The organism is Planosporangium thailandense, from assembly GCF_011947195.1.
Classification (GTDB): Bacteria; Actinomycetota; Actinomycetes; order Mycobacteriales; family Micromonosporaceae; genus Planosporangium; species Planosporangium thailandense.
Map to the genome: position 1 here is coordinate 172,679 of NZ_JAATVY010000007.1, position 57,208 is coordinate 229,886.

A 57,208-nucleotide genomic window follows, 5' to 3' on the forward strand; every position below is an offset into this window, starting at 1 on the left:
AGACGTCGAAGCCGACCGACGTCTTCTGGAGAACGGCGTCTTCGCCGGTCAGCCCGTACTCGGCCTGCATCCAGCAGAGCCTGTTCACGATCGCCTCGTGCGTGACCACCGTGCCCTTCGGCGCGCCGGTGGAGCCCGACGTGTAGATGACGTACGCCGGATGACGGGGGCCGAGCGGGTGGCGACGGTCGGCGTCGCGCGGCGCGCCGTCATCGTGCCCGGCCAGCGTCTCCCGGGTTCGCGGATCGTCGAGGCAGACGGCGGGCAGGCCGTCCACCTGCGGCAGGACCGCCGCGATGTCGGTCGTGGTGAGCAGCAACGTGGGCGCCGCGTCGGTTAGCAGGTACGCGACGCGCTGCTGCGGGTAGTCCGGGTCGATCGGGACGTACGCCGCGCCGGCCTTGAGGACGGCCAGCACCGCCACCATCATGTCGACCGACCGGTGCAGCGCCAGCGCCACCCGCCGCTCCGGTCCGACGCCACGGCCGATCAGGTGGTGCGCCAGCCGGTTTGCCCGCGCGTCGAGCTCGGCGTACGACAGGCTCACCTCGCCGAAGCGCACCGCCGGGGCGTCCGGTGTGCGGAAGACCTGCAGCTCGAACAGGCCCGGCAGCGTGATGCCCGGTACCGGCCGGCGCGCCCCGACGGTTGCGGCGGGCGGACGCTGCCGCGCCGCGCCGGTCAGGTCGAGGCGGCTCAGCGGGGTGTCCGGCTGCGCCGTGGCCGCGCCGAGCAGGCGTACCAGCAGCGCGGCGAACCGGTCGACCGTGTCGCGGTCGAACAGGTCGGTGGCGTACTCGATGAGCCCGTCGAGGCCGGCGGGTTCCCCGTCGTCGGTGCGCCGTGCCTGCAGATCGACGGTGAGGTCGAACTTGGCGGTGGTGCGCGGCACCGGCACCCGCTCGGTGCGCAGACCGGCCAGCGGCACCGGCGCGGGCTCCTGGTCGTTGAAGGCCAACATGACCTGGAAGAGCGGGTGCCGGGCGAGAGACCGGGCGGGTTTCAGCTCCTCGACCAGGCTGTCGAACGACACGTCCCGGTGCGCGAAGGCCGGGGCCGCCGCCTCGCGTGAACGTCCCACCAGCTCCCGCAGGCTCGGGTCGCCACCGGTGTCGGTCCGCACCACGAGGGTGTTGACGAAGAAGCCGACCAGGTCCGCGAGGTCTTCGTCGTCGCGGCCGTCGACCGGGACGCCGATCGGGACGTCGGTGCCGGCTCCCAGCAGCGTGAGCAGCGCCGCTGTCGCGGCGTGCAGCACGACGAAGGTACTGGCGCCGCACGCCTTGGCGACCTCGACGATCCGCCGGTGCAGCTCCGCCGGGAGGTGGAGCGGCACGGAGTCGCCCCGGTGGCTGGCGGCGGCGGGCCGGGGCCGGTCGACGGGTAGCTCCAGGCAGTCGGGCAGTCCGGCCAGCGCCTGCGACCAGTACGCCAACTGCCCGCCCGCCGGCGACTGCGGGTCGCCCGGGTCGCCGAGCCGGCGCTGGCGGCGCAGCGCGTGGTCGGCGTACTGCACCGCCAGCGGCTCCCAGGCCGGCTCGCGGCCGTCGCGCCGGGCCTCGTACGCGGCGGCCAGGTCGCGCATCAGCGGCCCGAGGGAGGCGCCGTCGCAGGCGATGTGGTGGACCACGAGGACGAGGACGTGCTCGGTGCCGTCGACGTCGAGCAGGGTCGCCCGCCACGGCAGCTGCACCGACAGCCGGAACCCCTCCTCGGCCGCCGCCCGTACCGCGTCCGGGACGTCCGCGCCCGCGACCCGCCGCACCGACACCTCGGGTGTCACCTCGTCGGCCGGCTGGACCAGCTGGTACGGCCGGCCGTCGAGCTCCGGGAAGCTGGTGCGCAGCGGCTCGTGGCGACGCATCACGTCGGTCAACGCCGCGACGAGGGCCGGCCGCTCGAGCGGTCCGGTCAGCCGCAGGGCGAGCGGAACGTTGTAGGTGCCGTCGGCGCCGTCGAGGCGGTTGAGGAACCACAACCGCCGCTGCGCGTCCGACAGCGGCAGGTGCGCCGGCCGGGTCGGCGCCGCCGTCTCGGGCCCGGCGGGCCGGGTGGCGTCCCAGGCGGCCAGCCGCGCGCCGACGATCTCGCCGATCTCCGCCAGCGGGGCCGGCTTCATCAGGTCGGTGTGCGCCCGTTCGATGGGCCGGACGTCGATGTGCCCGGAGACGTACGGCTGCCAGCGGTCCGGCGTCGGGGAGATGTCTATCTTGTCGAGGGTCGCCCGGAAGAACAGCACGTCCCCGTCGAACCACCCGGGAGCGTAGCGCTGGATGAGTTCACTCGCGTTCGCGTACACCCGCGTCATCGCCGTGATGTGGCGCTGCTCCAGCGACGCCAGCGGGCTGTCGACCTGGCGGAGAAGCTCCACGACCCGGGCGAACTCCAGTGGCTCCCCGTCGAGGCGGCGCCGGTCGTAGCCGGCGAAGTCCAGCAGGGTCGCCATCAGCTCCGGCTCGGTCAAGGGCGGTAGGGCCAGCCCCGGGTACGCGTCGAGAATGACGAGGAGGCCGACCTGCTCACCGAGCGCCTGCAGCGCGGTGGCGATGGCGTGCGCCACCACTCCGCCCGAGGACCACCCCAGCAGGTGGTAGGGCCCGGTGGGCTGTGCCTTGCGGATCTCGTCGACGTACCGGGCGGCCATCTCGGCGACCGACTCCGGCAGCGGGTCGCCGCCGGACAGCCCCGGCGACTGCAGACCGTAGATCGGCTGCTCCGCGTCGGTGTGCCGCAGCAGCCCGGAGTAGATCCAGCTCAGGCCGGCGGCCGGATGGACGCAGAACAGCCCCGGTCGGGCGCCGCCCTGCCGCAGGGGCAGCAGGACGGCCAGCGGGTCGTCCTGACCGCCGGCGGAGATCCGCTCCGCCAGCTCAGCCACGCTCGGCGCCTGGAACAGCGTGCCGATGGTGACCTCCGCGCCCAGCGTCGCGCGGATCCGGCCCACCAGTTGGGTGGCGATCAAGGAATGCCCCCCGAGGTGGAAGAAGTTGTCCCTGATGCCGACCGACGGCACTCCCAGGGCCTCGGCGAACAGTTCGCACAGCACCTCTTCGCGCGGGTTGCGGGGGCAGCCGGACCCTGCTGAGGCCGCGTAGCTCGGGGCCGGGAGGGCCGCGCGGTCCAGCTTGCCGTTGTTGGTCAGCGGCAGCGCGTCCAGCAGGACCACCGTCGCCGGCACCATGTGCTCGGGCAGCACCGAAGCGGCGTGCTCCCGTAGCTCGTCCAGGCCGTCGGCGTCGGCCGGCACCACGTACGCGACCAGGCGCCGGTCTCCGGGCTGGTCCTCCCGCGCCACCACGGCGACCTGCGCCACGGCCGGATGACCCGCGAGCACCGCCTCGATCTCACCCAGCTCGATGCGGAAACCGCGGACCTTCACCTGGGCGTCGGCGCGGCCGACGAACTCCAGGTCGCCGTCGTCGTTCCAGCGGGCGACGTCACCGGTCCGGTACATCCGGTCACCGGGTGCGCCGAAGGGGTGGGCCACGAACCGCTCGGCGGTCAGCGCCGCCCGGCGCAGGTACCCGCGGGCCAGTCCGGGACCCGAGACGTACATCTCGCCCGCGACACCGGGGGGCACGGGACGCAGGCTGTGGTCGAGCACGTGCACGCTCAGGTCGGGGATCTCGCGGCCGATCACGCTCTGCACGGCCCGGGTACGGCCGGCGTCGAGCGCCAGGTACGACACGTGCACCGTGGTCTCGGTGATGCCGTACATGTTCACCAGGACGGGAGCGTCGGGATGGCGCTCGTACCACTCCCGCAGCCGCCACAGGTCGAGCGCCTCGCCGCCGAAGATGACCCAGCGCAGCGCGAGGTCCTGTGGGTGCGCCTGCCCTTCGGCCTCGGCCTGCATGAGCTGGTAGAAGGCTGACGGCGTCTGGTTGAGCACGGTCACGCGGTGGCGTGCCAGCAGCGCCAGGAAGTCCCGGGGCGACCTGCTGACCTCGTAGGGCACGACGACCAGCCGGCCGCCGTGCAGCAGCGGGCCCCAGATCTCCCAGACCGAGAAGTCGAACGCGTACGAGTGGAAGAGGGTCCAGACGTCGTCGGGTCCGAAGTGGAACCAGTGCCGGGTGGCGTCGAACAGCCGTACCACGTTGCGGTGCGGGACGACGACTCCCTTCGGCTTCCCGGTGGAGCCGGAGGTGTAGATGATGTACGCCGCGTTCTCCGGACGCAGCCGTCGCGTCCGGTCGAGGCCCGTGGGGTCACCGGTCGGGTAGCGGCGCAGGCGGTGGACAACCTCCTCGTCACCGAGGTCCACGACCGGCACGCCGGCCAGGCCGGCCGGGAGGTCGTCACGGCCAAGCGTGACCAGTGCCGACGGCTGCGCGTCAGCGATCATGAAGGCGATCCGCTCGGCCGGGTAGGCGGAGTCGAGCGGAAGGTACGCGGCACCCGCCTTGAGCACGGCGAGGACCGCCACGATCAGCTCCGCCGACCGGGGCAGGGCCAGCGCCACCACCTGTTCCGGGCCGACCCCCTGGTCGATCAGGTGGTGTGCGAGCTGGTTCGCCCGGGCGTTCAGGTCCCGGTAGGTCAACGCGCTGTCGCCGTCGACCACCGCGACGCGGTCCGGATGTGCGGCCGCCTCCTCGGCGAAAAGGTCGGTGATGGTCGTGCCGGTCTCGCCGGCGGAGGACTCGACGGAGCGCCGCAGCTCCTCGCCGGTCAGCACGTCCACCGTACCGATAGGACGGTCGACGTCCGCGGCCGCCAGGTTGCTCAGGAACCCGAGGAAGTGGCGCTGGTGCCGCTCCACGTCGGCGTCGGAGTACGCCGCCGGGTTGGCGTCCACGTCGACCTGGAGATCGGCGCCGCTGCCCCGGTCGTACACGATGAACGACATGTCGTCGGCCGGGCCGATGGCGAGGTTGTGCACCGTGGCGCGATGACCGCCGAATCGCAGGTCGTAGTCGAACATCATGATGTTCACCTGCGGCCCGATCAGCCGCTGGTCCTCTTCCAGCAGCCGCAGGTCGCGACGCAGGTCCTCGAAGCGGTACCGCTGGTGGCGCAGCACGGTCCGCATCCGGCCGAGGGCGTGCCGCAGGGCGTCGCCGACGCTCATGTACGGGCGGATGGCCACGCGCAGCGGCAGCACGTTGGAGACCATGCCGGGAACGCTGCGCGCCTGCCGTCCGAGCCGGGTGGTGACCGGCAGGCCCAGGACCACCTCCGCCGATCCGGTCATCCGCTGGAGGTAGGTGGCGGTGGCGGCGATGACCACGGCCGGCCAGGGGACGCCGGCCTCGGCGGCCAGGTCGCGCAGCCGGCCGGCCGCGTCGGCGCCAAGATGGGCGGTACGGCGCACCAGCGACCGCGCCGCCGGCGGTCGGGCCCCGCACAGGCTCACCGGCTCCGGGCGGTCGGCCAGCGCCTCGGCCCAGTAGCGCCGGTCCGCGTCGAACTGTGCCGAGCCGCGATAGGCCTCCTCGGCCGCCAGGAGCGTCGACAGGCTCGGAAAGGGGTTCGCGGACGGCTCGTCGCCGGCCACCAACGACGTGTAGACCTCGGCCACCCGCTGCGCGATGAGAGCGACGGTGAACCCGTCGACCGCCAGGTGATGGTAGCGGTGGTACCACAGGTAGTGCTCGGACGAGAGCCGGAACAGCGCGAACAGGAACAGCGGCCCGGACTCCAGGTCGACCGGCGTGGCGAGGTCGGCGCGCATCCACCGCTCCGCCGCGGCGCGTGGGTCGGGTTCGGCGCTGACGTCGACCTCGTGCAGCGGTGTCGGCGCCGCGTCCACCACCCGCTGCCGGGGGCCCTCGGCGGTCTGGACGAAGCTGGCGCGAAGCGCGTCGGCCTCGGACACGACCTGCCGCAACGCCGACGCGAAGAGGCCGGGGTCGACCGGCCCGTGAATCTCGAGGTACTCGCCGGCGTTGTAGATGGTGTTGGCCGGGTCGAGCTGCTGAGCGAACCAGATGCCGGACTGTGCAGCGGTGAGCGGCCGGTCGTGCGTGCGCGGAGCTGGCATGTCACATCACTCTCACTTAAGTCTCGATCCATCTCGCGTGGGCGCCCGCGACGGATCCGTGAACCCGCTCGGCGCCCGTCTGGCCGCACTGACCGCCGGGGAGCGTGTCCGCTCAGCCGCAGCCACCCGCGTGACCGCCGTCGCCGGCCAGCACGTACGGGGCCGTACCCGTCGGCACGGCCGCCCCGTCCGGGGCCGCGTCGGCACCGCCGGCGGTGCCGGCGTCACAGGCGTCGACGAACGCGGCCAGCCGCTCGACGCCCCAGTACTTCTCCCGGCCCTGGACGAAGAGCGGCACGCCGAAGACTCCGTCGCGGCTACCCCGTGCGAGGGCTTCGGCGCCCCGCCGGCGCAGCGTGACGTCGTGCACCGCGTCGACCAGCGCGCCGACATCCGCGCCGATCCGCACGCCGATGTCGCGGATCGTGGCCGGGTCGTGGATGTCGCGCCCGTCCCGCCATCGCGCCTGGTACACCTGCGCGGCGAACAGCCGTCCCAGCCCCTGCTCCTCGGCGGCCAGATAGGCCAGGTGGGCGACTTCCCAGCACGGTCGCGCGTCGACCGGCCAGGTCAGCGTGAGACCCCGCTGACGGCCGATCCGGCGGACGTCCTGCAGGATGTAGAAGTGCTTGTCCCGCGACATCGGGGTGTAGGTGAACGTCGCCCCGGACTCCGCCAGCAGTCGGGTGGTCCACTCATCGGGCTCCCAGTACGGGATCCACTCGAGCGCGTCGGCAACCCGTGGATACTTCTCCACCAGGTCCAGGAAGGCGAAGTACGAGTACGGACTGCGGAACGAGAAGTACCACCGCAAGCGCTCACGCTTCACGTCGGCTCCCTTCAGATGCTGATGCCGCCGTCGATCTGGAACACGGCACCGGTGACGTACCCGGCTCTGCCCGACGCGAGGTAGGCCACGAGGTCGCCGACCTCTTCCGCGCGCCCCAGCCGTCGGAGCGGGATGGCGCCGGCCATCTTCGACCTGACCGAGTCGCTGAGCACGGCGGTCATGTCGGTGTCGATGAAGCCCGGAGCGACGACGTTCACCCGGATGCCGTACCGGCCGACCTCCTTGGCCAGCGACCGGGAGAAGCCGATGATTCCCGCCTTCGAGGCCGCGTAGTTGGTCTGCGTCGCGTTGCCGTACACGCCGGCCACCGAGGAGACGTTCACGATCACACCGGACCTGCGCTTCATCATCTCGAAGATGACCGCGCGGTTGACGTGGTAGACGCCGTCGAGATTGGTACGCAACACCGACTGCCACTGCTCGTCCGACATCATGACCAGCGGGCCGTCGTCGGTGATCCCGGCCGCGGCGACCGCGACGTCGATGCCGCCGAACGTGTTCTCGGCGGTGGCCACGAAGTCGCGCACCGCTTCCACGTCGCCCACATCCACCCGCAGCGCGAGCGACCTGCGGCCGAAGTCGGCGATCTCCTTCTCCAGCGCCCGCGCACCGTCCTGGTTGGAGCGGTAGCAGAACGCGATGTCGAAGCCGTCGCGCGCCAGACTGAGCGCGCTCGCGCGGCCGATACCTCGCGATCCGCCCGTGACGAGTGCGGTGCGGGAGTTCTGGTCCGGCATCAATCCTCCTGTGTACCGGCCGGAGAGCCGGAATCGCTCGTTGTGCTCGGGGCGGGTCGCAGCGTCTGCGCGGGGCGGAACGCCATCACCATGCGCTCCACCGTCATGACGGGCCGGCCGGCGACCAGGCACTCACCTTCGAAGATCATCGTGTCGCTGAGCAGCCGCACCACGCGTACGCGGTGCTCCAGCACGTCCCCGGGGAGTACCGGGTGCAGGAACCGCACCTCGGTGGCGCCGCCGAAGAGCATGACGTCGCCGCTGAGCGGGTCACCGTCCGACGATCGGGAAGCGGCGAGGATCCCGGCGCTCTGCGCCCAGGACTCCATCAGCAGCACGGCCGGGTACGCCAGGTCGCCGTCCCGGGCGTCCCCGGAAACCTCCGCGTACCACGGTTCGTTGGTTGTCACCGCCTTGAGCGCGACGATCTCGCTTCCGGGTACGGCTGTGACCACCCGGTCCACCAGCAGCATCGGGTACCGGTGGGGCAGCCGGTGGGCGACGGTCCACGTCGACGTCATCCGGCCTCCCCGGTGTGGTACCGCAGGCGGACCGCGGCGACGTCGCCGCGGTCACCGCGGATCCGGGCGGTCACCCGCCAGCCGTCGCTGATCGCCGTCCAGGTGCTCTCGATGACGATCCGGTCCCCGGGGAACACGGCGCCCAGAAACCGGGTCGACTCCACCGCCGCCAGGGTCAGCACGGCGCGTGGCGTACCCGGCGCGGTCGTCAGGCAGCTGCGGTGGACGCACTCGATCAGGCAGACCCCGGGGAAGATGGGAAATCCGGGATAGTGGCCACGGAAGACCGGTTCCTGGGTCTCCAGCACGAGGCTGGTGACCGAGCGCGGCGCCGCTCCGGTCGTCGGATCGGCGACGGCCTCGGCGAGCACGTGGACGGGCGCGCGTACCGGGCTGACGACGGTGGGCATCACGGGGTCCGCAGCTTGGCGGCGAGCAGGTCGTACGCCCGTTGCAGCGACGTCACCTGCTTCAGCTCCGACTCGGTCATGCGTACGCCGTACTTCTTCTCCAGGACGACCACGACCTCCAGTGCCATCAGGGAGTCGACGCCGAGGTCGTCCACCAGGCTCGTGTCATCGTGGATCTCGTCCACGTCGACCTCGACCACCTGGGCGACGGTGGCCCGGAGGTCTTCCTTGTCCAGAACCGTCTCTGTGCTGGCCATCGAAACGTCCTTTCGTTGTTGTCCAACCGTGGTCTCCGACGGTGAGCGGAGAGCGGAGAGCGGAGAGGGTGCGTGGTGAATGGTCTGCCGTCTGCCGTCTGCGGCCGGCGGTCAGCGCAGCCGCAGGAGCGCGCAGCCGACCACTCCGGTCCGGTCCACCGACGTGACGGCGGCGACCCGCCCCTGTGCGTCGGCGGACTCCTCGGCGAGCGTGAGCACCGCGCACACCTGGAAGGCCGCCGACGCGGCCGCGGTGTCGCCGAGCAGGTGTGCGCAGTCCAGGCGCAGGGGGCCCGGGCCGAAGACCTCGTCGACAAGGTCCCGCTCCTGCGCTCCCGCGTCGCCCGGCGCCGCACAGGGCGAGACCACGTATACGTCGTCCGGGGTCACCCCGGCGCTGCGGAAGGCCCGCCGGACCGCCGAGGCCAGCGCCTGCTTGACGCTCACCCCGGCCGCCATGGCGAACTCGACCGACAGGATCTCGGCCAGCGGTCCCTGGCCCTCGACCCCGGCCGCGGGCTCCAGCAGCAGCACCGCGCAGCCCTCGCCCAGAACGGTTCCGGCCTCGTCGGGGGTGCGGCTGTGGTGCTCGAGCCAGGCCCGGGCGGACGAGTACTCCTCGACGGCGCCGCAGAACACCGTGTGCGCGCGGCCGGCGTCGAGCAGCCGGCGCGCGTAGTTGAGCGCGTAGAGCCCCGCCGCCCTACCACCGGCGACGGTCGCGTTGGGCCCCTTGAGCTGATGCCAGATGGCGCACTGTCCGGCTGCGCAGTTCATGACCGCGTTGGGGAACCGGGCCGCCTCCACGAAGTACGGCTTCGCCTGCACGAACGAGTCGCGGCTGAAGTCCATCATGCTCTGGGCGCTGCCGGTCGTGGTGCCCAGCACCAGACCCACCCCGGTGGACTCGCCCGCCCGGGTGGACGCGCGCTCGGACTCGGCCAGCAACTCCCGTACCGCGGTGACCGCCAGCCCGCTGACCCGGTCCATCGACCGGGTGCCCTTGCTGCCGAGGATCTCACGCAGCGCGAAGCCCGGGACCAGCCGGGCCCGCTCATCGGGCACCTTCCACCGTTGACTGTCTACCGTGTCGTCAGCGGGCTGTCCGGCACGCAGACCCTTGATGAGCTGGTCGCGTCCGATCCCAAACGGCGACACCGCCGACCAGGCCGAGATGACGGGCCTACTCCTGGCTATCGTTGTCATCGGTCACCACCTCCCGGTCCGCCGGCGTCACTGCGACGGCGGCACCGATCACGCTCACAAGAAAAAGACCATTCGGTACGTGGACCACTGGCCGGCCAGCTCGCCGGCGGCCACGCGGCGGACTCCCGGGACGAGCCGGGTGCGGGTGTGCGGACCGAGCGCGGCCAGGCCCGGCTCCTCCACCCACACCGCGACGCCGGCGTCGAGCAGGGCGCGCAGCCCGTGCCGGGCGTCGTTGAGGGTGTCGACGATGCGGCCGCCGATCGTCAGGGTCGGTACGGGCGGGGCCTCGACCGCGTACGAGGCGGCGGCGCCGCGCAGGAGCACCTCCAACCCGCCGAGCTGGCGGTGCAGCTCCACCGCCGAGTAGAGGGCGTCGAAGAACTGCGTCTCGACCGCACCGCGGTACGCCTTCTCCACGATCGCCAGTGCCGGACGCCAGTCCGCCATCGCTACATCACCCCCAGGAAGACGACGGTGCCGGCGGAGGCGACGTGGTCGGCGAAGCGCCACGGCGGCTGGACCCGTACCCCGGGGATGTGGCTGGCCGCGCCCCGGTCCTCGCCGCAGAAGCGGCAGCCGTACCAGTAGGCCGTGTCGGGGTACGTCGCGAGCAGGTCACCGACCAGCGTGGCGGTCGACGGGTACTCGGTTCCCCAGGCGGCCAGGTTCCGGGGCTTGGTGGCGCCCAGGCTGCACTGGGTGAGCATGGTCGCGTAGCCGCAGGCCCAGACCTGGACGCTCGCTCCCCGCTCCAGCAGCGCCTGCGCCATCCGCAGACAGCTGGTGACAAGGTCGCTGGAGTGCGGTGCGCCCATGAGGGTCAGCAGCACGTCGGTACGCGGGACCGCGGTGGCCATCAGTGCCACACCACCCGGACGCCCGGCAGCAGGACGAGCTCGGCGACGTCGGACATCGACACCACCCGAACGGCGGCCGGCAGGTCGTCCGGGTGTATCCCCCGCTGGGCGACGGAGAAGTCGTCCGCCCAGACGCGGACGCCCCGCGCGAGCGGGTCGGCGAGCGTCGGCGCGCCCGGTTCCACGGCCGCGCCGACGCCGTCCTGCAGGAGCAGCAGCGTCACCGCTTCCCCGGAGGCCGCCAGCGTGGCCGCGTCCCGCAGGAAGCTCGCGCACGCCGGTCCGGCGAACGGTCCCTGGCTCTCGATGAGCAGATGCCACGCGGGCTCCTGCTGCTCTGTCGGGACGGCCGCGACCCCGGCCGCCCGGTTCTGCGCGCCCATCAGCCGACCGCTCCGGGCGCGTCGAGCACCACGCCGGCGGTCACACGCTCCGGTGCGCCGCCGTTGACCAGGTACACCGGGCCCGCGCCCCCGCCGTCGAAGTGCCCGACGGCCGCGGCGCACTGCAGCACGCCGAGGGCGCCCGACGCCTGGCCCCAGACCCGGGCCAGGTCGTGCCGGCGCAGGCCGGTCAGGACATCCGTCCCCGCGGCGCTCGGCTCCGGCGCGTACCAGGCGGCGGGCGCCGAAGCGTGCCGCGCCAGCCGGCTCAGGCACTGGTCGACGCCCGCGGCGCGCTCGTACGCGGCGTATCGCGCCCGTGCTGGGACGCGCCGTTCCCGCGCCGTCGCCGGGTGCTCGACGACAACGGCCGCCGCGCCGTCGAGCACGTTCTCGTCCCCGGTCAGCCGGCGTACGACGGCGTTGTCCGGCTCGACCCCGACCGCGAGGACCTGGGCCGCCCGACCGGTCCGCACGAGCATGCGCGCCCAGAAGAGCGCGTCGAGGCCGGAGGTCAGGCCGTTGCACAGCATGACGTTGGCGCCGCGCAGCCCGAACCTGATCGCCACGGAGGACGCGACGACGTTGCTCGAGGTGTTGGGCAGGTCCATCGGGCTGGTGCCGGCGGTGGATTCCCGCGCGATGGTCTCCACCGCCCGGCACACGGTGTCGGCGTTGCCGTAGTTGGAGCTGACCACCACCGCCACCCGGTTGCCGTCGACGGTCAGCCGGTCGCCGTCCCACATCCGCGCGTCGACGAGCGCGACCTGCGCGGCGGCCAGCGCCAGGCGGGTCGCGTGGTCCTTGTAGCGCAGTCCGCGCAGGGTGATGTGGGCGCCCGGATCGGCCGGCCCGGGTACGCGGTGCGCCGGGGTGGCCAGCTCGGCCAGCGTCGGGTTCGAGGGCAGCACCGTGGCGGCGCCAACCATGACCACTGTCATCGGACCGCCTCCACGATCGCGACCGCGTTCACGCCGCCGAAGCCGAACGCGTTCACCTGGGCAACGTCGACCTGCCGGTGCAGGGACTGCCCGAACGGGAACCGGAAACCGGCCACCTCGTCGATGGGCTCGGTCAGCCCGAGCGTCGGTGGGATGCGCCCCTCCGCGAGGGCGCGGGCCGCGACGATCAGGCCCAGCAGCCCGGACGCGCCGGAGGTGTGCCCGGTCATCGACTTGATGGCGGTCATGACCGGCGTGGACACGTGGGCGCCGAAGACCTCCTGCATCGCGCTGGCCTCGGCCGCGTCGTTGAGCAGCGTCCCCGTGCCGTGCAGCATGACGAGATCGACGCTCTCCGGCTTGATGCCGGCCTGTTCGTGTGCCTGCCGGATCGCGGCGGCGATGCCCTCCGCGCTCGGCGCGGTGACGTGGAACGCGTCGCAGTTGACGCCCACGCCGCGCAGTGTCGCCCGGGCCCGCCCCTGGTACGGCGAGTCGGCGGGGCGCAGGACGACGGCCACGGCCGCCTCCCCCATCACGGCGCCCCGTCGCTGCCGGTCGAACGGCCGCACCTCCTGGGGCGGCACCGGATTCATCCGCTCGACGAGCCCGAACATGCTCTCCGTCACCATGTCGACGCCCGCGACGATGACGGCGGGCGCGCCACCCTCCGCCAGGAGGTCGGCGCCCAGCGCGAGCGCGTAGAGCGACGCGGCGCACGCGTTGGCGACGCAGTACGCCTCGGTCACGCCGAAGCGGTCCTGCAGGGCCGCGCCGAAGTGCAGCCGTTCCCCGTCGAACGGCACGCCCGTCCGGTGCCACAGCTCCATCGACCGGTGTTCCCGCAGGCCGGAGCCGACGATCACCGGTACCCCGCTGAGGTCGTCACCCAGATCGGCCTCGCGGGCCGCCTGTTCCACCGCGGCCAGCAACCACCGGGTGGCGCGCCCCGGGACGTCGCCCGACTCCTCGCCCCGGTCGTCCATCTCGTAGGCGAACGGTGAGGTGTACCGGGATCGGTCGAACACCTGCAGCGGGCGCCGTCCGGAGAGTCCGGCGCAGAGGTTGTCGAAGATCTCGTTCACGTTCGCGCCGACGCTGGCGACCGCGCCGGTCCCGGTGATCGACCAGCTCATGCCAGCGCCTCCTCGTACTTGCCGAGAATGACGACGGCATTGTTGCCGCCGAAGGCGAGCCCGTTGTTCTGAACAATGCGCACATCAGCCTCGATCGCATTGTTGGGCACGCAGTCGACATCGCATTCGGGGTCGGTTTTCACGTGATTGATGGTCGGCGGGATCATGCGATTCACGATGGCGAGCGCGCAGGCGATGGCCCCGAGTCCGCTCGCCGCGCCCATCGTGTGCCCGAGCATCGACTTGATGGAGATCGTGCGTGGCGTGTGGTCGCCGAAAACCCGCCGGATGGCGCGAGCCTCGGTGACGTCGTTGGCCTTCGTACCGGTGCCGTGCGCCGAAATGAAGTCGACCTCATGCGGCTGCACGCCGGCGTTTTCCAGGGCCAGCCGCATCGCCTCGGCCACGCTGCCCTCGTTCGGGGCGACCTGATGAAACGCGTCGCAGTTGAGCCCGTACCCGAGCAGTTCGGCATAGATCCGCGCACCTCGGGCCAGCGCGGACTCCAGGCTTTCCAGCAGTAGGATGCCGGCGCCCTCGCCGGTCAGTATTCCCTTCCGGTCGGAGTCGAACGGCTGGCAGCGATCGGGCGCGATGGTGCCGACCCGGTAGAACCCGGCGAAGGTCTTGCGGCACATCGCGTCCGCTCCGCCGCAGAACGCGAAATCCACCTCACCGGCCCGGACGGCGTCGAACCCGTAACCGATGGCGTAGTTGCCCGCCGCGCAGGCGGTCGGAATCGTCACCGCCTCCACGTCGACGAGCCCCAGTTCCCTGGCGATGCCGGCCGACAGGCGGCCGGCCGGGACCCGGGCGGCCAGGACCGGGTCGAAGTGTTCCGGCCCCTGCGCGATGTCCGTCTGAACGAGCCGGTCGAGGTCGTGGGACTCACCGTCGGTGGTGCCGACCGAGACGAGGGTGCGGCTGCGCTGTAGCACCTCGACGTCGAGCCCCGCGTCCTCGACGGCCATCCGGGCCGCCGCCACCGCGAACTGGCTCGCCCGGCCCAGCTCGCGCAGCGGCTGGTTGCGCACCCACCGCGCCGGATCGAACCCGACCACCTCGCACCCGTTGGTGCGCTCGAACCCTTCGGTGGCGAAGGCGGTGATGGGCCGGGCGCCGCTGCGGCCCGCGCGGAGCGCGGCACCGAACTCCTCAGCCCCGGTGCCGATGCTCGAAACCACACCGCAGCCGGTGAGAACGACTCGTTGCGACATCTTGTCAGACCTTTGCTTCACTGCTGCGCACATGAACCCACCAGCTTTCGGACTGCGGGGCGCGACGACTATCGGGCGGCGGCCGCGTCCTGAACGACGTCGTAGACACCCTTGAGGTTGACCATCCGCGAAAGCTCAGCCTGATCGATGACCAGTCCGAACTCCTTTTCCAGCGCCGCGAGAATTTCGATGCTCCGCAGGGAGTCCGCACCGTGATCGTCGGCGAACAGGCTTTCTTCGGTGAGCTCCGCCTCGTCGATCTCTAGGATCTCGCACACGATCTCTTTGATTTTCTCGGCCTGGTCGGCGGTAATTGTCGACACGCGGTCCACTCCTTTTGGTCGCACGAATGAACCCGGAACACCAACCACGAAGGAATGTTCCGGACCGGACAGGATGTCGGTTTGCCCCAGGGATTTCGGCGGGGCAACCAGAACGGTACTGATCAGCGCCGGCACGGTGCAACACACCGCGTACAAGAAATCAACAGCGGCATTGGCCCGCCCCCATTAACAATTGTCTACTGCCGCGACAACCGCATATCAAAAGCTTTGATGTAGCGCGCCGGATCGATCAGCACTCGTGCCCGGGTGGCGGGAAAAGCGGCCGGCACGAAATCCGACCCCGGCCACGACGCCCAGCTAGCCGGATTTGCACGATTGCAATATTTCTATCGGCGGTCCGCTCGCTCACCCGCGCACGACCGGTACCGTCACCTCAGAGCGGAATGTTCGTGTGCGCGCCCCGGCCGGCCGGCAGGCTCGCCAGAGCCTGCGCCACGCGGCGCGGCGTCTGTGCCGGTTCGATCACCTCGTCGACGGCGCCGAACTCGACCACTCGGTGCAGCCCTCCGACGGTCCGCTCGTGCTCGGCGACGAGCCGCTCACGCAGCGCCTCACGCTCGTGCGCAGGCGCCGCCGCCAACGCGCGCCGGTGCAGGATGTCCACGGCGGCTGCGGCGCCCATCACCGCGACCTGTGCGCCCGGCCAGGCGAAAACGGCGTCGGCGCCGAGCGCCCGCGAGTTCATCGCGATGTAGGCGCCGCCATAGCTCTTGCGCATCACCACGGTCACCCGGGGCACCGTGGCCTCGGCGAACGCGTGGAGCAGCTTCGCGCCCCGCCGCACCACACCGTCCCGCTCCTGGTCCAGACCCGGAAGGTAGCCGGGGACATCGACCAGGACCGCCAGCGGGATGCCGTAGGCGTCGCACATCCGCACGAACCGAGCGGCCTTCTCCGCGCTCAGCGAGTCCAGACAGCCGCCCTTGCGCAGCGGGTTGTTCGCGATGACGCCCACGGTGCCGCCGCCCAGCCGGCCCAACCCGACCACGATGTTCGGCGCCCAACCGGCCTGCAGCTCCTGGAACAGGGGCGCGCCCGTGGGCGTGGAGTCGACCAGCGCGCGTACGACCGGCCGCACGTCATAGGCCCGACGATGGTCGGTGGGCAACAGCGTGTCCATCTCCCCGCCCTGCCGCACAGCGTCGGGATCCGGCCGACCCGGCCGCGCCAGCAACGCGGTGAGCGTCCGCGCGTGGGCGAAAGCCGCGGCCTCGTCGCGAGCCACCACGTGGGCGACCCCCGAGTGCTTGCCGTGCACCTGTGGACCGCCCAGGGACTCCATATCGGCCTGTTCGCCGGTGACGCTGCGCACCACGTCGGGGCCGGTGACGAAGATCCGTCCTGCCGGCGCCATGATCACGAGATCGGTCAGCGCCGGTCCATACGCGCCTCCCCCCGCGGCCGGCCCCAGCACGACCGACAGGTGTGGTATCCGACCCGAGGCCTGGACCATCGCGCGGAAGACCCGACCTACGCCGTCCAGCGCGACCACGCCCTCGGCCAGCTGGGCACCGCCGGAGTGCCACAGGCCGACCACCGGCGCCCCCTCGGCGAGCGCGAGGAGGATCGCATCCGCGATGCGCTGGCAGCCCCGCCGACCCAGCGCGCCGCCCATCCGGGTCGCGTCGGTGCAGTACGCGATCGTGGGCACGCCGTCGATCCGGCCGCGGGCGGTCACGACCCCCGAGGAGTCGGCTGACGTCAACAGCTCCATCGTCGCCTGGTCGAACAGCCGACTCATCCGGGCGACGGGATCCCGCTCGTCCGCGACGCCGACCGGCGACGCCGCCAAGCGGTCGGAGGCGAGCAGAGTCATGGCGTCACCCCGCAAAACTGCGATGACGACCCGCGAAGAGCGGGCACCGGTGCGGCGCCGAATTGTCCTCTTCTTACTGTCCTCATTAGGCGATTGAAACAACAGCGGTGTGACGGGCGTGACAGCGTATCCAAAACTCGAATCCACCCCGCGCCCGTCCGGCGAAGGCCGCGCCCCTGCGGGGCACGGCCTTCGCCGGTGGGAGGTGCGCTACGACGCGTCTGCGGACTTCGGCGCTTTCGACACGAACTCCGTGGTGTACGTCTTGGCCAGGTCGATCGTGTCGGCCTTCGGCTTCACGTTCGGCGAGAACGCCTTCAGCACGTTGAGCACCGTCTTGGGCCCGTCGGCGGGCATGACCCCATCCGCGGTGAACATGGTCATCGAGTCCTTGACCGACTGCGTGTACAGCTGCGGGTTGCCGGCGGCGTAGTCGGCGGGCATCTTGGCCGCGATCTCGTCCGCACTGTGGGCCGAGATCCAGCGCATCGTACGGACGAAAGCGTTCACGACCTTCTGGACCGTCTGCTTGTGTGCGGCGACGTAGGCGCAGTCCATGTAGAGCGAGCTGGCCGGGTAGAGGCCACCGAGCGCCGCCTTGGTGCCCTCCTCGGTACGCATGTCGATCATGACCTTCGCCTTGCCGGTGGAGGTCAGCTGCGCCACGGTGGGGTCGGTGGTCATGCCCGCGTCGATGCCGCCGTTGTCGATGGCGGCGATGAAGGTCTGGCCGGCGCCCGCCTTGACGGTGCTGTACGCGCCCGGGTCCACGCCGTTCACGGTCGCCAGGTAGCGGGTGAGGAAGTCGGTGGACGAGCCGGGGCTGGTCACGCCGAGCTTCTTGCCGGCGAAGTCCTTGGGCGAGGTGATCTGGCCGGCCTTTGCGGTGGCGACCACCTCGACCTCACCGGGTACCTTGGCCAGCTGCGCGACGCTCTCGATGCACTTGCCCTTGGCCTGCAGGTCGACGGTGTGGTCGTAGAACCCGACGACCCCCTGCACGTCGCCGCTGATGAGCACGTTCTCGGCCTGTGCACCGGCGGGCTCGGTGAGCAGCTGAACGTTGACGCCCTCCTTCTTGAAATACCCGAGCTGCTCGGTGAGCTTGGCCGGCAGGTAGATCACCTTGTCGATGCCGCCGACCATGATCTTGACGGTCTCGTTGCTGCTGGCGCTGTCGCTGCCGCCGGCCGCCTGCGTACGCGAGTCGCGGCAGCCGGCTACCAGGCCGAGGCCGAGCACCGGCACGGCGAGCAGCGCGACGCTCCGGGTGAAGCGCATGGCGATTCCCTTCGATGGATCTGTGGTGGGTTGGTGGGAGGGTGAGGGGTACAGATAAGCGCGTCGTCCGGGCGGTCAGGTCGCCGCGCCGGAGGTCGCCTGTCGGGGCCGCCACGCCAGTAGCCGCTTCTCCAGCAGCCCCAGCAGCCACTCGGCGAGCAGGGCGATCACGGTCACGATGATCATTCCGGCGTAGATGCCGGCGGAGTCGAACGTGCCCTGGGCGTTGTTGATGAGCAGACCGAGGCCCTTGTCGGCGCCGGTGAACTCGCCGACGATCGCGCCGATCAGCGCGAACCCGAACGCGGTGTGCAGGCTGGCCAGGATCCAGGAGGTGGCCGACGGCAGCACGATCGTCGTCATCAGCTGCCAGCGGTTGGCGCCCAGGATCCGCGCGTTGTCGTTGACGACCTTGTCGACTTCGCGGGCACCCTGGAACGCGTTGAAGAAGACCGCGAAGAACACCAGCACTACGGCGGTGGCGATCTTCGAGGACATGCCGAGGCCGAACCAGATCACGAAGAGCGAGGCGAGCACGATCCGCGGGATCGCGTTCGCCGCCTTGATGAACGGGGCGCAGACGTCGGCGAGGAAGCGGCTGCGGCCGAGCGCGACGCCGAGCACGATGCCGGCGATCGCGCCGATCACGAAGCCGTACACCGCCTCGGCCAGCGTGTAGCCGATGTTGGTCCAGATTGAGCCGAACGAGGTGCCCTTGGTGAACCAGTCGACCAGGCGATGCCCGATCGCGGTCGGCTTGGAGTAGTAGAACGGGTCGATCCACCGGCTGGCGGCCAGCTCCCAGCTGCCGAGCCAGGCCACGACCAGCGCCAGCCGCACGAGCTGGACCTTCCAGCCGCGCCGGGCCCGGCGGGACAGGCCGGCCGGGACCCGACGGGGCGGCGCGTCCGCTTCGACCGCCATGGCATCGGTGTCAAGCGACACGGTTGGCTCCCCTCATCCTGGAGATCTCGACCTCTTCGCGCAGGGCGTCCCACACGTCGCGGTAGATGTCGAGGAACGCCGGCTCCAGGCGGATCTCCTCGACGCGGCGGGGGCGCGGGAGGTCGACCCGTACGTCCGCTTTGACGGTGGCCGGCGCGGCGGTCATCACCACCACCCGGTCGGCGAGGGCGATCGCCTCGGTCAGGTCGTGGGTGACGAACACGACCGCCGCGCCACTGCCCGCCCACAGCCGCAACAGCTCGTCCTGCATCAGTTCGCGGGTCTGCACGTCGAGCGCGCCGAACGGCTCGTCCATCAGAATGATCGACGGCTCGGTGATGAGCATCTGGGCCATCGCGACCCGCTTGCGCATGCCGCCCGACAGCTGGTGGGGGTAGTACTTCTCGAAGCCCGCCAGCCCGACCCGCGCGATCCAGTCGCGCGCCCGGGCCCGCGCCTCGGCGCGGCCGACACCGCGGTAGCGCAGCCCGAGCGCGACGTTGTCGAGCACCGTACGCCAGGGCAGGGCCGCGTCGGACTGGAACATGTAGCCGACCCCGGCGGGGATTCCCCGCACCGGCTGCCCGGCCACCTCGACACCGCCCGCGCTCGCCGGCTCCAGTCCCGAGACCAGGGCGAGGGTGGTGGACTTGCCGCAGCCGGTCGGCCCGACCACGGTGACGAATTCGCCGGGGTTCACGTCCAGCGTGACATTCCTCAGCGCGGTGAACTCACCGCCGGCGCTGGTCTCGAACGTCTTGGTCGCCCCGCTCAGCCGAATCACCGGCCCCGTTTGCGGCGGAGCGGACGCGACGCCCGCCGGCGGTTGTGTGCGTTGGGTCATAGCTCAGGGACGCTATGAGTGACGGCCGGGTGTGCGGCGTGTTAAGCGCGTTGCGGCGGCAACGATCACAAGCCGCGTTCTGCGCGTTTAGCTCACGGTCGATCATGGCGGATCGCGGCGGTACGGTGACCGGCGTGTCAAGGCGACTGAAGCTGGCCACCCAGACCATGGTGCTGCAGGTGGTCGTCATCGCGGTACTGGCCGGCGTGGGGTTCCTGCTGGTCACCACGCTGCTACGGGCCGAACTGGAGCGGCAGTTCCAACACCGCGCGCTGGCCGTCGCGCAGACCGTCGCCGCGCGTCCGGGCCTGGGCGACGAGGTCCGTACCGGCCGGCCCGACCCCGACGGCGCGATCCAGCGCTACGCCGAGCAGGTGCGCCACAACACCCACGCGCTCTTCGTAGTGATCACCGACGACGCCGGCATCCGCTACTCACACACCGACACCGGTCAGATCGGGAAGCGGGTCAGCACCGACCCGTCCGCCGCGCTGGCCGGGCACAGCGTCACGAACATCGAACGGGGCACCCTCGGCCCGTCGGCCCGGGGCAAGGTGCCGCTGCGCGACGCGAGCGGACGGATCGTCGGCGAGGTCAGCGTCGGCATCGACACCGACGAGGTCACCCGCCGCCTGGACGACCTGCTCCCGATCGCCGAGCTGTCCACCGGCGTCGCGCTCGTCGTCGGCGTGCTGGGCGCGGCGCTGCTCGCCGCCCGCCTGAAGCGGCACACCCTGGGGCTGGAGCCGGCCGACCTCGCCGATCTGCTCCGCGAGCAGGTGGCGGTGTTGGAAGGCATCGGCGAAGGGGTGCTCGCCGTCGACCCCGCCGGTCGGGTGCGGGTGTGCAACGCCGAGGCCGTGCGCATCCTCGGCACCTCCCCCGGCCACGTCGACGAGCTGCCCACCGAAGCGCGCGCCCTGCTCACGGACGAGGCCGCGGTGGTCGGCGCGCTGCGCGTGGTCGGCGACCGGGTCGTCCGGGTCACCCGGCGACCGGTGCGCCGCGTCAACCGCGACCTCGGCCTGGTCCTCACCCTCCGCGACCGCACGGATCTGGACGGGCTCTCCCGGGAGCTGGAGGCCACCCGGGCGCTCACCGACGCCCTGCGGGCGCAGGCCCACGAGTACACCAACCGCCTGCACGCCCTCACCGGCATGCTGCAGCTCGGCCACACCGACGAGGCGCGCGCCTACCTCAGCGAGCTGGCCGGCGAGTCGATCAGCGGCGGCCAGCTGGCCGACCCGTACCTCGACGGCATGCTCACCGCCAAGGCCGCGGTCGCCTCCGAAAACGGCGTCACGCTCCGCCTGGGTGAAGACACCTGGGTGCCGGGACGGGTGACCGCTCCCCTGGACGCGGTGACCGTGGTCGGCAACCTCGTCGACAACGCCATCCGCGCCGCTGCCGCCGGCCTCCGCCGACCGGCCTGGGTGGAGATCAGCCTGCTCGCCGAGCACGCCGACCTGCACATCTACGTCGCCGACAGCGGCTCCGGGGTTCCGGCCGAACATGCCGCCGACCTGTTCCGGTCCGGGTTCACCACCAGCGCCGACACCTCCCGCCCGCACGGCCTCGGGCTGTCGATCGCCCGTCAGACCGCGCGCAACCACGGCGGCGACGTGACGCTGCGCAGCACCGGCGCCGACGCGCACGGCGCGGTGTTCACCGCCGTGCTGCCCGGTGTGCTCGAACCCGAGCACGGCCTGGCCTGGCAGGGCAGCCACTGATGCGGGTACTCGTCGTCGACGACGACTTCCGGGTCGCCAGGCTGCACGCCTCGTACGTCGCCGCGGCCGGCTACGAGGTCGTCGGGATCGCACACACCGCCGCCGCGGCGATCGCCACCTGCCAGCGGCTCCGACCCGATCTGGTGCTGCTCGACCAGTACCTGCCCGACCGGCTGGGCACCGACGTCCTGCGCGAACTCGGTACCGACGTCATCATGCTGACCGCGGCGGTGGACACCGAGACGGTACGCCGCGCCCTCGGCACCGGCGCGCTCAACTACCTGGTCAAGCCGTTCACCGCCGAGCAGCTCGCCGATCGGCTCGCGGCGTACGCCCGCTACCGGCAGCGGCTCGGCGCCGGGCGGGAACTCGACCAGTTCGAGGTCGACCGGGCGGTTGCCGCGCTCCACCAGTACGACACCACCGCCGCCGGGCTGTCGAAGGGCCGCTCGCCCATCACCGCGCAGCGGGTGCTGGAGGCGATGCGGGAGTTCGGCCGTCCGGTCACCGCCGTCGAGATCGCCGACACGATCGGCGTGTCACGGGCGACAGCGCAGCGCTACCTGGCCGACCTGGCCCGGGCCGGGAAGGTCGAGCTCAACCTGCGATACGGCACGACCGGCCGGCCTGAACACCTCTACCGGTGGCTCGGTGGCGAACAGTGACCTCGTCGTACGGGCCGCTCCGCCCGCGGCCGTCACCCGGACCAGCGCCGGTCGGCCGGCGGCTGTCGAACCCCGACCGGGGCCCGTCATCCCACAACCGGGGCACGACGTCCCGGGTCACGGCCTGCGATCAGCTTCCGGCAGCCGGGTCGCTGGCGGGGCGCCGTGGGCAGCCGAGCGCGGTGTACGCGGCGGCGCCGACCAGCGCCAGTGTCACCGCGACGGCGGTGGCGGGCCGCGAGCCGGAAGCCTGGAGCATCCAGGCGAGCCCCTGCTCGTACGCCTTCCCGCCGGGCTGGAGGAACGGCACCACGACCAGGGTCCAGCCGACCGGCGCGAACCAGCAGCGGTGCGCGCCCAGGAACGCCGCGCCGAGCGCGGTCAACCCGAGCAGGCCGGCGGCGTCGCGCAGCACCACGGTCGCCGGCCCGAACCGGGCGGCGGTGGCCTGCGTGGCCAGCAACAGCCCGGTCACCACGGCCAGCGCGGCGAGCAGGTGCGCGGCGCGCCGGGGTGGCCAGGGCAGTGAGGCGGTGCGTTCCAGGGCGTCGTCGGGCCCGGCCAGCGTGGTGGCCACCGGCACGACGGCGAGCATGACGGCCAGGGCGACCAGCCTCATCCCGGCGTCACGATGGTGGGAGAACCCGAGGAACAGGCCCCAGACCACGGCCACGACGCACACGGAGACGGCCAGCGCCACCGGCACACCGCGCGAGCGGAGGTAGAGCCCGAGCCACCTCATCGTGCCCCCTCGGTCAGGACCTCGTACAGCTTTCCCTCGCAGGTCAGGGCCGCGCGGCGGGCCGCGGCGACCCGGGCCCGCTGCTCGGCCGGCGGCAGCGCGACCAGCTCCTGGTAGGCCCGCTTCGCCATCGCGTCCCCCGCACGGTCGTTGGGGTCCGGAGCGGGCGCCTTGCCGGTCAGCCAGGCGGCGACGACCCGGCGCGCGACGTAGCTGTGCTCGCCGTCGTCCGGGTCGGTCCGGTCACACGGGCGGATGAAGGCGTCGGTCAACAGGTCCTGCACGAACTCGTCGGCGGAGCGGAGCCTCACGCGCACGTCGAAGGTGGCGTAGAACTGCACGGTGTCGGCGGTGTACGGCTGGCTGGGCGCGCCGAAATACGAGGTACCGGCCTCCACGACGGCGGTGGGCGGCTCGGGCAGCTTCGCCAGCAACGCCAGCGCCTGTCGCGCCGGTGGCGTGACGTCCGGCAGGAGCCTGGCGTGCACCTTCCGCACGCACACCCGCGGGGCGCCCTCAGCGCACACCAGCTGCGCCGCCGCCGGGTCGAACCGGAAGGCGGCCTCGTTGCCGCCGGTGGGCAGCATCGGCAACGCGACCGCCGCGCCGAGCAGGACGGGCGTCGCGGCCAGCGCGGCGCCCCGCCTGGTCGTGGCGACCAGCAGCCCGAACCCGGCCGCCGCCACGCAGACCAGCCAGACGGTGTGGGCGACGTGGATCCGGCCGGCGACGGTGACCAGATCGCCCAGCGGAGTTGACAGCACCGGGGACAGCAGCACGAACCGGGGGTCGTGGCCCTTCGGGTCCGTGAACACGATCGGTACGCCCAGCAGCCCCATGGCGGCGACGACAGCGAGCGCCGGCGCGGTGACCAGATACGGCAACGCCCGCCCGACGGCCATGCCGATCCAGACGGCCGGGATCATCGACAGCGCGCCGACGGCCAGCACTAGCGGCGTCCCGGGCGGGTAGTAGCTGGCGGTGGGCGCCACCCGCACCGCGCCGGCCAGGAACGCCGCGAGGTACGCGACGACAGCCGTGAGCGCGACCGCCACCGCGGTCGGCGCGAGCCGCTGCCAGCGGGGCCGGGCCACGCTGGCGAACAGCTCGTCGACCCGGCTGCGCCGCTCCCGCCGGACCTGCCAGGCGCCGCCGGCCAGCGCGAGCGACCACAGCAGGATCAGGTCCATACGGTGGGTCACAGCCAGGCCCATCCAGCTCCCGGCCCAGTTGCCGGGGGCGAGGTACAGCAGCCCCATCCCGATCACCAGGACGACCAGGCCGACGCCGAGCGCCGACGAGCGGCGCAGTTCGGTACGCAGGATGCGCCTCATCGCGTCACCTCGCTGCGCTCGGCGACGCGCTTCGCCCCAGCACTGAGCCACTGGATTCGCTCGCTACGCTCGCTCATCGCGTACCCGCCCGGTGGGTACGCAGCAGCGCCGAGTAGCCGCGCTCCGCCGGGCTGTCCCCGGCGTCACCGGCCGCGCCCCAGCGGGCGAGCTCCTGCGGCGTGCCCTGCCAGACCAGGCGCCCGGTGTCGACCAGCACCACGTCGGTGCAGGCGGCCACGACGTCCTCCACCAGGTGCGTGGAGACCAGCACGCACGTGTCCGCGCCCAGCTCGCGCAGCAGGTCCCGGAACGTCATCCGCTGCTCGGGGTCGAGCCCGACGGTCGGCTCGTCCAGCAGCAGGATCTGCGGGTCGTTGACGATCGCCTGGGCGATCCCGACGCGGCGCAGCATGCCGCCGGAGAGCGTCTTCATCTTCTTGTCGGCACGGTCGGCCAGCCCCACCCGCTCGATCGCGCGCTGTACCGCGCCCGGCACGTCGCCCGCCGGCATCTCCTTGAGCCAGGCCATGTACTCGACGAACTCACGCACGGTGAAGCGCGGGTAGAACCCGAAGTGCTGCGGCAGGTACCCGAGCGCGCGCCGGACCCCGCGCAGGTCGGCCCGCGTGTGTACGGGCTGGCCCAGCAGCTCCAGTCGCCCGTCGGCCGGCCGGACCACGGTGGCCAGCGCCCGCATCATCGTCGTCTTGCCGGCGCCGTTCGGGCCGAGCAGCCCGTGCACCCCCGTGCCGAGGGCCAGGTCCAGTCCGTTGACCGCCAGGTGCCGGCCGGCCTGTACCCGTAAGCCCTCGGCTTTGACGGGCCACGCGTACGTCTGGGGGGCCGTCTCCGCGGCGCTCACCGTGCGTACCATTCGTTCTCCTTCGATTGCCCGAGTCGGTCTCGGATCGGTTCAGTTGCGGCTCGTCAGCCGGCGGTAGTCGGCGCGCCGGAGCAGGGCGATCGCCCCCACCACGGCAAGGGCCAGCGCCCAGCCCGGCTGACTGCCGGGCTGCAGGAGCGCGGACGGTTCCCGCTCGGCCACGGTCGGCACCATCACCCCCGCGGCCCAGGCAGCGGTCAGCACGTACGCGGCCCGCTGGACGCCGATCCGGCCGCCGAGAGCGAGGGTGGCCGCGGTGAACACCAGGCAGGGCAGCAGCCACCGCGCCGGCGACTGCCCGGCGCGCCAGCCGGCCAGCATCAGCAACGGGATCAACACGGCGAGCACCGCGAGGGTCCGGCGCAGCAGCAGCCACAACCCGGCACGGGGGGTCGCGGTGAGCAGCTCCCAGGCCGGGTCCGCGCGTCGCGACCAGGCAGCCGCCACGCTGAACAGCGGCGCCACCGGCGCGACCAGTAGCACCATTGACGGGTACTGCGGGTACGCCCGGTCGAACAGCAGCGCGGTGGCCAGCATCCCCACGGTCACCGCCAGCCAGGGCAGCACCGACCAGGCGACCGTCCATCGGCGACCGAAGGACCACCACCGCCGCCGCCGGTACGGTGCCGGTCCGGCAGCGATCCGCTGACCAAGCTCCCGGTGCACCCGGTCGAGCAGCGCCACCGTTCCGCCGTCCATCGTGGTACCCAGTCGGGCCCGGCAGGCGCGGCACGACTCGAGATGGGTCTCCAGCGACCAGAGGGTGGCGTCGTCCAACCCCGGATCGCCCGCGACGTACCGGGCGAGCAGGTCCGCATTCGCGTGGGTGTTCATGACAGCGCCTCCCGCAAGGCGATCCTGGCCCGCCGAGCACGGGTCTTCACGGTTCCCTCAGGCACGCCGAGCAGCAGCGACGTCTCCCGTACCGACAGGCCGTCAAGCACCATGGCCTGCAATACCTGCCGCAGCTCCGCGGGAAGCGCGAGCAGCGCGTCGCCGAGGTCGTCGCCGATCGTGCGGGCCAGCGCCTCGTCTTCGGCCCCCGGCACGGTGGGCGAAGCGGCGGCGGCCGGCGGCACCTGCTCCAGCCGCGCCCGCCGGCGGAAAGCGTCGACCAGGCGGCGCGCGGCGATCGTCCACAGCCAACCGACCGCGCTGCCGCCGCCGGCAGCGCCGACGAACGCGCCCGCCGCCCGCCACACCGCCAGGTACGTATCCTGCATGACTTCGGCCACGAGGTCCTCGTCCGCGCAGCGCCGACGCAGGCGTACCGCGAGCCAGGGCGCCGTCCGACGGTACAGTTCGTCGAAGGCCTCCCGGTCGCCGCGGGCGGTGCGGCGAAGGAGCCTCTCCTCATCCACCGCCATGACGCTATGTCTCACACCAGGCAAGACGTCGGCCGCGCCCGATGGGTTCTCATCCTGGTGTGTCCTACGTCACGTGCGGTACGGCGCCGTCGTCGCCGCCGTGCCGGGCGCTTCCCCACCTTCGCGCCCCTGGTGAAGAGCGTGGCCGCGACGGTCACCTGGACCACGGCCCGCCACCGGGGCGCGGTGGGAGGGACACCGCGCCGTCCACCGACAGGCGCATCATGGAGGCAGTGTTGACGGGCGCCGGGCCGACGTTCGCTGTCCCAGCCGTCGCGGCGCATGACGGCGGGAGGAACGGTCGTGGCATCTGCCGGGGTGAACCCATCGTCGCCACAGCGTCGCCCCACCGAAGCGCCGCAACGGCGCGCGATTCCCGAGCCGGTCGAGCGGTATCTGCGGGAGACGGTGGGACTGCTTGTCGAGGTCTTCACCGACACCCTCGTCGGCGTCTATCCGACGGGATCGTTGGCGCTCGGCGACTTCACGCCAGGCCGAAGTGACATCGACCTGATGGTGGTGGTTCGGGATGGCGTCACACGTGACGTCCTGCTCCGTGTCGCGGACGAACTCGACGGCTCGCGCCGACCCGTCCCGGCCGCCGGGCTCGAGCTCGTGGTCTACCCGGAGTCGACGGTTACGGCGCCGACGACCGAGGCGGCGTACGCGCTGAATCTCAACACCGGCCTCGAGCTACCCCCGCAGCGGAGTCTTGACCCCGCAGCCGGGCCGGCGTTCTGGTACGTGATCGACCGTGCCATCACGTACCAGGCCGGACAGGTCCTGCTGGGCCCCTCCCCACGGCTGCTGTTCCGCCCGGTCCCGGAGCCGGTGCTGCTCCGAATCGTGCTGGCGTCCGCCGAGGCGCACGCCGAACCGGACGCCGGGCACCTGCTCGACAACGCGGTGCTCAATGGCGCTCGGGCACTGCGTTTCGCCGTCGAACGCCGGTGGCACAGCAAGCCGGCGTCGGCGACGTGGGCGGCAGCGACGCGCCCCGAACACGCCGAACTGCTGGCCGCCGCCGTGGAAACCTACCGGCAGGGCCGGACTGCCGGGGACGACCTGCCGCCCGCGGAGGTACGCCGATTCCTCGCCCACGTGGTGGACGAGCTGCGCCGTGCCAGCGGCGCCGGTAGCACAGCCGATCCGGCCTGAAAGACCGACGCGGTCGCAGCCCGGACCTCGACGCGACGGCTCCGTGCGCGCCGACGACGTCCGAGCGTCCGCCGGGGCGCCTCACGACGCGGTCCAGCAGAAACCCCCGGACCGTACATTCCGTTCAGCCGCCTCGCGTTCGACCCGATGCGACGCCGGCACCGGGCTCCGCCGGTCGTGCTGTCGGGCCACCAGGTGGGCGCGCCTGTGGTGACGCTCCCCGTGCCGCCGACACCTCCAGCGGACCCACCACACTCGGGCAACAGGGGCCGATCCTGACGATGTGACACGAACTGGGCCTTCGACGCCTATATCAGCGGTGGGCGCCTACCGCACCCGCCGCTGAGACCCCGCCTCTCTTCCCCTCCGAGGAGCAGTTCCGATGAGTACCGGACGTCACCGCGCACCCTTGCCACCGCTGGATCTGACCCTGGCCGAGGCCGACGACACGGCGCTCACGCTGACCGCGCACGGCCGCCTGGACACGGCAACCGTCGACGACCTGAACGACGCACTCGAGGTCCTCCTCGCCCAACCCGGTCTCACCCACCTGCTGCTGGACTTCGGCCAGCTGACGTCCATCGATCCCGCCGGCGTCTCGGCGCTCGTCGGCGCCCACCAGGACGCCCAGCGGCGCGGCATCACCCTCACCGTCGTGAACTGCAGCAGCGCCGTGCAACGCACACTCGAGGTCACCGGCCTGTACGGTCACCTGACCCGGGCGGAGGCGGACGGCCGGCGGGGACAGGCGACCAGCCCTGCGCCGTCCCCCGTGCCCGAGCCCCGTCGGAACGACGATCTCGCGCGCGACCGGGAACGCCCCACCTCGGGCCGCACGGCCGCGACAGCCGGCTCGCACGCGTGAGACGGTCGCGCGGCGCCGCCACTTCGTGGCGACGTCCGCGGGGACCGGGCGGCGCGGCCCCGGCGGACCGTGGGTGCTCAGGCACGACCGGTCTTGTTGTGCAACATCGCGAGAGCCTCCTCGATCGGGAATCCCCACAGGCGGTGTCCGTCTCTCCCGTCGACGGTGTCGGCTTGGCAGAGGGCGTTGAGGGCCGCCTCTTCGGCCGCTTCCGCAACCGCGTCGAAGACGACGTCGAACGGGGAGCCATGGGTCCAGAACTGGCCCTCGATCATGACCTCGATGGGCATGATGCCGTCCGGTGCTTCGCGAGGAATCCGATGGGCGGTGGAGAACGCCATGAAGATCTCACCGGAACCGTCGTTACCGACGCTGCCCGTCCGCCCGAGCCCGATGTCGACGCGCCTGGCCAGGCGGCGTAGCTGCTTCGGATGCAGTGGCAGATCCGTCGCGACGACCGCGATGCAGGAGCCTTCCTTGTGCCGCACGGGCATGCGGTCGACAAGCTTCCGTCCGACGGGATGCCCGGCGACCTGCAACTGGTGTCGACTGCCATAGTTGGTGTTGAGCAGCACGCCTACCGTGAAGCTGCGTGAGCCGATCTCGACCCGCCGTGACGCCGTCCCGATACCGCCCTTGAAGTCGAACAACTGCATACCGGTTCCGGCACCGACAACCCCCTCCGCGACGGGCCCGCTCGCCGCGCAGTCGAGCGCCGCGGTCACGTCCTCCGTCGTGAGGGTGAAGGCGCGGTTGTCGTTGAGAAATCCGTCATCGCACTCCGCGACGACCGGCATCAACACGTCGTCGTCACCGACGGCGGGGTCGCGGGCCGTCATGTAGCGGACCGTAGCGTCGTAGGCGAGGCCCAGATTGGCCGTATCGCACAGGACTATGGGCGATCCCATGAGGCCCCACTCGTCCATGACGATGTCGCTGGTCATGATGCCGTAACCGTTGAACACACTGGTCGCGGCGTACACCCGTTCCCGGAACGGGTTGCCCTCGTGCGGCCAGATCGCGGTCACGCCGGTCCGGGCCACCGGTCCGGACTCGCCCGGGCCGCCGCGCCAGACCGTCCGATGCCCGACGCGGACCCCGGGCACGTCAGTGATGGCATTGAACTGTCCGGGCGGCAGGTGCCCGACCGGGAACCCGAGATCGCGTGCTCGGCCACGGGGTGCCGGGGGTTGCGCCGTCATCAGTTGACCTCCACCGTCCTCCCTCGCGGGATAGGCGCTGCACCGGACGTCACCGGCCGACGTCAGGCAACCATCTACGTCCCCGTAGTAGAAAGATCGATTCTCAACGCGTCAATAGCAGGAAAGTCGTTTTACGATCTGTTACATTCCGGGCGCGATCGACTCCAGCACAGTCCGGTCCGGATCCGGTGTCGGGTTACGCCCGATCTCCTCGAGCGCTGCCGCGTCACCGGCTGGCTGGCCCTCCTCACCGGACCGCTGCGGCCAACGAGGTCGAAACCCGCATCCGGCACCGCAACGGTTCGGCGTACTACCAGCGCCGGGCCCACTCCGGAAAATCCGTGGTTCGGGGGCGACGGTGTGGTTCAGGGGCTTGTGGCAAGGAACAGGTACGCGGCGAGCAGAATCAGATGAACGCCGGCCTGCAAGAGAGTCGCGCGCCCCGGAACCACGGTGAGGACGGCGACGACGACCGTGAGCGCGAGCAGGACAATCTGGGTGCCGCCCAGGCCGAGCAGCAACGGTGTGTCGAGCCAGATCGAGGCGGCCGCGATCGCCGGGATGGTCAGCCCGATGCTCGCCATCGCTGATCCGAGGGCGAGATTGAGGCTGACCTGCACCCGGTCGCGAAGAGCGGCCCGTGCGGCGGCCAGCGTCTCGGGCAGTAGGACGAGCAGGGCGATGACGACACCGACCACGGACTGCGGCAGGTCCGCGGCTGCGACGCCGGCCTCGATCGCCGGGGACACGATCTTCGCGTCGCCGACGACCGCCACCAGCGCCACCACCAACAGCGCCAGGCTGGTCAACGCAATGCCGGTCGGCGGCGGCTTGGCGCGTTCCTCAATGTTGATTATGTCGCCCTCCATCGCGACCGGCAGGAAGTAGTCACGGTGGCGGCTCGTCTGCACCACGACGAACAGTGCGTACAGCGCGAGAGATGCGACGGCAGCGAAGGTCAGCTGTGCCGGAGAGAACTGTGGGCCGGGCCGACTGGTGGTGAACTTGGGCACCACCAGACTCAGGGTGGCAAGCGTGGCCACGGTGGCGAGGGCTGCGCCAGTGCCTTCCGGGTTGAACACAGCCACTCGTCGGCGCAGCACGCCGATCAGCAACGACAGGCCGAGGATCCCGTTGCAGGTGATCATGACGGCCGCGAAGACCGTATCGCGCGCGAGCGTCATGGTCTTGGCTCCGCCGCTGACCATGAGCGTGACGATCATCGCCACCTCGATCACCGTGACCGCGACCGCGAGGATCAGAGAGCCGAACAGTTCGCCCACCTTGTCGGCGACCACCTCCGCGTGGTGAACCGCCGCCTGGACCGCGGCGGCCAGGACTCCGACAACGAGCACGATGACGAGACCGGGCAGGCTACGACCCCAGGCCAGGATCAACACCACGACCGCGAGCACAGGAACAGCGACGGCCCAGTGCAACAGGCGCGCGCGAACGAACGAGCCCATGGTGCCAACCTTGCCAGGAATGCCACCCGCACGCCCCGCCGCCGGGGTCCGCACTCCATGCCGGCCGGCACGATCCGAGTTGCCGGGTGAGTGGGCGTCGCCGGGCCTGCGGCGCGGGCCAGGCCGACCCGCGCCGCTCCACGCCGTCACACGGGCTGCGGCGCGCCGATGTTGACCATCCAGGGGATGCCGAACTTGTCGACGCAGGCGCCGAACTCGTCGCCCCACATCTGCTTCTCCAGGGGAACGGTCACCGTGGCGCCGTCGGACAGCTTGTCCCAGCACCCGCGCAGCAGATCGCCGTCGTCGCCGCTGAGGCTGACCGTGATGTTGGTACCCGGATTGTGCTCCATCCCGGGTGGGGTGTCCGAGGCCATGAGCGTGAAGCCCTGGTCCGTGACGAGCATGGCGTGCATGACCTGGTCAGCTATCGCAGGGTCGGGCACACCGGACTCACCGAAGGTGTTCACGGTCAGAGTGCCGCCCAGAATCTGGTGGTAGAACTCCATGGCCTGCCGCGCGTTGCCAGCGAAGCTGATGTACGGGTTGAGCCGAGACGCCATCGATCCTCCTTCATCGCATGGGATTCTGACCGGCGCAGGCTATCGAGGCCCCCCGACAGAAACCGGCCGGTTCCCCGGCTTCACTCTGCGGGAGCGTGCGGCAGCGGTACGCGTGGGGCGGCGGACCGGCCCGGTTACCCGGGCGTACTGGCGGTGAGCGTCGCGTACACGACGATGTTGCTCCGGTACTGGCGGTTGATGGGGTCGAAGGTGCCGCCGCACGTGATCAACCGCAGTGCGGGGCGATCGACCGCGCCGTAGACCGCTTCCGTCGGGAACGCGAGTTTCGAATATTGAGCGGTCCTGGTGACGGTGAAGACAGCCGTGCTGCCGTCGAGCCGGCGGACCGTCACGGTGTCGCCGGAGCGCAGGTCGCGCAACCGGTAGAAGACGGCCGGTCCGTCACGCGCCGTATCCACGTGGCCGAGGATCACGGCGGGACCGACCTCGCCCGGTGTCGCCAGGTACCGATACCACCCGGCCGGTGCGTCGTGACGCAACGGGGGGACGGCGATGGTGCCGTCGGCGTTGCGCCCGAGGGCCATCAACGGCGTGCTCAGTCCGATCGCCGGAATGTCGAGACGTACCGGAACGGAAGGGCCGAGCGGAGCGGGTCCCGCACTCGCGGAGACCGCCGCAGCGCGGCCGACGGCCCCACCTGCGGCCGGACGCGTTGCGGCGCCGGCCGGTGGTCCGGGCGGACCGAGACGGGCGGCGGCATCCGCTGTACCGCGCCACTGATCGGCCGGTGGGCGGCCGCCGACAACCACGAGGATCACGCCGCCCACCGCGAGCAGGGCGGCCAGCGTATCGAGTGTCAGCCGCCGGCTACCCGACACCATCGTCGTCCGGGTCCCATGTCGACGGCCGGGCGCGGAACAGTACCAACGCGGCACCGACGAACAGCAGCAAGATCCCAACGACAACGAGGACCGGGTTGCGCATCCCCTGGCCGCCGCCGCCACCGGTTCGCGGTGCGCCGCTCGGGGCCGGGCCGGCGCCGGGCCGCGCTGACCCGTAGCCGGTGGGAACCGACACGGGGGTACCGGCTGCGCCGGAAGCGGCGGCGCTCGGAACCGCGGACCGCCCACCCACCCCGGCGCTCGCCGTGCCGGCCGGGCTGGCGGATCCTCCGCCGACCGGACCGGCGGAGGATCCCGAGTCGACCGACGGCGAGGACGTTCGGCTCGCCGGCGACGAGCCGCCGGGCACCGCCGGCCTTGCCGGAGTCGAACGCCCCGAGCCGGGCGCCGCGGCACCGTCGCCATCGCGGCTCGAGGCGCAGCGCGACACGAGCAGTTGAAGCAGGATCGCGAGAATGAGTACGCCGACCACAGCGGCTACGAGGATCTCGGCTGCGGGGCGCCTGTCGCTCGTACGGCTCGACGGTTCGGACATCGGCAAACTCTCCCTGTTGGGCTGTTTGCGGCGGTTCCTTTCGTGTCGGCGTGCACCCGGCCAGTACCCCGATGCACAACTTTCCATACTCGCCGATGCCCGGATGGTCGGATGGCCAATGAGCAGATCGACGGTGACGCACGATCCGAGCAACGCAGCGTCCTCGTACAATGACACCGCCGCCGGCCGCCCATGACAAGCAGATGGCCGCCGCGAAGGCGTCCGTCCCGCCGCTGCCGGTCGCGTCGCCACCCCGGTTCGCACAGGTCACGCAGGCTCTGCCGCACTCGACGCGCCCGCGGCCCTCCGGTTACGGGCTGGTCGATTCCAAGGGTCGACCGGCGGGGTCGGCGACGACGCGATTGCGGCCGGCGCGCTTTGCCGCGTAGAGGTTCCGGTCGGCCTGCGCGAGCAGCGCGGCGGCGCTGCCCCGCCCATCAAGGACGGTCGCGACGCCGATACTGGCGGTCACCGGGAGATCTCCGGTGACCGCTTGCCAGCCGTGGTCCGCGATCGCCCGGCGCAGTCGCTGGCAGCGGCGCGCCGCCTCACCGACATCGGTATCCGGGAGGACCAGCACGAACTCCTCGCCGCCGAGCCGGGCGGCGATCGCTGGGCCGGCCACGGCATCGGCCAGCAGACCGGCGACACCCTTGAGCACGGCGTCGCCCGTGGCGTGCGACAACGTGTCGTTGATGCGCTTGAAGTGGTCGAGGTCGACCAGCGCCACCGACAGCGGGGCGCCGCGCTCGGCGGCCTGCTCCAGCACCAGCGGCAGCCGCTCGTCGAGGAAACGGCGGTTGTACAGGCCGGTCAACGGGTCGCGCCGGGCCATCTCCCGGAACCGGCGACTCTCCCGACGCGCCTCCTCCGTCTCGAACACCGCCAACAGGGTGCGGGCCCGGGCCTCCCGATGAGCCGACTGCAACGCCTGCGTCTCGGTGTGGAACAGCCGGTACTCCTCGTACGCCTCCGCATGCCGGCCGGTCGCCGCGTACACCTGCGCCTGCTCCTCGCGTACCCGCGCCCTGGCCGATCCCAGGTTCCGCTCCTCACACACCTCGACCGCCCGGTCCAGGCTGGCCTGGGCGGCCTCGATGTCGCCGCTGAGCCGCTGCGCCTCGGCCACCGTCAGCAGGCACTCGGCCAGCGCGTTCCGCTCGATGAGCAGATGCCCGGCCGACCCGTCCAGGAACGGGCGCAGGGTCTCCACGGCCTCGACGTACCTGCCGTGCGTCATCTCGATCCGGGCGACCGTGTCGAGGACGCCGGCGTCCAGCGGGAGACCGTAGCGGGCGCTGACGGCCCGGATCTGCGGAATGAGGTGCTCGGCCCGCTCGGGATCACCGTCCTGGTATGCGTAGTAGGCCAGATTGTTGAGGATCTGCAGCGACAGTTCCCCGTCGCCGAGCGCGACGGCGATCTCGAGCGCCTCCTCGTTGCGGCGACGGGCGTCCTCCGGCGAACCACTGTCGTGGAGCACCATCGCCAGGACCGACAGGTGGTTCGCGCGCAGGCGGGCCGGCACGTCCTCGCCGGTGTGCGCCACGCACTGGACGGCGTGCGCCAGCGCGTCGGACATGTCCCCCACCAGGTAGAAGAACAGCGCCAACTGCCGATGGCTGCGTGCCAACAGATAGCTGTCGTCGCGCTCGGTGGCCCACGCGATCGCCTGCCGGGCGATCCGGCCCGCCTCGACCGCGTCGCCGTCACGCAGCAGCACGTCGGCCCGTACCAGCCGGGCCCGCATCCGCAGGTCCGGCAGGTCCCACTCGGTTGCGAGCCGTTCCGCGTGTCCGGCCGGCGCCACGACTTTCCGGTACTGCCCGATGGGTACCGTCTCCATCGCCTGGAGCGCCGCCACCAACCTGGCCTCAGCCTCCGCCGTCCGCACGAAAAGGTCGGACAGGTCGTCGATCACGACGACTACCGGCTCCGTGGCTCCGTCGTCACTCGGGGCAGCCGTGCGCAATGCCGAGTCCATGGCCGCTCGCATCCACCTTCGCTTCGCCAAGGGTGAGAGTCGACGTTACGGCGGATCAGTTGCGACGAGCAGGACCAACGGTTGCGATGCGGGTGCACATGACGAAACCGCCGTCTCGTGCCCCCGGCGACACGCCGCTGACCGACCCACGTGCCGTCCGCGAGACGTGGACACGGTTGACCGGAGGGACGCTCAGGCGCCGAGAAGTTTGCGCACCCGATCCGCCCCGACCGCGAGGAGCAGCGTCGGAAGCACGCAGGAGCGGCGGCTCCATGATGGCCAGCGCGTCTGCCGGGGTCGGCACGTCAGGCCAGATCAGTCGCACCCCGGGGCGGGCGGTCCTTCACCCACGACGTGCGGACGGTGCGGGTCGTGACAGCCTCACCCCCTCGCACCGACCCACGACGAGTCCGGGCAGTACAGCCAGTCCAGCATGCCGTACAGGTCGTCCTCGGTGAGCGCGCCGAGCTGGGCGTTGCGCCGCCGTGCGGCATCGTCGCGAGGGTGGTATACCTCGTCCCCGAGGCGCCGCGAGATCACCTGGACGCGCGCCGTGCGGTCCTGCCGGAGCGCGGCGAACCGGGCGAACGCCTCGGCGACGTCGACCGGCCGCGCCAGTTGCTCGCCGAGGCACACCGCGTCCTCCAGCGCCATCGCGGCACCCTGAGCGGCGTACTGGAGCATCGGATGGGCGGCGTCGCCGAGCAGGACCACCCGGCCCTGGGCCCAGGCGGTCACGGGATCCCGATCGCACAGCACCCACCGGCGCCAGTCCCGGCCGCGCTCCAGCAGCCGCCGCGGGGAGTCGACCACGCCGGCGAAGGCGGCGAGGACCTGATCTCCGTCGACCGGCTCGCCGGAGACCGCCTCCTGGGCTCCGTCGTCGACCGTGGCGGCGAGGTTGTACGAACGCCACCCGTTGATCGGATAGTGCACGATGTGCAGATCGGGGCCGCCCCACAAGGTCGCGGCGTTCCAGCGCAGGTCCTCGGGCACCTCGGCGATCGGGATCACCGACCGGTAGATGGTGTGCCCGGAGATGCGGGGTGGCCCGTCGCCGACCAGCGCCGCCCGCACCGTCGAGCGCAGTCCGTCGGCACCGACGAGCGCGTCGCCGGTGACCGACTCGCCGGAGTCGAGGTGGACAGCGACCCGTACGTCGTCGGCGTCGTAGCCGACCACTGTCGCGTCGGCCCGTAGCCGCACCGCCGACCGCGCGCGACAGGCCCGCAGCAGGTGCTCGTACAGGTCGCCCCGGTGCACGACGGCGTACGGGTTGCCGAACCGGTGCCGGAATGCCGTGCCGAGCGGCAGCCGGACGATGGCCTCCCCGGAGACGGCGTCCATGAGGCGTAGCTCGTCGATGAAGTTCGCCCGCTCCCGCACCGCCGCGCCGACCCCGAGCCGGTCCAGTGCCCGGAACGCGTTCGGTGCGAGCTGGATGCCGGCGCCGAGTTCGGCGAAGCGCGACTGGCGTTCCAGGACGACCGCCTCGTGGCCGGCATCGGTCACGGCCAGCGCGGTGGCCAGGCCACCGATGCCGCCGCCGGCGATGACTATCGTTGACATCCGTTCTCCCCGTATCCGTTCCCCGGTCCCCGGTTGCGCCTCACCGCGGCAGGCGCGGGGAGAGCGCGTGACGGAAGACGTTCCGCGGGTCGAAGCGGGCTTTGACCGCCTGCAGCCGCGGGTAGTTGTCCTTGTAGTACAGCCGCTCCCACCCCACGCCCGAGGTGTTGTACGCCGGGTCCGCCAGGTCGACGTCGGCGTAGTTGATGAACGTGCCGTCGGTGATGGAGTTCGGCACCGGGACGCCGCCGCTATCGGCGTAGACGTCCCGGTAGAACTCCCGGATCCAGGCCAGATGCTTGGGATCCTCGGCTTCGTCGGTCCAGAAGCTGACGTAGTGCAGCTTGATGATCGAGTCGCGCTGGGCAACCGCGGTCGCGTCCGGCGCCACCGTATTGATCTTTCCGCCGTACGCGGTGATCATCACGAGGGATACCGGGTGGTCGTAGTCACCGCGGGTGAGGTGCCGGTGGAAGGCCGCGATCTGCGGTTCGGTGAAGGCCCGGCGCATGTACGCCGACTTGGCCTTGAACCGGGTCGACACGTCCGTCGCGGTGAAACCGGGCCACTGCGTGGCGGAGTGCAGCCAGCTCATCCGGCGCGCCTCCAGCGTGGCCGGTGTGGGTTTCACGCCGTCACTGACCGCTGCGACGTAGTCGTCCAGCAACCGCTGCGCGTTCGGCACCGCGGCGTCGATCTGGCTGGTCATGGCGAACGAACCCGCGGCCTTGTGCTGCGGTTTGAGCTGGCTGAACAGCGTCGCGTACGGCGAGTCCGGTCCGCTGTTGCGCTCGTAGAACGCGCCGAAGTTGCGCAGCAGTCGGCTGAACCCGGCCTGATCGAGCGAGGCCCAGGACCAGCCGACGGTGCGGACCAGGACCTCCGAGGGCGGCCTGGGCAGCAGGTTGCGCGGGTCGGCGGTGGCCGCGTCCGGGCTTCGGAACCAGTACTTCGTGACGACGCCGAAGTTGCCTCCGCCCCCACCGGTGTGCGCCCACCACAGGTCCCGGTTCGGGTCGTCCTTCTCCCTGGTGGCGACGATCTTGCGGGCGGTCCCGGAGTCGTCGACGACCACCACCTCCACCGCGTACAGGTGATCCACGGTGAGCCCGTGCCGGCGCGACAGCGGGCCGTACCCACCGCCGGCGATGTGCCCGCCGATGCCGACGGTTGGGCAGGAGCCGCCGGGGATCGTCACGCCCCAGCCCTTGTAGAGGGTCTTGTACACGTCGCCGAGCAGCGCGCCGGGCTCCACCGCGAACGCGCGGCGGCCCGGGTCGTAGTAGACCGCGTTGAGCTGGGAGAGGTCGATGACGACCCGGATGTCCGGGGCGCTGACGAAGTTTTCGTAGCAGTGCCCACCGCTACGCACCGCCACCCGCCGGCCGGCGGCGACGGCGTCCTGGACGGCACGCACGACCTGGTCGGCCGAGCCGACGAGGACCACGTGGTCGGGGGTGCCGACCCAGCGGCGGTTGGTTCCCCAGACCAGGTCCGCGTAGCGGGCGTCGGCCGGCGTGACGTCGACCGGTCCGAAGACCGGTGCCGCGCCGCCGGTCGGCGCGGCGGTGGAGGGTGTGTCGAGCAGGCCGGTGGCGGCGGCTGCGGCGCCGGCGGTCACGGCGCCGGCGAACAAGGTACGGCGGGACAGGCTGGGCATCGGTGCGGGTACTCCTCGTAGGCTGGTCATCGGGTGGCGCCGGTGGTGGCGGGCAGCAGCCCGGCCAGTACGTCGCCGAGGATCGTCACGCCGTCCTCCGTGAGGACGGACTCCGGGTGGAACTGCATGGAACGGAAGGTCGGCCCGCGCAGGGCGTGCACCTCACCGGTGCCCGGGTCGGCACACACGCTGAGGTCGCCGAGTTCGATCGCGGCCGCGCCGGGCGGCACGGTCGCGGCGAAGCTGTTGTAGAAGCCGACCCGCTGTGGGCTGCCGAACAGGTCGATCTCGCGCTGGACGCCCTGGTTGGGGCGCTCCCGACGGACGAGCGCAAAGCCCAGGACCGAGCTGAGGATCTGGTGGCCCAGGCACACCGCGAGACACGGCCGGCCGTCGCCGAGCAGGCGGGCGGCGAGCGCACGGATCGCAGTGATCTTCTGGTCACCGGCTTCCCGCGGGTCACCGGGGCCGGGCCCGAGCACCACCAGGTCGGCGCCGTCCAGCTCGTACGCCTCGTCGAAGCGGCGGACCGTCACGGTGAGGCCGAACGCGGCGATGAGCCGGCTCAGCATCGCGGTGAAGGTGTCCTCCGCGTCGACGATCAACACGTGCTGCCCGGCGAACTCGGGCCGCGGTCGGGCCCGAATGTCCGGGTCGGCCAACCAGAACCGGCTCAGGTGCCGGTTGCGCCGACCTAGCGCCTCGGACACGGCCAGGTCGGCGCTCAGTCGGCCGTACCCGGGGTCGGTCGCCTCGACTCCGCCCGGCTCCCCGCACACGGCGGCCAGCAGCGCGGCCGCCTTGGTCCGGGTCTCGTCGATCTCGGATTGCGGGTCCGACTCACGTACCAGCGTCGCGCCGACGCCGATCCGCAGCCGCCGGTCGGCGTCGATCTCGGCGGTGCGGATGAGGATGGATGAGTCGAGGACGGGTGCGCCGGAGGCGTCCCGGCCGACGACGGCGACCACCCCGCTGTAGTAGCCGCGGCCGTGCGGCTCATAGCGGGCGACCACCCGGCACGCGCTCTCCACGGGGCTGCCGATGACGGTCGGGGCGAACATGGTCTCGCGTAGCACGTCGCGCACGTCGAGCCCGCTGCGCCCCGTGAGCAGGTACTCGGTGTGCGCGAGTCGGGCCATCTCCTTGAGGTACGGGCCGTGGACACGGCCGCCTTCGTCGCACATGCGCGCCATCATCTTCAGTTCCTCGTCGACGACCATGTACAGCTCGTCGGCCTCCTTGGTGTCGGCGAGAAACCGCAGCACACCGTGAACGTCCGGGCCTTGGGCCGGGTAGCGGTAGGTGCCGCTGATCGGGTTCATCACCACCGTCCCGGCGGTCAGGCTGACGTGCCGCTCGGGGCTGGCGCCCACGAACGTGCGATCCCCGGTGTGCACCAGGAATGTCCAGTACGCGCTGGACTCGGTGGCCAGCAACCGGCGGAACAGGATCAGGGCGGCCTCGACCGGGTGCCGGTCGAGGGTGGCGGTGTAGGAGCGTTTGACGACGAAGTTCGACCCGACACCGTTGCCGATCTCGTCGGTGAGGACCTGCCGCACGATCCGGCCGTACTCCTCGTCGTCGATGTCGAAACCGGCGTCGGTGAGGCTGATCGCGGCGTCGGGCAACTGGCGTAGCGCCTCCGCGACAGGTACCGAGGACTGGTCCTGGACCGACATGACGAGCAGCGGCGCTCCGTCGTCCGGGCAGTCGAAGCCGCGTTCGGCGAGCTGGCGGTAGGGCACCAGCGCGACCAGGTCGTGCCGGGCAACGCCGGCCGGGCGGTCCGAAGGAATCGGCAGATCCGCAAGTTTATCTACTGTGGACATCGTGCCGGTGAGCACCTCTACCCGGTCGGCGCCGGCGGCGCCGGGTCGGTGCAGCAGCGCGAAGGCGGGTGCCCGGCCGGCCAGCACCGCCGACAGCTCCGCCCGTGGGACGGGTGGTTGCATGCGAGTCCCCCGTTCAGCTCAGGTCACAGGACGCGCCGTCCACACGCGCACGGCACCGTCCACCGCAGCCTGCCAACTTTCGTCCACTGTCGACAACTGCCAGTCCATGTAGTGATGGACGTCGCTTTCTACTACTCGGCCGAGCAGTTCCAGCCATCTTCGGAGCGTGCTTAGGTTGAGCGTCGAACCAGCTCTACGGGGGACTGACTTGCGATGATCACAATGTCGTGGACCACGCCGCTCACCGACCCGTCGTCGCCCGACGCGACGCCGGTCGACCGGCACCGCCTGTGGCGGTCGCTGCTGGCGAAGGCGGAGGCACCCACCAACTACGTACCGGCAATCACGGCGTGCCGCATCCTGGAGCGTTACGACGACGGCTTTCTGCGCGAGATCGTCCGTAACGGTGAACGGCTGGTGCAGCGGGTACGACCGGAGCCCGAGCGCCGCATCCTGTTCGAGCACATCGGCGATCCCGATGTCGCCAGCATCGCGAACGTGATCGGTACCGACGCTTCGGGCGCGACCACCTTCACCATCGAGATCGTCCTCGCGGCCGGCGGCGCCGCACGCGCCCTGCAGGAGAGCGACTTCCTGCGAACCACCGACGAGTACTTCGCCGACACCATCGAGGCCATCGTCCGCGCGCTGCGGCCGCTGTCGGTCGCCACACTCGACCAGGAAGGCGCTCAGCGATGACCCTCCGTCTCAGCGCCGCCCCGTCCGCCCTGCCGGACCTGGCGGCCCAGTGGCGGGTACTGCCGGCCCACCAGCAGCCGGACTGGGATGACGAGTGGCTGGTTGACAAGATCCGGCAGGACCTCACCGCGCTGCCCGGGCTCGTCGAGTGGGACGAGGTCCGGCGGCTGCGTGAACAGCTCGCCGAGGTCGCCGCCGGCCGGGCACAGGTGGTACAGCTCGGTGACTGCGCCGAGGATCCGGCCGAGTGCAGGCCCAGCCCGCTCATCCGCAAGGCACAGCTTCTGGACTCCCTGGCCGACGTCATGCGGCAGGCGTCCAGCCTGCCCGTCGTGCGGGTCGGTCGGATCGCCGGGCAGTTCGCCAAGCCCCGCTCACGCCCCACCGATCGGTACGGTGACGTGGAGCTGCCCGCCTTCCGCGGTCATCTGGTCAACGGGCCGGAACCGACGATGGCGGCGCGCCGGCCCGACCCGCTGCGACTGATCAGCGGCTACCAGGCAGCGCGCACGGCCACCGACTTCCTGCGCCGTCACCTCGGCCCGGACCTGTGGACCAGTCACGAAGCCCTCATCCTCGACTACGAGGTACCCCTGGTCCGCTCCGATCTCGACGGCCGGCTGCTGCTCACCTCCACCCACTGGCCCTGGATCGGCGACCGGACCCGCCAGCCGGACGGCGCGCACCTCGCACTGCTGGCGGAGATCTCCAACCCGGTCGCCTGCAAGGTGGGTCCGTCCACCACGGTCGCGGACCTGTTGGCCATCTGCGAGCGGCTCGACCCCGACCGGGAGCCCGGCCGGCTGACGCTCATCTCGCGGATCGGCGCCGACCACGTGGCCGAGCGACTGCCCGCGCTGGTCGCCGCTGTCCGCGACGCCGGCCACCCGGCGATCTGGCTGTGCGATCCGATGCACGGCAACACGGTCTCGGTCGGTGGCTACAAGACGCGCTACCTCACCACGATCCAGCGCGAGGTGCGCGATTTCGTCTCCGCCGTGACCGCGGCCGGCGGCGTGCCTGGCGGGCTGCACCTGGAAACGACCCCGGACCTGGTGACGGAGTGCGTCGAGGACCCGTCGGTCGCCGACGTCGTCGGCGCGCGCTACACCAGCCTCTGCGATCCCCGGCTCAACCCGGTACAGGCGCTGCGCGTAGCGCGGGTGTGGTGTTCGCGGTGACGGCCGAGGAGTTCACCGGGCGGGTCGCCCTCGTCACCGGTGCCGCCGGCGGTATCGGCGCCGCTGTGGTCCGCACGCTCGCGGAACGGGGTTCCCGGGTCGCCGCCGTCGACCTCGATGCCGAGCGCCTGACCGGCGAGGCGCAGCGGATGCGCGGCAAGGGCTGGGACGTCACCGCGCTGCCGGCCGACGTCAGCTCCGGTGCGGCGGTCACCGCGCTCGTGCGTACGGTGGAGAACCGCCTGGGCCCGATCGACCTGCTGGTCAACGCGGCCGGGATCCTGCGACCGGCATCGGCGCTCGCCGTGCTGGACGAAGACTGGGCGGCCACCTTCGCCGTGAACGCCACCGGCGTGCTGCAGGTGTCGCGGGCGGTGGCGGCCGGGATGGTGGAGCGACGCGCCGGCTCGATCGTCACGGTGGCGTCCAACGCCGCGGGGGTGCCGAGATCCGGAATGGCCGCCTATGCGGCGTCAAAAGCGGCCGCGGTCATGTACACCAAGTGCCTCGGCCTGGAGGTTGCCCGGTACGGCGTGCGGTGCAACGTGGTGGCGCCGGGGTCGACCGACACCGCAATGCTGCGCGCGCTGTGGGCGGCGGGCGGCGACGCCCGCCAGACCATCGCGGGCAGCCTGAGCCAGTTCCGGGTCGGCATCCCGCTCGGGAAGCTCGCCACGCCGAACGACGTGGCCGAGACGGTGGCGTTTCTCCTGTCCGATCGGGCCGGCCACATAACCATGCAGGAGCTGTACGTCGACGGTGGCGCCGCGCTCGGCGTGTGACCGCGCCGACAGGTCATTGAACGGGCGGCCGTCCAGCGGGCGGCCGCCCACACCTTTTCAAGAGGAGTTGAGGAGCATGGCGATTCCCCAGATCAGCCCCTACCCGATGCCGAACGGGGCGACGCTGCCGCCGAACAAGGCGACGTGGCGCGTCGACCCGGCCCGGGCTGTGCTGCTCATCCATGACATGCAGAAATACTTCCTGGCCCCGTTCCCGGCCGACACGCAACCCACGGTCGACCTGCTGCGAAACGTCACGGCGCTGCGCGAGGGCGCGGTGCGAGCCGGCGTGCCGGTGGTCTACACCGCCCAGCCAGGCGGTATGACCGAACAGCAACGGGGGCTGCTGCGCGACTTCTGGGGTCCCGGAATGGCGGTCTCCCCGGCGCACCGCGAGATCGTCGACTGCGTCCGGCCCGCCGACGGGGACACCGTACTCACCAAATGGCGCTACAGCGCCTTCCACCGCAGCGGGCTCCGCGACCTCCTCCGTGACCGGGGTCGCGACCAGCTCATCGTCTGCGGGGTGTACGCGCACGTCGGCGTCCTGATGACGGCGTGCGACGCCTTTACCAACGACATCCAAACCTTCATGGTGGCCGACGCGGTCGCTGACTTCACCGCCGACTACCACCGGCTCGCCCTGACCTACGCCGCCGAGCGGTGCGCGGTCACTCCGACGACCGCCGCCGTCCTGGGCTGGCTGGCCGCCGAGGTGGCGGTCGGGGCCGCCGGCTGACGTCGTATCCCGGTAAACGCGAGGAGCCCGACGACCGGTCGTCGGGCTCCTCGCGTTTACCGACCCTCAGGCTGTCGCGCCGCCGTCCACCACGAGGTCGTGCCCGACGGCGAAGGCCGCTTCCGGGGAAGCCAACCACAGCACCGCGGCGGCCACCTCCTCGGTGGTACCGACGCGCCCGAGCGGAACGGCCGCGGCGATCCGCGCGTCCCGGTCGGCATCGCTCTCCCCCGGCCGGCGGGACATCGCGGTATCGGTGGCACCGGGGCTCACCGCGTTGATCCGCACATTCTCCCCGATGTACTCCCTGGCTACCGTGCGGGTGAGCACGCTGACCGCGGCCTTCGTGGCGGCATAGGCGCCGAGGCCGGGCCGACGTCCGTGCGCGCCGATGTTCGACGCCATGTTGACGATCGCGCCGCCACCGTGGGCCCGCATGTGGGCGATCTCGTACTTCAGCGCCAGGTACAGGCCGGTGAGGTTGGTCGCGACGACGGTGTCCCAGACTTCCTCGTCCAGGTCGGCGAGCGGTGCGGGCCGTCCGATGATGCCCGCGTTGTTGAATGCCACGTGCAGGCCGCCGTGCCGCTGGACGGTGGTGGCGACCAGGTTGGCGACCTCGTCGCTGCGGGTCACGTCGGCGACGACCGCGCTGGCCAGTCCTCCCTCGGAGGTGATGAGCTTGACCGTCTGGTTGAGGCTGTCGGCGCTGCGCCCGGCCACCACGACGGTGGCGCCCTCCCGGGCGAACGCCTTGGCGGTGGCCCGGCCGATGCCGGATCCGCCGCCGGTGACGAGGGCGACCTTGCCGGTGAACCGGTTGCTCATGAGCTCTCCTTCGGTTGTCGGTTACGTGGACGCAGCGCCAGGGCGGCGTAGCACGCGCACAGCGCCAACGGCGCGGCGGCGACGGTGAACGCGAAGCCGTACCCCCGGGCGACGGCGGCCGGCATGTCTACTGTGGGCAGTTGGGCAGTGGCCGTGCCTGCGACGGACACGAGCAGCGCGAGCCCCACCGTGGGGCCGATCTCCATCGCCGTGTTGACCGCGCCGGCGGCCAATCCCGCCCGGTCGGCCGGGGCGCCCTCGACGGCGGCGACGGTGGCGCCGGAGAAGGTCAGGCCGGCACCCACGGGGAAGACGACGAGACCCACCAGGAGGAACCCGCTGTGCGTGCCGCCGGCGTCAAGGCGACCCAGCAGCACCAGCCCCACGGCGGCCAGCGCCAGGCCCGCAACGGTGGCCGTGCGGGCGCCTACCCCGGCGATCAGGCGCCCGGCCAACGCACCGGTGACCAGTAACGCAGCACTGAACGGTACGAACGCGCCACTGGTCGCCAGTGGACTCAGGCCTCGTATCTGCTGGAAGTACAGGGCGAGGAAGAAGAACACCCCGGACATCGCGCCGGCGGCGAGCAGCACCGCGAGCAGCGCGGCACCGCGCCGGGCGGAGGCGAGAAACGCCAGCGGCACGAGCGGTGCCGCCGCCTTGGCCTCAACCAGAAGGAACACCGCCAGCAGCAGCACACCTGCCATCAACGGAACGAACACCGCCGGACTGGCCAGGCCGTGATCGGCGCCGGCGACAAGCGCGTAGCTGACGGCGGACAGCCCCGCAGTGATCAAGGTAGCCCCGAGGTAGTCCACCTCTGCCCGTACCGGGGTGGGCCCGGCCGGCAGCAGGCGGGTGCCGCCCACCCAGGCCATGAGGCCGACCGCGGCCGGCAGCACCATCGTCCAGCGCCAGGACGCCCAGGTGAGCACGACGCCGGAGAGCAGGGTGCCGGCGGTAGCGCCGATGCTGGCCACAGTGCCCCAGACGGCGGTCATCCGCCGGTGGGTGACCGGGTCCGGGAAGACCACCCCGAGTAGCGCCATCGCGGCCGGCGCGGCCAGCGCGGCGCCGACGCCTTGGCCGAACCGTGCCGCCAGCAGCACCGCGTACCCGGAGGCCAGCGCGGCCGCGACGGATGCCGTGGTGAACAGCGCGACTCCGATGATGAAGACGCGCCGCCGACCGAGCAGGTCGGTCAGGCGACCGCCGAGCATGAGCAGGCCGCTGAACGACAGTCCGTAGGCGGCGCTCACGAACGCCAGGTCGCCGGCGCTCAGCCCGAACTCACGCTGGATGCCCGGCAGCGCCACCGACAGCACGGTGATCGCCGCGATGAGGACGAACTGAACGGCAGCCAGCAGGAGGAACGCGGCCACCGGCCGGACAGCCGCACGGCCGGCGCCCGTGGATGTCACAACGGTCTGGTGCATGTGGACTCCCTGGTCGGTCCGAGCCAGCACGGTGCCACGATAGGTTTTCTGGAACGATCGGTCAATATCGATCAGCATCTCGATCATGCGTGAGCGCGGCCGCGCCGCCGGGACCGGCCGGAGGGGAATCGACGAACGCTCACCGCACGCGGTGTCGGCTACGCGTCACGACGGCGACTGCTCGACATGCGACTCCGGCAATCCGGCGGAGGGTGCGCCCGACGGACGCCGGTGCGGTGGTCGCCAACCAACGACTGCGGCGTCCGTCACCCTGTCCGGGTACCGCTATCCGGCCCGCCCGATCCCGTACGCGGCCAACTGCACACGTGAATTGATTCCGAGCTTGCGGTAAATGCGACGCAGATAGTAATTGACGGTGTGTGGCGACAGGTGCATCCGACCGGCGATCTGCCGGTTCGTCAGACCTTGGTTGGCCAGCCTTGCGACGTCACGCTCTCGCTCGTTCAGCCCGCTCCAGGGATCCTCGGAGCGCGACCTCCCGGCGAGTGCGAGCGGACGGCACGTTCCCTCGGTGGCCTCGGTGCCCCCGGTGGTCCGGCACGGCCCGCCGACGACGAGATCGAGGGTCGGGCGGCAGCCCTCGTCAGCCTCGCCGCCCGCCCGCGGTTCGCCGCCGGGCATGGCGGACGGCGCCGCGTCCCGGCGTCGCTCGTCAACCTCGTGCCGCAGCGCTGCCAGCACCGGGGACGGGATGGACTCGATCGCCACCCGGCGGACCAGCTCCTGCCGGAACGCCAATCGCTCCGCCACCGGTTCCAGCACGCCACCCTCGTGCAGTTCCTGCAGCACCGGCAGCAGCTCCGCGGTGGTACGTCCGAGCAGCACGGTGAGGTCACTGACGAGAAAGGACTTCCCCACCACGGCGGCGACCGCGGCGACGTGCCGGGCCGCCGGGCTCAACCTCGCGAGCCACCGCTCGACCATCTCCCGCACCCGCCAGGGCAGCTCCGGCGAGGTCAACGAGACGCCGTCCGGCCCGTACGCCAGCGCCGACTGCTCCCACAGTCCACCCAACAGCGCAAGCACCAGGCTCGAGTCACCGGCCGCCGCGCCGAGCAGGTCTCGTAGGTCGCGCGCCGGTGGCGCACCCAGCAGGCCGGTGGCCAATCGCTGGACAGAGTCTTCGTCGACCCGCCTGTCCGGCTCGGTTGACCACAAGGCCGACGGTCGCCGGTCGCCGGCGACGGCACGACGCCGCTCCCCGCCGCGGGCGGTGCCCGCCGAAGCGGCCCCGCCACCCGCCAGGGGCGTCAACCGCGTCGCCGCGCCGGCATCCGTACCGACGGTACGTAGAACGCTCGGCGCCTCGTCGTCCCAATCGTTTCCGAGATCCTCGGTACCGACCCCAACCAACACTGTTCGCCTCCGTCAATTGCAGTTCCACGGCGTCGACTGAGGCGAGCTGCCCCCCCGTGTTGACGCGTGGCGGTTCCAATCCCCGGCCTCGAAGCCGGGGTCATCAATAGAACGGGACGTGATGGATATTGTCGTCAGGTTCTTTAAATCGCTGCTCCGGGGCTCCACGACGATCTTCGGTCCAACGCCAGCAATTCCGGCCAAAGGTGCTGCCGATCAGGGCGTTGGCACGCCATTCACGGCCGATTGACGCGACCCATACTAGAACGAGGGGTCAATTATATTGCCCGACGAGCACTGCGAGTGCCTGCCGGGCCGCGTCGCGCCCCCGGTGGCGATCGGCGCCCTTACCCACCACCCGCAGCCCCTGCAGGACCACGACCAGGAATCGCGCGAGTGACAGGGGGTCGGCGTCGGGGCGCAGATCGCCCTCAACGCGCGCCCTGGACAGCGCCGTGGCGAGCGCCACCTCCAGCGTGCGCCAACTGGCCTCGACCCGGCGGGCCACCGCCTCGTTCGCGGGAAGCAGCTCCACGGCGGCGTTGACCACAAGGCAGCCTCGGCCGTCGTCCCGCTCCGTCTCCTCGACGTACCACTCGACGAGTTCACGCACGGCGGACAGGGCACGGCCCGGCCGGGACAGCCGCTCGATCACCCGGGCGTCCGTCTCGCTGACGTAGCGATCGAGCGCCTGCAGGAACAGCTCCTGCTTACTGCCGAAAGTCCCGTAGATGCTCGCCCGTCCGATGCCGAGGCGCTCCACCAGGTCGGACATCGAGGTCGCCTCGTAACCCCTCTCCCAGAACAGGTCGAGGGCGGCACGCAGCGCCTCCTGCGGTTCGAACTCCTTCGAACGGCCCATGCGATCGATGCTACTCCGATTCTGGAACGCCCGTACCAAGTATCCACGCGCGTCCGAGGCGAATCCACGACACCGCGGCGTCCGGTCGGGCGCGGTCCGAGCGCCGTGCCGGCTGCCCCGAATCCGCGTTCGTCGCTCATTGCCGCACCAGCCTCTCTCATCGGCCCGGTCGAACCACCTCTGCCGTTCGACCGGCAGCAACGAGACGGCCTCGGCGTTGCACCGGAGACCGAGCCACCCGCAACGCACCTCATCCCCCGCCGAATGGCAAACCGGCCACCCGCCCGGTCACCCGCACCGCTGACCCGCCTGCGCGAGGCGGAGGCGACGATGGTGCGGGCAGGTACCCGGCAGTGGATCCGCGGCGCGGATGCGGTCGCCCCCGGCGAGCTTCGCGTCCCGCAACGCGGCGTCGGCGCGCCGCAGCAGATCGACCATGTCGACTCCGGGAAGGAGGGCACCGCCGGCCACACCGATCGATGCCGTGCAACCGGTGACGCCAGCCCCCGAGCCGTCGTCGACGCCGACCCGGACCCGTATGCGGCTGATACCGTCGCGAATGCGCTCCGCCACCGCCAGCGCCGCGGCAGGGTACACACCAGGCAGCAGGCCCAGGAACTCATCGCCGCCGAACCGGCCGGCGAGATCCCCATCGCGGATCGAGGCACGAAGAACGCCCGCCGATGCTTGCAGAACCGCATCGCCGACCAGGTGACCGAACTCGTCGTTGACCCGCTTGAAGCAATCCAGGTCGATGATGAGCAACGCCACCGGGTGCCCCCGCCCGCGTGCGCGATCAAGCGTGTCCTGCGCGGCGTCGTCCCAACCCCACCGGTTCAACAAGCCGGTCAGCTTGTCGGTGGACCAGTAGCCCACGGGTTGCCCACACGATCGACATCGCTCGCCTCCCCCGCCCCCTCCTGGCCAACCGGTGGGTCTACGGGCCGGCTCTTCACGCGCCGCCACCGGTCGAGACGCCGCCGGTCGCGTGAAGCCGGCGAGCGCCCGGGTCGGCACCGCCATCCCCGTCGCCGCCGATTTCACCCAGGCTGACACCGACCGTCGTTTGCCGCCCATCCCGCCTCCCCGAACAAGACTCCCGCCGCCATCGCGACATGCGAAGCCACCGATGTGCGTGACGCCACAGCCGTGGCTGACACTCATTCCCCACGCGTCCCGCCCGTCACGCCGCGACGGAACCTGTGGTCCTCCGCACGTTGCTCCCGGACCGCCGCGTTGAGCCCGACGCCGCAATCAGAGTCCGATGTCGACAGGCAGCGGACTCCCCCCGATCAGCGGCCGATCGCGCTCGGCGGGCGAGGTGACGAGCCAGGAAAGCGACAGCACGTATCCAGCCTCCGCGTCGACTCGTCGAGCACGCAGGCACCGCGGCCGTCGATCCCGTAGCGGTCGATACGACGACCACGATCCCGTCGCCCCTTGCAAACGCGCCACCGGGACGAAGACATGTGACCGTCACAGCGATGGTCCTTTGTAGATGATGTGAGGGGCGGCCACCTGCGGGGCCGTGCACCGGCCGTCAGTAACCAAGACGCTGCTCCTCCACCTGCGCTCGGCTGCCGGCCATCCGCTGTAGCGGATAAGCCTGGCGACAAACGTACTCAGCGATACACAAGACGTCAACGTTGATCAATATGTTGCCGGTCGCAAACCAGAGCCCCATCCGCTAACATTGACGACTGGCGACTTCCGGACGACGTCGACCCTAAGGACGCCCCGATGGATCCCGGCAAGCATGCAGCTGAACGCAGCGAGAGTGAGCTCGGGCAGAAGATCAATCGCTTGATCGCCGCAATGTACCCGGACGAGCGGAGCCGACCCGGTTTCGCGAAACTCTCACAACACATTCGCGAAGCCACCGGCACCGCGATCTCCAGCACCTACCTGTGGGAACTGACCACGGGTCGGAAGCAGAACGTCACGCGGAGCACGTTGACGACCCTCGCGAAATTCTTCGGAGTTCCGCCGGAGTACTTCCTCGACGATCGGGTGTCAGCGCGGGTCGACACCCAGTTGGAACTCGCGGTCGCCCTGCGCAATCGAAAGGTACGGTCGATAGCCTTGCGCGCTGACGGACTGTCGGAGGAGACGCTGAACTCGATCCTCGCCATTCTCAACCATGCTCGTGAGATTGAGAAACTGGACCCCCTTGATGAAGACAATCGTCAGCCGTCAGAGCCGTCTGCCTAGTCGTCATCGAGGTGGAGCCATCCCGCCGGCCGCGCCCAACCCGGCCCACTCCTTGCGAAGCACCGGTCCGCCTTCCGTTGTCGCTCCAATTCTGCCGTCGGCCCGATGCGTGCCACCCGTACGGCCGCATCGCCGGCGCCGACCACGACGCTCACGCAGCACGCACAACCGGCATTCCCGAAGAGCCGAAGCGGCTCAGCGCAGCGAGCCGTTCACCTCGCGAAAGCGCATCGTTGAGCGCCTTGGGCTTCGCCGCTTAGAGGAATGGGCGACCAGATGACAACACGGCACATGCTCCGGAACTGCCGAGCGATCGTCGATTCGCTCACCCTGCCGCGGCCGTTCTCCGTCGACGCCCTCCTCCGCGACCTCGCCGAGCAGCGAGGACGTCCGATCAAGCTGCATGTGCTGCCGAGCAGCATCATGACGAACGCCTGCGGCATATGGGTGTCGACAGCTACCGGTGACGAGATCTTCGTCGAAGAAGAGACAACGGCGTTTCACCGGGAACACATCATCCTGCACGAGGTGTGCCACATACTGTGCGATCATCGCACGAACCACATGGACGACTCCGCCATGTTCTCCGACCTGCTCCCTGATCTCAATTCGGACCTGGTGAAGCGGCTCCTGGCACGCACCAGCTACACGAGCCGACAGGAGCAGGAGGCCGAGCTTCTCGCCAGCCTCATCCATGCCACGGGGCGCAGCCGTTCCGGGCCGCCGTCACGCGGGGTACGTGGCGCACTGGAATTAGCTCTCGGAATTCGCGAGTAGGAGACGATGAGCATCTCTTCGGTCTACAGGTTCGGCACCGATGTGGAACTGATCGGCGCGGCTGCGCTCTGGCTGGTGCTGATTTTGCGAATTCCCTCCGCCCGTCGCTCCCGCCAGCAACGGATGCTGTTGTTCGCCGCGGCGGGTCTCGCCGGGTCCATCACCGTCTACCTCGACCCCGTGTCCGCCGCGCTCAAGGGGACGTTCGTCTTCGCCGAGAGCTGCGGCCTGTTCATGAACATCTGGGGGGTACTCAGCTCGGCGCTGATTCTGGACTTCGTCCTGGCCGCGACCTCCGGCCGCCGGGCTCGATTGATCTACCTCCTCACGGCCGCGGTGACCGCGACACTGATCGTTCTGAACTTCACGATCGCGCCCCACTCCGGGTGCGTCACCTCGGTGGTCGTGCCGTGGTACAGCCCATTCTGGTGGCTGCTGATCTTCACGCACCTGGTCGCGACGGTGCCGTGCGCGGCCCTGTGCGCGCGCTACAGCTACCAGGCGCGGGAAGACCGCAGCCTCAGGACCGGACTCCTGCTGCTCGCAGCGGGCTTCGCCTCCTCGACGTTGTTCTGGTCGGTGGTCCTCGGGTTCCTACTCACCCGCCTGCCCTGGCTCGGCGCCATCTTCCCCCTCAACATCGGAGTCACGGCCTGGCTGATGACCGCAGGCGTGTCCCTCCCCCTGATGCTTTCGCTGTACCGCCAGACCTGGAACGCCATCGCGCTGTGGCGCCTCTGGCCGCTGTGGCGCGATCTCATCGAATCGGTTCCGCACGTCGCGCTGGACAAGCCGGGAGCGCGAATCCGCCAACTGCTCGGGCGGCCAGGCTCCGTCTACCTGCGCCTCTATCGGGTCGTGATCGAGATCCGGGACGCCATGCTGGTCTTGAGCGATTACACAGGCGCCGAGGACGTGGCCCGTGCCCGTGCCCACGTGGCCGGATGCGACCTGTCGGAAGACGAGGTCGACGCAGCGATCACCGCGTGCTGGTTGGAGCGCGCCAGGCAGAACCGGGCGAACGGCGTCGCCCGCGGGCACGGTGCGGCCGCTTTCACCGCCCAGCAGGGCGACGACCTCCCCAGCGAGGTCCACTCGTTGGTCAAGGTCCAGCGCGCCCGCAGGTCGCCGCTGGTCCGCTCGTTCATATCACCCCAGGCCGACGCGAAAGACCAGCCGGCCGGGCGCGTCCAGCCCGAAACGACGAGGAGTTGACGAGCCACCGATGACAGACCAGTCCGTAGTTGACGGCGGGTACAGCACCGGTATGCACAGCAAGGATTCGCCCGGCGAACGGGATCGGTTGGATGCCATACAGCGCAATGTCGACGGCTTCACCATGAAGATCATCGAAGAACTGGGCGTCGAGCCGTCCTCCCACTGCCTGGAACTGGGCGCGGGAGCCGGGTCGATCGCGTACTGGCTGGCCGACAGGTGCGCGGACGGCCGTGTGGTCGCCGTTGACATCGACACCCGGTACCTGGACCCGCATCGTGCCCGCAACCTGGAGATTCAACAGGCCGACATCACCGCCGACACCTACGACCCGGGCCGGTTCGACCTGATCCACGCGCGTTACCTGCTATGCCACCTGCCCGAGCGCGATGCGGTTGTCGCGCGGGCCGCCACGTGGCTCAAGCCGGGCGGATGGCTGGTCCTCGAGGAGCCGTACCATCTCCCGGCAGACACGTCACCCTTCCCGCTGGTCCGCCACCTCATGGCGGCCTACCAGCAGAAGTACGCCTCGCACGGCGCCGACCTGACCTGGGCGCGAAGTATCCCGGCCGCGCTGGCGAGGAACGGACTGACCGAGGTGTCCTTCACCGGCAACCTCGGTTGCATGGGCTGTCTCGGAAGGGACCGATGGGCTCCTCTCATCAAGCAGGCCGGCCCGTCTCTCGTCGCGGACAACCTCGTCACGGAAGCCGAACTCGCCCAGTTCTTCACGCTGCTCGAGGATCCTGAGTTCGTCGACATCCCGCAGGTGACGATCTCGGGTTGGGGACGCCGGCCGACGTGACCGTCCCAGTGAAGACTGAGCCTCCGCAACCCGCGCCCTGCCCGTCCACGGATGCGCCCAGGTCGGCGCATCCGTGAACGGGCGCGCCCGCCTGTCGTACCCCACGATGGACGGGTGATGTTGTGCTGGCCGACCCTACGGCGGGAGATGAGTGTCTCGGGTCCGCGCACCGCCGATGACGTCTGGGACCGCTACGTCCGGCCCCGACGATGGCCGGAGTGGTCCCCGCAGATCCGCTCGGTCGACTACCCACGCGATCGGCTGGCGCCGGGAACGTGCGGCGTCGTGCACGGACCTGTGGGAATTCCGATCCACTTTCAGGTCATCGATGTCTCGGACTCCGGGCCGGTGCGCGCCTGGTCGTGGACAGCCTCAGTGGCCGGGGTGAAGTTGACCCTGTGGCACACCGTCGAGGCCACCGCGACCGGTACGAGGACCGGTCTGACGATCGACGGCTTTGCTCCCGCAGTGGCCGCCTACCTGCCGGCCGCTTGGTGGGCGTTGCGCCGGCTCGTGCACTGACCCTGAACGCGCGGGCGGCCGAGCGCGAGAAGCGAGGACGCCGAGTTCACGCCTGGCGGTACGGTGCACCCGGTGCCCGCGGGTGTCGTGGAAGACGTGATCTCCGCACACTCCTTCGAAGAGATCGTGGCCCTTATCCGCGGCACGCAGAGGGGCGGTTCATTAGCAACTTTGCAGATCGTCCCGGCCGACCGGATCGCCGCCAAGCTGCGGCTCGTGCGGCGCCCGAATCCCCAGCGTCCTCTGGTTTCTTCCATGTGCGTCGCACCGCGGACCGCGCCGAAACGACGACCGCCTCGACGACACGCCCGGCCCGCGCTGCCGTCAGCGCGCAACTCCGGCGATCACTACGCCCAGCCATCGACGACGGTTGCGATCTGCGGTCAACCGCTGCCGAGCAGGGCGCGCAGGCGTTCGAGTGGATTGCGGTGGAGCAGTCGCGTCGCGACGATGTGACCGGACGCGCCGGACAGTCCCGGACCGGGGTGGGTCGCGGCCCCGATGTGCCAGAGCGCCTCGACCGGTGTCTGATGGCCCGACGGAAGTGGCAGCGGCCGCCACAGCAGGAACTGGTCGAGCGTGCAGGCCCCGGAGTACGGGTCACCGTGCACCAGGTTGGGGTTCTCCCGTTCCAGGTCGGCGGGGCTGAGCACGGCGCGGGCCAGCACCGCCCGGTCGAGGTTGGTCACCTGCTCGCCGAGCTGGGCCAGCACCCGGTCGGCGTACGCCTCGACCAGCCGTTGCGTCCACGTGCCGTCGCCGACGTCCAGTTCGCCACCGGCGTCCGCGGTCGGCCGGTACGGGGTCTCCAGCAGCTGGATCCACAGCACCGCGCCGCCGTCGGGTGCCCGCGACGGATCGAGCACCGTCGGCTGCCCCGCCGCGATCGACGGCCGGGCCGGCAGCACACCGCGCCCCGCCTCGCCGACGGCCTTGCGCACCCCGTCGAGGCCCGGCGTCACGTGTACCAGGGGCACCCCATCGAGCCGGCTGTCGCGCCAGCGCAGCGGTTCGCGCAGCGCCGCGTGGATCTGCATGTCACCGCGTCCCCACCGGTAGCGCTTCGCGGCTTCCCGGACCGCCGACGGCAGCGCGACGTCACGTAGCAGCCCGAGGTACAGCGCCTGCGGCGTCGTGCTGGCCAGCACCGCCCGCCGCGCGCCGTAGCCGGTCGCGTCGGCGGTCACCACCGCCACCGCACGCCCGTCTCGCACCACGATCCGGTCCACGGCGGCGCCGGTGTGCAGCTCGCCCCCGTTTTCGCGCACGACGGACGCCAGCGCCTCCACCAGGGTGACGCCTCCACCGACCGGTACGGGCAGGCCGCCCTGGACCGTCGCCGAGACGATCACCTTGAGGATGAGCGCCGACCCGGTGTCGTCCGGACCCATACCGTTGTGGTTGATCCACGGCGCGAACAGCGCCCGCGCCGGCTCGCCGCGGAAGGTCCGCTGCAGCCAGGTGGTCGCCGGCTCGAGCGCCGACTGGACAAAGGCCAGCGACCCGCGGACCTTCATCGACAACAGCGCCCGCAACCCGAGCCGCACCCCCGCCGTGGACCACAGCTCCGCGCCGAGCGCCCCGAAGGCGAGCCTCGACACGGCGGCGAACTCGCCCATCTCCCGCCGCCACGCCGCGCCGTCGCCGTCGGCGCACCGGTCCAGCTCGGCGACCAGGGCCGCCTCATCGGTACTCAGCACGGCCGCCGCACCGGTCGCAGTCGCGACGCCGGTCGGGGTGGCGGTGTTGCGGTAGACCAGACCTCGCCGGTCGAGTTCGTGCTTGAGGTCCGCGTACGCCGGCCCGCCGACGAACAGCGGATGCCAGCAGGAGAAGACCTCGTGCCGGTACCCGGGCGCGGTCAGCTCGGCTGTCCGGATCGCACCGCCGAGCACCGCGCTCGCCTCGAGCACCACGACGTCCCAGCCGGCACGGCTGAGCATCGCCGCCGCAACGAGCCCGTTGATCCCGCTGCCGATGACGATCGCGTCGCAGACCCGCATGACCAGGTCCTTCCCCTCGACAGCCGATCCACCCCCCGAACCCCGCTCGAGCCACCGACTTCCCGAGTGCGCGACCCGGTGGGCAAATGACCCAGGCCACGCCTGAACAGCGATCGGCCTTCATGGCCGACCGACCGAGCGCCGAGGGACACGAACCAGCCGGCGGTACCGCCAAGGCGCACGCTGCGATGCTGAACTGCCTCAAGGCCGCCACCGACGTACCGCGTAACGCGTACCGCTGTCGCCGTACGCGTCGGCGCCGAGGCCCGCCGCTCTTCCCCGTACGCGTCGGACAAGAGCGCCTCCCAGCCGACCATCTGCCACTGGCCGCCGCGATGGCCGGTCGGTTCAGCGGTTGGGGTACCGGCAGGCCGCCCGACCAGCCGCGTCGAGCTGCGGCGGAGGCTGCGTCGATGGCGTCAGCTCGCCGGAGCCGCCACCCGTCGTCACCTTGACATCCATCGCCTTGGTCGGTCCTTCGCCGCCCAGGCAGGCTACGGCGGCCAGGGCGACCTGTTCACCCGGGTGGAGCACCGCCCGCAGCGGGCCCGGTCGCCACGCCGCCTCGAAGGCCGGTGCGCCGGTGACGGCCAGCCCGACCTGGTGCCACTCTCGACGCTCCGGCTGGTCGGAGTCGGCCGCGTAGTAGGCGGCGAAGCCCACCAGATCGACGTGCCGGCCGGTGGCCTGCAGGCGTAGGCTGCCGGGCTCACCGGGGTCGGGAGCGCCGGTGAGGCTGACGGCGTCGGGGGCCGGTCGCTCCCGGGGACAGTGCGACAGCCGCAGGTCTGCCGGCGGGTTGCCGTGGACCACGGCAGACGCGATGACCCCGCCCCCGTCAACGGTGAACCACCGGACGTCCGGTATCCCGGCTGTCGGGTCGTTCGCCTTCTCACCGATGCAGAAGCCGGTGAATCCGACGGCGCACCCGGGCGGCACGGTCGACAGCACCGGCGCGTCGAGCGCGGCGCCGTTGCGGATCCGCGTCCCGCTGGCGTACGTGGTGCCGATGAATCGTGCCGAGCGTCGTACCTCGGGGCAGCCCGGGGCTGGCGCGGCCGTCGGCGTGGCGGTGCGGGCTCGGGAGGTCACCGCGTGGATGACCACTGCGATGGCGAGGGCCGCCAGCGCGCCCAGGGCCGCTACCAGGGCGACGACCCGCCCGGGCCAGCGCCGGCCCGCCCGGTCCGGTGACGGCGCGGCAGGCTCGGGGGGCACGGCGCGGCCCGCGTGCTCGGCAGGCTCGGGGGGCACGGCGCCGTCCGCGTGCTCGGGGGGCCCTGCGGGCGTGACGGGCTCCGGTCTCAGGGCGGCGTCGAGTTCGATCCACCGCTCCCGCCACAGGTCCGGATCGCCGCCGCAGGCGCCGACGAAGGCGAGCACGACGTCCAGGCTCGGCTTGCGCGTCCCACCCGCGGCCTCCGACAGTGTGGTCGCACTGTACCCGGCGGCCTTCGCCAGCGCCCGGTAGGTCGGATTTCCAGCTTCCACGCGTAGTT

52 protein-coding genes (2 of these 52 cut by a window edge) are annotated in these 57,208 nt (G+C 71.2%); 14 read left to right on the plus strand and 38 right to left on the minus strand.

Annotation, left to right across the window (positions count from 1 at the left end; genetic code table 11):
- From HC031_RS13195 to HC031_RS13280, 18 genes are all read right to left on the minus strand, one after another.
- A protein-coding gene (locus tag HC031_RS13195) for a non-ribosomal peptide synthetase (protein WP_167925560.1) crosses the window boundary here: on the minus strand, positions 1–5,986 show its 5' portion. The gene continues 2,672 nt to the left of window position 1, outside the view; the window shows 5,986 of its 8,658 coding nt (coding positions 1–5,986); the start codon lies at positions 5,984–5,986; the stop codon falls past the left edge of the window.
- A 112-nt stretch (positions 5,987–6,098) separates the two neighbouring features.
- Positions 6,099–6,815 (minus strand): DsbA family protein, encoded by a 717-nt coding sequence (locus HC031_RS13200; protein ID WP_167925561.1) that lies wholly within the window; start codon positions 6,813–6,815, stop codon positions 6,099–6,101.
- Positions 6,816–6,826: 11 nt separating this feature from the next.
- Positions 6,827–7,573: a 3-oxoacyl-[acyl-carrier-protein] reductase gene (gene fabG / locus HC031_RS13205; protein ID WP_167925562.1), complete on the minus strand. Its 747-nt coding sequence runs from the start codon at positions 7,571–7,573 to the stop codon at positions 6,827–6,829.
- Positions 7,573–8,094, minus strand: a complete 522-nt coding sequence (locus HC031_RS13210; RefSeq protein WP_167925563.1) for a 3-hydroxyacyl-ACP dehydratase FabZ family protein — start codon at positions 8,092–8,094, stop codon at positions 7,573–7,575. Before HC031_RS13210 ends, fabG begins: the two co-directional genes overlap by 1 nt.
- Positions 8,091–8,504, minus strand: a complete 414-nt coding sequence (locus HC031_RS13215; RefSeq protein ID WP_167925564.1) for a 3-hydroxyacyl-ACP dehydratase FabZ family protein — start codon at positions 8,502–8,504, stop codon at positions 8,091–8,093. Before HC031_RS13215 ends, HC031_RS13210 begins: the two co-directional genes overlap by 4 nt.
- Positions 8,504–8,761: an acyl carrier protein gene (locus HC031_RS13220; RefSeq protein WP_167925565.1), complete on the minus strand. Its 258-nt coding sequence runs from the start codon at positions 8,759–8,761 to the stop codon at positions 8,504–8,506. Before HC031_RS13220 ends, HC031_RS13215 begins: the two co-directional genes overlap by 1 nt.
- Positions 8,762–8,872: 111 nt before the next feature.
- The gene (locus HC031_RS13225; RefSeq protein ID WP_167925566.1) at positions 8,873–9,967 is read right to left on the minus strand and encodes a beta-ketoacyl synthase N-terminal-like domain-containing protein; all 1,095 of its coding nucleotides are present in this window, start codon (positions 9,965–9,967) and stop codon (positions 8,873–8,875) included.
- A 54-nt stretch (positions 9,968–10,021) separates the two neighbouring features.
- The gene (locus HC031_RS13230; protein WP_167925567.1) at positions 10,022–10,417 is read right to left on the minus strand and encodes a hypothetical protein; all 396 of its coding nucleotides are present in this window, start codon (positions 10,415–10,417) and stop codon (positions 10,022–10,024) included.
- Between the two features lie 2 nt (positions 10,418–10,419).
- Positions 10,420–10,827 carry a hypothetical protein gene (locus tag HC031_RS13235; protein ID WP_167925568.1) on the minus strand — a complete coding sequence of 136 codons (408 nt, stop codon included), beginning with the start codon at positions 10,825–10,827 and terminating at the stop codon, positions 10,420–10,422.
- Positions 10,827–11,210: a DsrE family protein gene (locus HC031_RS13240; RefSeq protein ID WP_167925569.1), complete on the minus strand. Its 384-nt coding sequence runs from the start codon at positions 11,208–11,210 to the stop codon at positions 10,827–10,829. The genes HC031_RS13235 and HC031_RS13240 overlap by 1 nt, the downstream gene beginning before the upstream one ends.
- Positions 11,210–12,151, minus strand: a complete 942-nt coding sequence (locus tag HC031_RS13245; RefSeq protein ID WP_167925570.1) for a beta-ketoacyl synthase N-terminal-like domain-containing protein — start codon at positions 12,149–12,151, stop codon at positions 11,210–11,212. Before HC031_RS13245 ends, HC031_RS13240 begins: the two co-directional genes overlap by 1 nt.
- The gene (locus HC031_RS13250; protein WP_167925571.1) at positions 12,148–13,287 is read right to left on the minus strand and encodes a beta-ketoacyl synthase N-terminal-like domain-containing protein; all 1,140 of its coding nucleotides are present in this window, start codon (positions 13,285–13,287) and stop codon (positions 12,148–12,150) included. Before HC031_RS13250 ends, HC031_RS13245 begins: the two co-directional genes overlap by 4 nt.
- A complete protein-coding gene (locus tag HC031_RS13255; protein ID WP_205862677.1) occupies positions 13,284–14,504 on the minus strand; it encodes a beta-ketoacyl-[acyl-carrier-protein] synthase family protein in 1,221 nt (406 codons plus the stop codon). The genes HC031_RS13250 and HC031_RS13255 overlap by 4 nt, the downstream gene beginning before the upstream one ends.
- A gap of 68 nt (positions 14,505–14,572) precedes the next feature.
- The gene (locus HC031_RS13260; RefSeq protein WP_338090636.1) at positions 14,573–14,962 is read right to left on the minus strand and encodes an acyl carrier protein; all 390 of its coding nucleotides are present in this window, start codon (positions 14,960–14,962) and stop codon (positions 14,573–14,575) included.
- A 259-nt stretch (positions 14,963–15,221) separates the two neighbouring features.
- Positions 15,222–16,664, minus strand: a complete 1,443-nt coding sequence (locus HC031_RS13265) for an acyl-CoA carboxylase subunit beta (RefSeq protein ID WP_167925573.1) — start codon at positions 16,662–16,664, stop codon at positions 15,222–15,224.
- Positions 16,665–16,874: 210 nt separating this feature from the next.
- Positions 16,875–17,945, minus strand: coding sequence for an ABC transporter substrate-binding protein (locus HC031_RS13270; protein WP_167925574.1), 1,071 nt, complete (start codon positions 17,943–17,945; stop codon positions 16,875–16,877).
- 75 nt (positions 17,946–18,020) lie between these two features.
- Positions 18,021–18,890: an ABC transporter permease gene (locus HC031_RS13275; protein WP_338090637.1), complete on the minus strand. Its 870-nt coding sequence runs from the start codon at positions 18,888–18,890 to the stop codon at positions 18,021–18,023.
- On the minus strand, positions 18,880–19,674 hold the full coding sequence (locus HC031_RS13280; RefSeq protein ID WP_338090638.1) for an ABC transporter ATP-binding protein: 795 nt from the start codon (positions 19,672–19,674) through the stop codon (positions 18,880–18,882). The genes HC031_RS13275 and HC031_RS13280 overlap by 11 nt, the downstream gene beginning before the upstream one ends.
- 194 nt (positions 19,675–19,868) lie before the next feature.
- Here HC031_RS13280 and HC031_RS13285 point away from each other — a divergent pair, with 194 nt between their 5' ends.
- Positions 19,869–21,464 (plus strand): sensor histidine kinase, encoded by a 1,596-nt coding sequence (locus HC031_RS13285; protein ID WP_338090639.1) that lies wholly within the window; start codon positions 19,869–19,871, stop codon positions 21,462–21,464.
- On the plus strand, positions 21,464–22,129 hold the full coding sequence (locus HC031_RS13290; protein WP_205862679.1) for a response regulator: 666 nt from the start codon (positions 21,464–21,466) through the stop codon (positions 22,127–22,129). The genes HC031_RS13285 and HC031_RS13290 overlap by 1 nt, the downstream gene beginning before the upstream one ends.
- 130 nt (positions 22,130–22,259) lie before the next feature.
- On the opposite strand, the gene HC031_RS13295 is transcribed toward HC031_RS13290, so the two are convergent.
- From HC031_RS13295 to HC031_RS13315, 5 genes are all read right to left on the minus strand, one after another.
- Positions 22,260–22,871, minus strand: coding sequence for a hypothetical protein (locus tag HC031_RS13295; protein WP_167925576.1), 612 nt, complete (start codon positions 22,869–22,871; stop codon positions 22,260–22,262).
- Positions 22,868–24,205 (minus strand): hypothetical protein, encoded by a 1,338-nt coding sequence (locus HC031_RS13300; protein ID WP_167925577.1) that lies wholly within the window; start codon positions 24,203–24,205, stop codon positions 22,868–22,870. Before HC031_RS13300 ends, HC031_RS13295 begins: the two co-directional genes overlap by 4 nt.
- Before the next feature lie 73 nt (positions 24,206–24,278).
- Positions 24,279–25,079, minus strand: coding sequence for an ABC transporter ATP-binding protein (locus tag HC031_RS13305; protein ID WP_167925578.1), 801 nt, complete (start codon positions 25,077–25,079; stop codon positions 24,279–24,281).
- A gap of 39 nt (positions 25,080–25,118) precedes the next feature.
- Positions 25,119–25,922 carry a zf-HC2 domain-containing protein gene (locus tag HC031_RS13310; RefSeq protein ID WP_167925579.1) on the minus strand — a complete coding sequence of 268 codons (804 nt, stop codon included), beginning with the start codon at positions 25,920–25,922 and terminating at the stop codon, positions 25,119–25,121.
- Positions 25,919–26,455 (minus strand): RNA polymerase sigma factor, encoded by a 537-nt coding sequence (locus tag HC031_RS13315; RefSeq protein ID WP_167925580.1) that lies wholly within the window; start codon positions 26,453–26,455, stop codon positions 25,919–25,921. Before HC031_RS13315 ends, HC031_RS13310 begins: the two co-directional genes overlap by 4 nt.
- A gap of 303 nt (positions 26,456–26,758) precedes the next feature.
- Here HC031_RS13315 and HC031_RS13320 point away from each other — a divergent pair, with 303 nt between their 5' ends.
- A complete protein-coding gene (locus HC031_RS13320) occupies positions 26,759–27,613 on the plus strand; it encodes an aminoglycoside adenylyltransferase domain-containing protein (protein WP_167925581.1) in 855 nt (284 codons plus the stop codon).
- Positions 27,614–27,995: 382 nt separating this feature from the next.
- The gene (locus HC031_RS13325; RefSeq protein ID WP_167925582.1) at positions 27,996–28,478 is read left to right on the plus strand and encodes an STAS domain-containing protein; all 483 of its coding nucleotides are present in this window, start codon (positions 27,996–27,998) and stop codon (positions 28,476–28,478) included.
- Between the two features lie 77 nt (positions 28,479–28,555).
- Here the strand turns inward: HC031_RS13325 and HC031_RS13330 are convergent, their stop codons facing one another.
- From HC031_RS13330 to HC031_RS13345, 4 genes are all read right to left on the minus strand, one after another.
- On the minus strand, positions 28,556–29,680 hold the full coding sequence (locus tag HC031_RS13330; RefSeq protein WP_167925583.1) for a P1 family peptidase: 1,125 nt from the start codon (positions 29,678–29,680) through the stop codon (positions 28,556–28,558).
- A 365-nt stretch (positions 29,681–30,045) separates the two neighbouring features.
- A complete protein-coding gene (locus HC031_RS13335) occupies positions 30,046–31,146 on the minus strand; it encodes a calcium:cation antiporter (RefSeq protein ID WP_167925645.1) in 1,101 nt (366 codons plus the stop codon).
- A 146-nt stretch (positions 31,147–31,292) separates the two neighbouring features.
- Entirely contained in the window at positions 31,293–31,709 is a 417-nt protein-coding gene (locus HC031_RS13340) for a VOC family protein (protein WP_167925584.1), read from the minus strand.
- A gap of 134 nt (positions 31,710–31,843) precedes the next feature.
- Entirely contained in the window at positions 31,844–32,551 is a 708-nt protein-coding gene (locus HC031_RS13345; RefSeq protein WP_167925585.1) for a class F sortase, read from the minus strand.
- Between the two features lie 182 nt (positions 32,552–32,733).
- Between HC031_RS13345 and HC031_RS13350 the strand changes: the two genes are divergently transcribed.
- On the plus strand, positions 32,734–33,012 hold the full coding sequence (locus HC031_RS13350; protein ID WP_167925586.1) for a hypothetical protein: 279 nt from the start codon (positions 32,734–32,736) through the stop codon (positions 33,010–33,012).
- A gap of 405 nt (positions 33,013–33,417) precedes the next feature.
- Here the strand turns inward: HC031_RS13350 and HC031_RS13355 are convergent, their stop codons facing one another.
- The 4 genes from HC031_RS13355 to HC031_RS13370 all read right to left on the minus strand — a co-directional run bounded on the left by HC031_RS13355 (position 33,418) and on the right by HC031_RS13370 (position 40,272).
- Positions 33,418–35,091: a tetratricopeptide repeat-containing diguanylate cyclase gene (locus tag HC031_RS13355; protein ID WP_167925587.1), complete on the minus strand. Its 1,674-nt coding sequence runs from the start codon at positions 35,089–35,091 to the stop codon at positions 33,418–33,420.
- A 381-nt stretch (positions 35,092–35,472) separates the two neighbouring features.
- Complete coding sequence (locus HC031_RS13360) at positions 35,473–36,660, minus strand: 3-hydroxybenzoate 6-monooxygenase (RefSeq protein ID WP_167925588.1); 1,188 nt, start codon at positions 36,658–36,660, stop codon at positions 35,473–35,475.
- Between the two features lie 40 nt (positions 36,661–36,700).
- Complete coding sequence (locus tag HC031_RS13365; RefSeq protein ID WP_167925589.1) at positions 36,701–38,320, minus strand: FAD-binding oxidoreductase; 1,620 nt, start codon at positions 38,318–38,320, stop codon at positions 36,701–36,703.
- 26 nt (positions 38,321–38,346) lie between these two features.
- Positions 38,347–40,272: an anthranilate synthase family protein gene (locus tag HC031_RS13370; protein ID WP_167925590.1), complete on the minus strand. Its 1,926-nt coding sequence runs from the start codon at positions 40,270–40,272 to the stop codon at positions 38,347–38,349.
- A gap of 222 nt (positions 40,273–40,494) precedes the next feature.
- On the opposite strand from HC031_RS13370, the gene HC031_RS13375 reads away from it, so the two are divergent.
- The 4 genes from HC031_RS13375 to HC031_RS13390 all read left to right on the plus strand — a co-directional run bounded on the left by HC031_RS13375 (position 40,495) and on the right by HC031_RS13390 (position 43,673).
- Positions 40,495–40,971 (plus strand): AtaL-like protein, encoded by a 477-nt coding sequence (locus HC031_RS13375; RefSeq protein ID WP_167925591.1) that lies wholly within the window; start codon positions 40,495–40,497, stop codon positions 40,969–40,971.
- Entirely contained in the window at positions 40,968–42,152 is a 1,185-nt protein-coding gene (locus tag HC031_RS13380) for a 3-deoxy-7-phosphoheptulonate synthase (RefSeq protein ID WP_167925592.1), read from the plus strand. The genes HC031_RS13375 and HC031_RS13380 overlap by 4 nt, the downstream gene beginning before the upstream one ends.
- A complete protein-coding gene (locus HC031_RS13385) occupies positions 42,149–42,934 on the plus strand; it encodes a 2,3-dihydro-2,3-dihydroxybenzoate dehydrogenase (RefSeq protein WP_167925593.1) in 786 nt (261 codons plus the stop codon). The genes HC031_RS13380 and HC031_RS13385 overlap by 4 nt, the downstream gene beginning before the upstream one ends.
- Before the next feature lie 76 nt (positions 42,935–43,010).
- A complete protein-coding gene (locus HC031_RS13390; protein WP_167925594.1) occupies positions 43,011–43,673 on the plus strand; it encodes an isochorismatase family protein in 663 nt (220 codons plus the stop codon).
- A gap of 66 nt (positions 43,674–43,739) precedes the next feature.
- On the opposite strand, the gene HC031_RS13395 is transcribed toward HC031_RS13390, so the two are convergent.
- The 5 genes from HC031_RS13395 to HC031_RS13415 all read right to left on the minus strand — a co-directional run bounded on the left by HC031_RS13395 (position 43,740) and on the right by HC031_RS13415 (position 49,052).
- A complete protein-coding gene (locus tag HC031_RS13395) occupies positions 43,740–44,501 on the minus strand; it encodes an SDR family NAD(P)-dependent oxidoreductase (RefSeq protein ID WP_167925595.1) in 762 nt (253 codons plus the stop codon).
- The gene (locus HC031_RS13400; protein ID WP_167925596.1) at positions 44,498–45,937 is read right to left on the minus strand and encodes an MFS transporter; all 1,440 of its coding nucleotides are present in this window, start codon (positions 45,935–45,937) and stop codon (positions 44,498–44,500) included. The genes HC031_RS13395 and HC031_RS13400 overlap by 4 nt, the downstream gene beginning before the upstream one ends.
- Before the next feature lie 285 nt (positions 45,938–46,222).
- Positions 46,223–47,314, minus strand: coding sequence for a helix-turn-helix transcriptional regulator (locus tag HC031_RS34775; protein WP_420813633.1), 1,092 nt, complete (start codon positions 47,312–47,314; stop codon positions 46,223–46,225).
- A 274-nt stretch (positions 47,315–47,588) separates the two neighbouring features.
- On the minus strand, positions 47,589–48,176 hold the full coding sequence (locus HC031_RS13410) for a TetR/AcrR family transcriptional regulator (RefSeq protein WP_167925597.1): 588 nt from the start codon (positions 48,174–48,176) through the stop codon (positions 47,589–47,591).
- A 288-nt stretch (positions 48,177–48,464) separates the two neighbouring features.
- A complete protein-coding gene (locus tag HC031_RS13415) occupies positions 48,465–49,052 on the minus strand; it encodes a diguanylate cyclase (protein ID WP_167925598.1) in 588 nt (195 codons plus the stop codon).
- An 864-nt stretch (positions 49,053–49,916) separates the two neighbouring features.
- On the opposite strand from HC031_RS13415, the gene HC031_RS13420 reads away from it, so the two are divergent.
- From HC031_RS13420 to HC031_RS13440, 5 genes are all read left to right on the plus strand, one after another.
- Positions 49,917–50,387, plus strand: coding sequence for a hypothetical protein (locus HC031_RS13420; RefSeq protein ID WP_167925599.1), 471 nt, complete (start codon positions 49,917–49,919; stop codon positions 50,385–50,387).
- A 264-nt stretch (positions 50,388–50,651) separates the two neighbouring features.
- A complete protein-coding gene (locus HC031_RS13425; RefSeq protein ID WP_205862680.1) occupies positions 50,652–51,164 on the plus strand; it encodes a hypothetical protein in 513 nt (170 codons plus the stop codon).
- Between the two features lie 6 nt (positions 51,165–51,170).
- Positions 51,171–52,379 (plus strand): MAB_1171c family putative transporter, encoded by a 1,209-nt coding sequence (locus HC031_RS13430; protein WP_167925600.1) that lies wholly within the window; start codon positions 51,171–51,173, stop codon positions 52,377–52,379.
- Between the two features lie 10 nt (positions 52,380–52,389).
- A complete protein-coding gene (locus HC031_RS13435) occupies positions 52,390–53,184 on the plus strand; it encodes a class I SAM-dependent methyltransferase (protein WP_205862681.1) in 795 nt (264 codons plus the stop codon).
- A gap of 147 nt (positions 53,185–53,331) precedes the next feature.
- Entirely contained in the window at positions 53,332–53,706 is a 375-nt protein-coding gene (locus HC031_RS13440) for an SRPBCC family protein (RefSeq protein WP_240942439.1), read from the plus strand.
- A 383-nt stretch (positions 53,707–54,089) separates the two neighbouring features.
- Here the strand turns inward: HC031_RS13440 and HC031_RS13445 are convergent, their stop codons facing one another.
- Both HC031_RS13445 and HC031_RS13450 read right to left on the minus strand, forming a co-directional pair.
- Positions 54,090–55,709 (minus strand): phytoene desaturase family protein, encoded by a 1,620-nt coding sequence (locus HC031_RS13445; RefSeq protein ID WP_167925601.1) that lies wholly within the window; start codon positions 55,707–55,709, stop codon positions 54,090–54,092.
- A gap of 348 nt (positions 55,710–56,057) precedes the next feature.
- Positions 56,058–57,208 carry the 3' portion of a helix-turn-helix domain-containing protein gene (locus HC031_RS13450; protein ID WP_167925602.1) on the minus strand. 70 nt of this gene lie beyond the right edge of the window, so only the last 1,151 of its 1,221 coding nucleotides appear in the window; its start codon lies beyond the right edge, outside the window; it ends in the stop codon at positions 56,058–56,060.

Coding starts and splice junctions, on each gene's coding strand:
- HC031_RS13410 (WP_167925597.1), bottom strand. CDS start 48,176: ATGGGCCGTTCGAAGGAGTTCGAACCGCAGGAGGCGCTGCGTGCCGCC.
- HC031_RS13440 (WP_240942439.1), top strand. CDS start 53,332: ATGAGTGTCTCGGGTCCGCGCACCGCCGATGACGTCTGGGACCGCTAC.
- HC031_RS13255 (WP_205862677.1), bottom strand. CDS start 14,504: ATGTCGCAACGAGTCGTTCTCACCGGCTGCGGTGTGGTTTCGAGCATC.
- HC031_RS13430 (WP_167925600.1), top strand. CDS start 51,171: ATGAGCATCTCTTCGGTCTACAGGTTCGGCACCGATGTGGAACTGATC.
- HC031_RS13325 (WP_167925582.1), top strand. CDS start 27,996: ATGAGTACCGGACGTCACCGCGCACCCTTGCCACCGCTGGATCTGACC.
- HC031_RS13210 (WP_167925563.1), bottom strand. CDS start 8,094: ATGACGTCGACGTGGACCGTCGCCCACCGGCTGCCCCACCGGTACCCG.
- HC031_RS13235 (WP_167925568.1), bottom strand. CDS start 10,827: ATGGCCACCGCGGTCCCGCGTACCGACGTGCTGCTGACCCTCATGGGC.
- HC031_RS13230 (WP_167925567.1), bottom strand. CDS start 10,417: ATGGCGGACTGGCGTCCGGCACTGGCGATCGTGGAGAAGGCGTACCGC.
- HC031_RS13360 (WP_167925588.1), bottom strand. CDS start 36,660: ATGTCAACGATAGTCATCGCCGGCGGCGGCATCGGTGGCCTGGCCACC.
- HC031_RS13335 (WP_167925645.1), bottom strand. CDS start 31,146: ATGGGCTCGTTCGTTCGCGCGCGCCTGTTGCACTGGGCCGTCGCTGTT.
- HC031_RS13310 (WP_167925579.1), bottom strand. CDS start 25,922: ATGAACACCCACGCGAATGCGGACCTGCTCGCCCGGTACGTCGCGGGC.
- HC031_RS13380 (WP_167925592.1), top strand. CDS start 40,968: ATGACCCTCCGTCTCAGCGCCGCCCCGTCCGCCCTGCCGGACCTGGCG.
- HC031_RS13220 (WP_167925565.1), bottom strand. CDS start 8,761: ATGGCCAGCACAGAGACGGTTCTGGACAAGGAAGACCTCCGGGCCACC.
- HC031_RS13225 (WP_167925566.1), bottom strand. CDS start 9,967: ATGACAACGATAGCCAGGAGTAGGCCCGTCATCTCGGCCTGGTCGGCG.
- HC031_RS13215 (WP_167925564.1), bottom strand. CDS start 8,504: ATGCCCACCGTCGTCAGCCCGGTACGCGCGCCCGTCCACGTGCTCGCC.
- HC031_RS13375 (WP_167925591.1), top strand. CDS start 40,495: ATGTCGTGGACCACGCCGCTCACCGACCCGTCGTCGCCCGACGCGACG.
- HC031_RS13355 (WP_167925587.1), bottom strand. CDS start 35,091: ATGGACTCGGCATTGCGCACGGCTGCCCCGAGTGACGACGGAGCCACG.
- HC031_RS13435 (WP_205862681.1), top strand. CDS start 52,390: ATGACAGACCAGTCCGTAGTTGACGGCGGGTACAGCACCGGTATGCAC.
- HC031_RS13240 (WP_167925569.1), bottom strand. CDS start 11,210: ATGGGCGCGCAGAACCGGGCGGCCGGGGTCGCGGCCGTCCCGACAGAG.
- HC031_RS13420 (WP_167925599.1), top strand. CDS start 49,917: ATGGATCCCGGCAAGCATGCAGCTGAACGCAGCGAGAGTGAGCTCGGG.
- HC031_RS13370 (WP_167925590.1), bottom strand. CDS start 40,272: ATGCAACCACCCGTCCCACGGGCGGAGCTGTCGGCGGTGCTGGCCGGC.
- HC031_RS13425 (WP_205862680.1), top strand. CDS start 50,652: ATGGGCGACCAGATGACAACACGGCACATGCTCCGGAACTGCCGAGCG.
- HC031_RS13330 (WP_167925583.1), bottom strand. CDS start 29,680: ATGACGGCGCAACCCCCGGCACCCCGTGGCCGAGCACGCGATCTCGGG.
- HC031_RS13445 (WP_167925601.1), bottom strand. CDS start 55,709: ATGCGGGTCTGCGACGCGATCGTCATCGGCAGCGGGATCAACGGGCTC.
- HC031_RS13245 (WP_167925570.1), bottom strand. CDS start 12,151: ATGACAGTGGTCATGGTTGGCGCCGCCACGGTGCTGCCCTCGAACCCG.
- HC031_RS13305 (WP_167925578.1), bottom strand. CDS start 25,079: ATGGTACGCACGGTGAGCGCCGCGGAGACGGCCCCCCAGACGTACGCG.
- HC031_RS13395 (WP_167925595.1), bottom strand. CDS start 44,501: ATGAGCAACCGGTTCACCGGCAAGGTCGCCCTCGTCACCGGCGGCGGA.
- HC031_RS13250 (WP_167925571.1), bottom strand. CDS start 13,287: ATGAGCTGGTCGATCACCGGGACCGGCGCGGTCGCCAGCGTCGGCGCG.
- HC031_RS13290 (WP_205862679.1), top strand. CDS start 21,464: ATGCGGGTACTCGTCGTCGACGACGACTTCCGGGTCGCCAGGCTGCAC.
- fabG (WP_167925562.1), bottom strand. CDS start 7,573: ATGCCGGACCAGAACTCCCGCACCGCACTCGTCACGGGCGGATCGCGA.
- HC031_RS13400 (WP_167925596.1), bottom strand. CDS start 45,937: ATGCACCAGACCGTTGTGACATCCACGGGCGCCGGCCGTGCGGCTGTC.
- HC031_RS13265 (WP_167925573.1), bottom strand. CDS start 16,664: ATGACTCTGCTCGCCTCCGACCGCTTGGCGGCGTCGCCGGTCGGCGTC.
- HC031_RS13295 (WP_167925576.1), bottom strand. CDS start 22,871: ATGAGGTGGCTCGGGCTCTACCTCCGCTCGCGCGGTGTGCCGGTGGCG.
- HC031_RS13340 (WP_167925584.1), bottom strand. CDS start 31,709: ATGGCGTCTCGGCTCAACCCGTACATCAGCTTCGCTGGCAACGCGCGG.
- HC031_RS13390 (WP_167925594.1), top strand. CDS start 43,011: ATGGCGATTCCCCAGATCAGCCCCTACCCGATGCCGAACGGGGCGACG.
- HC031_RS13270 (WP_167925574.1), bottom strand. CDS start 17,945: ATGCGCTTCACCCGGAGCGTCGCGCTGCTCGCCGTGCCGGTGCTCGGC.
- HC031_RS13300 (WP_167925577.1), bottom strand. CDS start 24,205: ATGAGGCGCATCCTGCGTACCGAACTGCGCCGCTCGTCGGCGCTCGGC.
- HC031_RS13315 (WP_167925580.1), bottom strand. CDS start 26,455: ATGGCGGTGGATGAGGAGAGGCTCCTTCGCCGCACCGCCCGCGGCGAC.
- HC031_RS13365 (WP_167925589.1), bottom strand. CDS start 38,320: ATGCCCAGCCTGTCCCGCCGTACCTTGTTCGCCGGCGCCGTGACCGCC.
- HC031_RS13345 (WP_167925585.1), bottom strand. CDS start 32,551: ATGGTGTCGGGTAGCCGGCGGCTGACACTCGATACGCTGGCCGCCCTG.